The following is a 54,288-nucleotide window of genomic DNA, read 5'->3' on the forward strand; positions in this document are numbered from 1 at the left end:
CGGCCAGATACTCGTCAACGATGCCTTGTCTGAACTGCTCGTTGTACTTCGTCATGTAAAACACCCCAAAGGTTGGACTAGTGTCCAACTTTTGGGGTGCAGTTCATTCGGGTGCCTTTTCGTTTTGCGGGACGTGAAACGGCCGGTGCGCCGGCCGTGGCGTCAGATCAGTGTTGGCCGAACAGCGTCGCGAGCCGGTCGACGGCCTCTTCGAGCCGCGAGTAGGCGGTCGCATAGGACAGGCGGATATAGTCGCGCGGCGCATGGACACCGAAGTCCATGCCCGGCACCAGCACCACGCCCGCGTCGTGCAGCATCGCCTGCGTGAGCGCGGCGCTGTCGCCGGCCGCCGGGTGGGCGACGCCGCCGCAATGCGCATACACGTAGAACGCACCGTCCGGCATCACCGGCACCGTGAAGCCGAGCCGCTCGAGCGCCGGTGCGATGAAATCGCGGCGGCGCTTGAATTCGAGCCGACGCGTTTCGTAGATGTCGAGCGTCGCGGGTTCGAAACAAGCAAGTGCCGCATGTTGCGCGAGCGCGGACGGGCAGATGAACAGGTTCTGCGACAGTTTCTCGAACGTGCCGACGAGCGCGGGCGGCACGACGAGCCAGCCGAGCCGCCAGCCCGTCATGCTGAAATACTTCGAGAAGCTGTTCACGGTGATCACGTCGTCGCCGAACGACAGCGCCGACACGGGCGCGGCATCGTAGCTGAGCCCCTGATAGATCTCGTCGACGATCGTGAAGCCGCCACGCGCGCGCACCGCTTCGACGATCCGCTTCAGTTCGTCCGGTTCGAGCGACGTGCCGGTCGGGTTCGACGGCGACGCGAGCAGCACGCCGCGCGTGCGGTCGTTCCAGCGCGTGCGGGCGTCGTTTTCGGTGAGCTGGAAGCGCGCGTCCGGGCCGCTCGGCACGAGCACCGGGCGACCTTCGGCCGCCGCGACGAAGTGCCGGTTGCACGGGTACGACGGGTCGGGCATCAGCACTTCGTCGTCGCGGCCGACCAGCGCGAGGCACGCGAGCAGCAGCGCGGCCGATGCGCCGGCCGTGACGACGATCCGCTCGGGGGCGATCGCGAGGCCGTACGCGCGCGCGTAGTGCGCGGCGATCGCCTCGCGCAGCGGCGCGATGCCGAGCGCGCTCGTGTACTGCGTAACGCCACGGCGCAGCGCGGCCGCGGCGGCCTCGACGACGGGCTCCGGCGCGGTGAAATCCGGCTCGCCGATGCCCATGTGGATAACATCGCGCCCCAAGGACTCGAGCCGCTGTGCCTCCTTCATCAGTTCCATCACGTAGAAGGGCTGGATCGCGTCGACGCGTGCGGCGAGCGTGACGAGCGAATCGGCGGTGGTATTCATCGGCGGGCAGGGCGGAGGGGAAAAGAATGAAAAACGGGCGCTTGCGCGCCCGTGGACAAGCAAACGGTATCAGCCGTTGCGACGCGCCTGCGTTTCGGCGGGGCGCAGCTTCGCGGCCAGCTTGTCGAGCACGCCGTTCACGTACTTGTAGCCGTCGGAGCCGCCGAACGTCTTCGCCAGTTCGACGGCTTCGTTGATGATCACGCGGTACGGCGTTTCGACATGGTGCGTGAGCTCGAACGTCGCGATCAGCAGCACCGCGCGTTCGACCGGCGACAGCTGATCGATCGGACGGTCCAGCGACGGCGTCAGCGCTTCGACGAGCGTCGCATGCTCGCGGATCACGCCGTGCAGGATCGCTTCGAGCAGTTCCTTGTCAGCCTTGTCGTAACCGAGCGCGCCGCGCAGTTGCGCGTCGATCTCGCCGGAGGGCGCGTTCGACAGCAGCCACTGATACAGGCCCTGCGTCGCCAGCTCGCGCGATTGTCGGCGGGCGCTCTTCTTCATGCGCGCTCCTCTTCGTCGTCTTCGTCTTCCTCTTCGTCCTCGTCGTCGCCGAGCTGGTCGAGCGCCATCGTCAGGTTCGCCATCTCGACGGCGACGCGCGCGGCGTCACGACCCTTTTCGGTCATGCGCGCGACGGCCTGCTCGTCGTTTTCGGTCGTCAGGACCGCGTTCGCGATCGGCAGGTTGAAGTCGAGGCCGATGCGGGTGATGCCCGCGCCGCTCTCGTTCGACACGAGTTCGAAATGGTAGGTCTCGCCGCGGATCACCGCGCCGAGCGCGATCAGTGCGTCGAACTGGCCGCTTTCGGCGAGCTTCTGCAGCGCGAGCGGGATTTCCAGCGCGCCGGGCACCGACACGAGCAGCACGTCTTCACCGGTGACGCCGAGGCGTTCCAGTTCCTCGACGCACGCGTCGGCGAGGCCGTTGCACACGGGTTCGTTGAAGCGCGATTGCACGATGCCGATACGCAGGCCGTCGCCTTCGAGATTCGGTTGGTATTGTCCGATTTCCATGATCTGGTCCGTGGTGTGGATGAACGGTTATAGGGCGAAAGCGCCGTGGCGGGTTACGCGTGGGACGCCGGGCAGGACGTGGCTTCGCCGCCGGGCATCGGAATGAAGCCCGTGACTTCGAGGCCGTAGCCGGACATGCTGCCCAGCTTGCGCGGATTCGACAGCACCTGCATCTTGCCGACGCCGACATCGCGCAGGATCTGCGCGCCGATGCCGAACGTCTTGAAATCGACCGGCCGGCGCTTGAGCGCAGCGGCCTTTTCTTCCTCGTCGAACGCCTTGAAGACGTCGATCAGGTGTTCCTTCGTATCGCCGCAGTTGAGCAGCACGATCACGCCGAGGTCGCGTGCGGCGATCTCGCGCATCGCCGCGTCGAGCGTCCACGAGTGGGTCGACACGCCCGTTTCGAGCAGGTCGAGCACCGACAGCGGCTCGTGCACGCGCGCCGGCGTATCGACGTCGGGCGACGGCGTGCCGCGCACCAGCGCGATGTGCGGCGAGCCGCTCGGCTGGTCGCGGTACAGCACCGCGCGAAACGTGCCGTGCGCGGTCTGCATCGTGCGCTCGGCGATCCGCTCGATGATCGATTCGGTGCGGCTGCGGTACTGGATCAGATCGGCGATCGTGCCGATCTTCAGGTCGTGTTCCTTCGCGAACTCGAGCAGGTCCGGCAGGCGCGCCATCGTGCCGTCGTCCTTGATCACCTCGCAGATCACCGCGGCCGGCGTCAGCCCCGCGAGCGCGGTGAAGTCGCAGCCGGCCTCGGTATGGCCCGCGCGCACGAGCACGCCGCCCGGTTGCGCCATGATCGGGAACACGTGGCCCGGCTGCACGATGTGCTCGGGGCGCACGTCGTGCGCGACCGCCGTGGCGATCGTGTGCGCACGGTCGGCGGCCGAGATGCCGGTCGTCACGCCTTCGGCCGCTTCGATGCTGACCGTGAACGCGGTGCCGTACTGCGTGCCGTTGCGATAGGTCATCAGCGGCAGGTGAAGCTGCTTGCAGCGTTCCTGCGTCAACGTCAGACAAATCAGGCCGCGGCCGTACTTGGCCATGAAGTTGATCGCTTCCGGCGTGACGAATTCGGCGGCGATCACGAGGTCGCCCTCGTTTTCGCGGTCTTCTTCGTCGACCAGGATCACCATCCGGCCGGCTTTCAGCTCGGCGATGATGTCGAGCGTGGAGGCGAGCGTCATAAGGGGGCGAGAAAGAGGAAAGTGCGTATTTTACGCCAGCCGGACGGCGTTTCGGCTGGCGCGGGCCGCGCGGGGCCGGCGAGGGCTCCGGAAAGCGCCGCGGCCGGCCTGCGCGCGGGTGCGGACGGTAGCGGGCCGGGCGTGGCCCGGCCGCGCGTCACGCGTGCTCGTTGCGCCCGCCGAGGTAGTCCAGCTTGCCGAGTTCGACGCCGCTGTGGCGCAGGATGTCGTACGCGGTCGTCACGTGGAAGAAGAAGTTGGGCAGCACGAAGTTCAGCAAATACGACTGGCCGGTGAACTCGATCGGGCCGACGCGCATCTTCAGCACGATCTGGCGCGCCTCGCTGCCGTCGATCTGCGCGGCGTCGAAGCTTTTCAGGTAGTCGATCGTCTTCTGGATGCGCGCATGCAGTTCGTCGAAGGTCTGCTCGACGTCCGGGTAGCTCGGGATCTCGGCGCCGGCGAGCCGCGCCGCGCAGCCCTTGGCCGTGTCGGTCGCGATGTAGACCTGGCGGACGAGCGGCAGCATGTCCGGGTAGAGGCGTGCGCCGATGAACACCGCCGGATCGATCTGCTTTTCGGCCGCGTGCGCCTGAGCCTTGCCGAGGATGTGCTGCAGGTTGGTGAGGCCGCGGATCAGGACGGGCAGCGAAGCCTGGTACATCGAGATGGACATGGGACGACTCCAATGGGAAGAGGGGCGGCCGCTATGCGGCGCGTCGTGCGTGGCGGCGTGGAAACCGCTGTCGACGCATCTTAGCGCGACGGCATGACCCGTGCGCGTCGTTGGCCGTTCGGCCAGGTGTCGGCAGGCCGGACGGCCATCGAGCGAACGCGATCGCGATGCGGTCGCTTCGGATGGCCGGCGGGGCGGCCCAGCACGAAGCGGGGTAGGGGCAACGCTCGGTGGAGCGATGGGGTTGCGGCGACGCGCGGACAATGCCGGGCCGAACCGTCAGCCGTCATTCCCTACACAGGATGGAACAGCCCGATCAGTCCTGATGCACGCCCTGCGACGCCGACAGCATCCGTTCCACATACCGCGCGATCATGTCGACCTCGAGGTTGACCTTGTCGCCGGCCTTCACGTGACGCAGCGTCGTGACTTCGACCGTATGCGGAATCAGGTTGATCGAGAATTCGCAGCCGTCCGCGCGATCGTCGACCGTATTCACGGTCAGGCTCACGCCGTTCACCGTGATCGAGCCCTTGTACGCGAGATAGCGGCCGAGTTCGCGCGGCGCGACGATCCGCAGTTCGTGCGACTCGCCGACCGGCGCGAAGCGCGTGATGGTACCGAGACCGTCCACATGGCCCGACACGATATGCCCGCCGAGGCGGTCGTGCGCGCGCAGCGCCTTCTCGAGGTTCACCTCGCCGGGCTGCGCGCGGCCGACCGTCCGGTTCAGGCTTTCGCGCGACACGTCGACGTCGAACGTGGCGGCGGTCTTTTCGATCACCGTCATGCACGCGCCCTGGATCGCGATGCTGTCGCCGAGCGCGACATCGGCCAGGTCGAGCCCGCCGGCCTGCACGGTCAGCCGCACGCCGGCATCGGCCGACGTGCCGAGCGGAGCGATCGTTTCGATGCGGCCGACGGCCGCGACAATTCCGGTAAACATCGTGACGATTTCCGTTCAGTGAGAGGCGTCGGGCGGCGCGACGCGCGCGAGGATCCGCAGGTCGTCGCCGATCCGCTCGATACCGTGGAACGACAGCCGCGTGCGCGCATCGAGGCTGGCCGGCGCGGCGAGATCGAACATGCCGGCCGCGTCGGCGCCCAGCAGGCTCGGTGCCAGATACACCAGCAATTCGTCGACGCAGTGCTCGCGCAGCAGCGAACCGTTCAGCTTGTGGCCGGCCTCGACATGCAACTCGTTGACGCCGCGCGCGCCGAGCGCAGCCAGCATCGCGGGCAGGTCGACCTTGCCGTGCGCATTCGCGAGCGGCACGATTTCCGCGCCGCGCGACTTCAGCACGTTCGCGCGTAGTTCGCCGGCGGCGTCGAGCCGGCCGCAGAAGATCAGCAGCGGCGCGCCTTCGAGCAGCCGCGCATCGAGCGGCAGGTCGAGGCGGCTGTCCACCAGGATGCGTTGCGGCTGGCGCGGCGTGTCGATGCCGCGCACGGTCAGCAGCGGATTGTCCTCGCGCACGGTGCCGATGCCGGTGAGGATCGCGCACGCGCGTGCGCGCCATGCGTGCCCGTCGAGGCGCGCGGCCTCGCCGGTGATCCATTGGCTTTCGCCGGAAGGCAGCGCGGTGCGGCCGTCGAGCGACGCGGCGGTCTTCATCCGCACCCACGGCCGGCCGCGCGTCATCCGCGACACGAAGCCGATGTTCAGTTCGCCCGCTTCATGCGCGAGCAGCCCGCAGCGCACGTCGATGCCCGCATCGCGCAGCATCCCGAGGCCGCGGCCCGACACCTGCGGGTTCGGGTCTTCCATCGCCGCGACGACCTTGGCGACGCGCGCGTCGATCAGCGCGTTCGCGCACGGCGGCGTGCGGCCGAAATGGCTGCACGGTTCGAGCGTCACGTAGACGGTCGAGCCCGCGACGTCGTAGCCGCGCGCGCGCGCGTCCTTCAGCGCCTGCACTTCCGCGTGGTCCTGGCCGGCCGGCTGCGTGAAGCCTTCGCCGATCACGTCGCCGTCCTTGACGATCACGCAGCCGACGCGCGGATTCGGCGCGGTCGTGTACATGCCGCGCGCGGCGAGCGCGAGCGCGCGCTGCATGTGGGCGAAATCGGTATCCGAGAACATGCGCGCGCCCCCGGGTCAGGCGGCGAGTGCCGCGAACGCGCGGCGTGCGGCCGCGAGCGTCGCGTCGATCACCGCGTCGTCGTGCGTGCTCGACACGAAGCCGGCTTCGTACGCGGACGGCGCGAAGTACACGCCCTCGTCGAGCATCAGGTGGAAGAAGCGGTTGAAGCGCTCGGTGTCGCTCTTCGTGACTTCCGCGAAGCTGGTCGGCACGCGCTCGGCGAAGTACAGGCCGAACATCGCGCCGATCGAGTCGGCCGCGAACGGCACGCCGGCCGCGCGCGCTTCGGCCGCGAGGCCGTCGGCGAGCCGCTTCGTCTGCGCGGTGAGCGCGTCGTAGAAGCCGGGCGCCTGGATCAGCTGCAGCGTCTTCAGGCCCGCGGCGACCGCGATCGGGTTGCCCGACAGCGTGCCGGCCTGGTAGACGCCGCCGAGCGGCGCGAGGTGGGCCATGATGTCGCGGCGGCCGCCGAACGCGGCGGCCGGCATCCCGCCGCCGATCACCTTGCCGAGGCAGGTGAGGTCGGCCGCGATGCCGTAGTGCGCCTGCGCGCCGCCGAGCGCGACGCGGAACCCGCACATCACCTCGTCGAAGATCAGCACGGCGCCGTGCTTCGTGCACAGCGCGCGCAGCGCATTCAGGAATTCCGGCGTGCCGCGCACGAGGTTCATGTTGCCGGCGACCGGCTCGACGATCACCGCGGCGATCTCGTCGCCGAACGCGCCGAAGGCTTCCTCGAGCGCGGCGACGTTGTTGTATTCGAGGACGGTCGTGTGCTTCGCGATGTCGGCGGGCACGCCGGCCGACGTCGGGTTGCCGAACGTCAGCAGGCCCGAGCCGGCCTTGACCAGCAGGCTGTCCGCGTGGCCGTGGTAGCAGCCTTCGAACTTGACGATGCGGCTGCGGCCCGTGAAGCCGCGCGCGAGACGCAGCGCGCTCATCGTGGCCTCGGTGCCGCTCGACACCATCCGCACCTGCTCGATCGACGGGACGAGCTTGCAGATTTCCTCGGCGATCTCGATCTCGGCTTCGGTCGGCGCGCCGAACGAGAAGCCGTCGGCGAGCACGTTCTGCACGGCCGACAGCACGTCCGGATGGACGTGGCCGACGATCATCGGGCCCCACGAGCCGATGTAGTCGATGTACTGCTTGCCGTCGGCATCCCAGAAATACGGGCCTTGCGCGCGCGCGACGAAACGCGGCGTGCCGCCGACCGAACGGAACGCACGCACCGGCGAGTTGACGCCGCCGGGAATGGTCTTCTGGGCGCGTTCGAAGAGGATCTGATTGTTGGACATGAGCGAAACCTGCGAGAGAACGGCGCGGGGGCCTGTGCACGGGCCGCGGCGCCTGGGCGGAACGATCGTCCGATTGTACCGGAGACACGCGCGACAGGCCCGCCGGGCGGTCTGCGGCCTTTCGGCGCGCGAAGGGGAGTGCCTGAGCGGGAAGGCGGCCCCGATTCGACCCGGTTTCCGCCTATCGCGGCGGCTTGCGCTTGCCGGTCAGCTCGGCCCAGCGCTTTTCGAGCGGACCTTCGACCATCGGCTTGATCGACGTGCCGGAACTCTGCGCGTCCCACGTCTGCACCGAGTACGGATGTACACGCAGCGCGTCACGCGGAATCACGACGTCCTGATGCGCGTCGACGAGCCAGTCGTACACGAAGTCGATGCACAGCCGGTAGCCGCGCTTGGTCGACGGATCGGGCACCTCGTACGGTGCGCGCGTCACGTAGCCGGAGCCGAACACGCCTTTCGGTTCCTTCGCGACGCGGTGCAGGAACACGCGGTCGCCAGGCAGGATGCCGCGCGCGAAGCCGCAGCCCCACACGTCGTGCACGGCCTCGCCGGCCTTCACGCGCGCGGCGACGTCGGGCAGTTCGGGCCATGGCCATTTCTTGGGGCTCCAGATCAGCAGGAAGGCGGTCATCGGTTCGGTCGTACGTCGAATTGGTCAGACAAGAGAGGCAAGCAGCAAGCTTAATCGAATCCGCCCGCGCGCTCGTTCCGCGCGCGACGAGCGCGGGCGTGTTCCTGGCCGCCGTCGCATGCAGCCTGAGGCAGGCAAAAAAGTTGCGCGTACAATCATGGGCCTGAGCGCGCCGCTTGCGGCGCGGCCTCTCGTCTTCACCGCCACGCGCGCCCCGACGCGCGCGGGCTCCCATTCCGGATACCCATGTCTCACGTCGTCCGGCGCCGGCCCGATGCCCGGCTGATCCTGTTGCTCGGCGCGCTCGCGGCCTGCGGGCCGATCGCCACCGACATGTACCTGCCGAGCCTGCCGTCGATCGCCGCCGGCTTCTCCGTCAGCCCCGGCGCCGCGCAGCGCACGCTCACCAGCTTCATGGCCGGCTTCTCGATCGGGATGCTGCTGTACGGTCCGCTGTCCGACACGTGGGGCCGCCGTCCCGTGCTGCTCGGCGGGATCGCGCTGTTCACGCTCGCGAGCATCGGCTGCTTCGTGTCGGGCTCGATCGACATGCTGATCGTCGTGCGCTTTTTGCAGGCGCTCGGCGCCGGCGCCGCGTCGGTGCTCGCACGTGCGATCGCGCGCGACGCGCACGAGCCGAGCGACGCGGCGAAGGTGCTGTCGATGGTCGCGATCGTCACCGCGGTCGGGCCGCTGCTCGCGCCGCTGATCGGCGGCCAGATCCTGCGTTTCTCCGGCTGGCGCGGCGTGTTCGTCGTGCTGGCCGTGTTCGGCGCGATCTGCGCGACGACCGCGTACCTGCGCGTGCCCGAAACCTGGCCGAAGGAGCGGCGCAAGAGCGCGGCCGTGCTCGCGTCGTTCGCCTCGTACGGGCGCATCCTGTCCGACCCCGTCGCATGGGGGCACATGCTGTGCGGCGGGATGGCGTTCGCGTCGATGTTCTCGTACATCACCGCGACGCCGTTCGTGTACATCGAGTATTTCCACGTGTCGCCGCAGCACTACGGGCTGCTGTTCGGCCTGAACGTCGTCGGGATCATGATCGGCAACTTCGCGAACACGCGCCTCGTCGGCCGCATCGGCTCGCTGCGCATCATCGCGGCCGCGTCGCTCGTGAGCTGCATCGCGTCGCTCGCGGTCGCGTTCGTCGCGCTGACGGGGTTGGGCGGGCTGTGGTCGATCGTCGTGTGCCTGTTCTTCGTCGTCGGCGTGGTCGGGATCCTGTCCGCGAACTGCACGACCGACCTGATGCACCGCTATCCGCACAACGCGGGCGCGTCGGCGGCCGTGTTCGGCGCGATGCAGCTCGCGCTCGGCGCGCTCGCGAGCGTCGCGATCGGGGCACTCGCGGACGGCACGCCGTTCGCGATGGGGGTGACGATCGGTGTCACCGGCGTGCTGTGCTTCGTCGGGCGCTATCTGGTGCTGCGCTGGCATGGATGGCCGGTGAAAGCGGGCGCTTGAGCGGCGCGGCGGAACTGTCGGAGGAGGGCGGTGGATGGGTTTGAACTTCCCCCTCTGCATCACTTTGGACGGTCTGACGAGCGATTGTCGAGTCGATAGCTGCGCTTCGGGTTGCTCACGAATCGCCTGACTTCGGTCTCGAGTTCCTGACTGCGATACAGATCCAGGCATTTTAAAAAATCAAATCTCACGCCCTTGAGTTCGGACTCGACGACCGGATTGCGATAGTCGCGTGCAAGAAAACGATTGACCAGCGACTTGCTTGCGTCGGGGTTCCGCTCCAGATCGAAGTCGGTCCAGTCCATCAGCGCACTGGCGCTGCTTCCCGCGTCCATCGCAGCGGACGGTTCATTCCGATAAGCGGTCGCGATGCATTCGGCGAGCACCATGTCCTTGTAGTTTTGCGCGTAGGTTCGGGCGCCGGCTTGCGGCGACGACGTTGCATCCGTGGCATGGCCCGATTGCGCCGCTAACGTCAGTACCCCAAACATCACACACCGGAGCAGCGGATTTCGTCTGCGGATTCAACCCGTCGATGCAACGAATTGATGAAAGCGCTCCGCCGGTGTATCGAAGTCTAGCGTCTTTCGAGGACGCTCATTGAGCCGCCTGGCAACAGCGTTGAGCGTGGCCTGTGAATAGGCCGAGAGGTCGATCCCCTTTGGGAAATACTGTCGGAGGAGCCCATTTGTGTTCTCGTTCGAACCCCGTTGCCAAGGGCTCTGCGGATCACAAAAATAGACCTTGATGTCGGTGGCCACGGTGAAACGCGTGTGATCGGCCATCTCTTTGCCTCGATCCCAGGTCAGTGATTTGTATAGTTCATGAGGAAGCTTGCCGGCGTGTCGGATCAATGCGTTGATGACCGTTTCCGTATCCTTACTGGCAACCTTCACCAGCATCACGAAGCGGCTCTGACGCTCGACAAGAGTGGCAATCTGGCTGTTCGCGCTGCCGAACAGCAGATCACCTTCCCAGTGGCCCGGTATCGCACGGTCATCAACGGTCGCGGGGCGTTCACTAATCGGGACGGTGTCGCAGATTCTGCCGTGGTCGTCGGTCTTCATCGTGTGATGACGCGAACGACGCATAGCCCGCGAGCGCCGTAAATGCTCGAGCAATTCCTTTTTGAGTGCACCGCGAGCTTGTATGTAGAGGCTGCGGTATATAGTTTCGTGCGACACCTGATAATCCCTGTTGACCGCATATACGTGCTTAAGCCAACCAGCGATCTGCTCAGGTGACCACTGCAGCCTGAGCTTGCTTGCTACGACCTGGGCGAGTTCCCGGTTCCTGACGAGCTTGCAGACTTGGGGACGACGGGCTCGCTCCCACGCAAGTTCGTCAGCATTGTTCGCCCGATAACCCTGCATACCGCCGTTCCGCTTGAGCTCGCGGCTAATGGTGGACGGAGCACGTGCGAGCCGAATCGCAATCGCGCGAATCGAATCGCCAGCAACCACTGAGCGCGAGATCTCCTCCCGCTCGGCAAGGGTCAGTGCCAAGCTCGAACGGCGCCGTTGCTTTGGTTGTATGCCGCCCGTTTCGGCCAGAATCCCTTGTACCGAGGAATGGTTCCGATCAAACAGCTGGGCGATCTGCTGCAGCGATTCGCCCCTGCGCCAGCGCTCCCACATTAACGCCTTCTGGCTGTCTGTATAGTAGATCCGCCGTCTCTGTTTCATTGCAACACTCCTTGCTGCTATGCAGCCTCAAGTGTGTTGCATCGACGGGTTGAATCCGCATCTCACGGCAGACTTTCCAAGCGCTGATTGTTCCACTCTCCATCCAAAATAGCCTGATAGAGCATGCCTAGAGTCAGTGGCACTTTGTCATACTTTTTTCGGTGTTTTCTGGAGAAGACCGTCCGCGCCACTTCAATCAAGCTAAAGCCCTCTTCCGAGAAGTAGCGATTGAACTCAAAATCACCAACTTGCACCGGAAATTTATTGAAGAAGCGCTCCATAAACTCGACCGCATCGTCGCCAGTGATATCCAAATCACCCTCGATGGCATGACTTTTTGTGAGAATTTTTTTGGGGCTGACACCGGTCCCTCTTCTCACAAAATCTTCAAACTCGTTCCATGTGAACTGGCTCATCGGAACACCCCCTCTCCGCAAACTGGATGAACGTGATGCTGTCGATGCCAATCGGGGTTCCGTGAGAAACGGTCATTTCTCACGTCGGACCGGGATGGCGGCATCACGCGGAGTGAAGGAAGTTACCGAGCCTGGGCAACTGCTGACAATTGGACTGGTTCGAAAATGAGAGCGTGTACGAACGTACGACATCACGCGCAGCCCTCGGCAGACGGCATCGTCGATGCCTGCCGAGCCGCTGTGGCGCGGGGCGGTGCAGCACATACGAAACACCCCGAACGCCGGGCTTGAATCCAGCGTTCGGGGTGTCGTGGATCGACGGTGTTTCGCCGAAGCGTCAGTCCCGCGCGACGTCCTTCGCCGCCGGCGATGCGCCGTGGCTCAACCAGTCGAGCACGTCGGCCGTTTCGTCGTCGCTTGCTCGCGCCCGCGCCTGCGCGACGGCCTCCGGCAAGTCACCGTTGGTCGACGCGCGACGGATCGCAACACCGACCGCGAGGATGTCGATCATCAGCAGATGCAGGACCCGCGAGATCATCGACAGCTGCGACTCGCGCATCTCGATGTGATCGGTCTCGAGCGCGACGGTCGCGCGCTTCGCGAGCGGCGTGTTGCTCGACGTGATCGCGATCACCTTCGCGCCGGCCTGCATCGCGACGTCGAGCACGCGCAGCAGCTCGGGCGCGCGTCCCGACTTCGACACCGCGACGATCACGTCGCCCTTGCCGAGCAGCGCGGCCGACGCGGCCTGCATGTACAGGTCGCCGTACGCGATCGTCGGAATCCCGAAGCGGAAGAACTTGTAGTGCGCGTCCTGCGCGACGATGTTCGAGTTGCCGAGCCCGTAGAACTCGATGCGCCGCGCGCCGTTCAGGATCTCGATCGCGTTCTCGACGTGCTCGAAATTCAGGTGCTCGCGCAGCTGCAGGATCGCGGACACCGTGTTGTCGAGCACCTTCGCGCCGAAGTCGGTGGCCGTATCGCCGAGATGCACCTGGCTGTGGCTCATCGGAATCGTGCCGGTCAGGCCGGTCGCGAGCTTCAGCTTGAAATCCGACAGCCCCTGGCAGCCGAGCGAGCGGCAGAAGCGGATCACGGTCGGCTGGCTCACGTCGGCCTTGCGCGCGATGTCGACGATCGGATCGTTGATGATCGAGCGCGGATGGTTCAGCGCGAGATCGGCCACGCGGCGCTCGGCCGGCGTCAGCGCGTCGCGCATCTGGCGGATCCGCTCGAACACGGCCGACGACGCACCGCCCGACCGGTTCGACAACTGTTCCGCGAGAATCGCCGATACGCCGAGGAACGCCGGGTATTCGGCGGTGATCAGGTAGGTCGGGATGTTCTCGAGGTAGTGCGTGAAGCGGCCCTTCGCCTCGAAGCGCGCGCGGAACGACGAGCGCGTGAACAGCTCGCCCAGCTTCAGCGCGACGCCGCCGCCGATGTACACGCCGCCGAGCGCGCCGAGCGTCAGCGCGACGCTGCCCGCGAACGCGCCGAGAATCCCGCAGAAGCATTCGACCGTCTCGAGCGCGAGTGCGTCGCCCGCATGTGCGCGCTCGACGATCTCGACCGTGTCGACGGACGCGGCCACCCGCTTCTTGTCGCGCGCGGCGAGCGCACGATAGATGATCTCCATGCCGGGGCCCGCGCACACGCGCTCGAACGACACGTGCGGAAACTTCTTGCGCGCGTATTGCAGCACGAGATCCTCGCGCTCGTCCTGCGGCGCGAACGAAGCGTGACCGCCTTCGCTGCCGAGTGCGATCCAGCGATCGTCGGCCGGAATCAGGCCCGACACGCCGAGCCCGGTACCGGGCCCGAGCAGACCGATCACGCTGTTCTGGCGGCGCGCGCCGCCGCCGACCTGCACGCGCTGCGCATCGGTCAGGCCCGGCAGCGCCATCGCGAGCGCGGTGAAGTCGTTGACGACGAGCAGCGTGTCGAAGCCGAGCGCGCGGCGCGTCGCCTCGATCGAGAAGCTCCAGTCGTGATTGGTCATCGTGACCTGGTCGCCGTCGACCGGGTTCGCGATCGCGATCGCCGCGTGGTTCACGCGGCTGATCTTCACGTCCTTCAGATACTTGCGGATCGCGTCGGTGATCGTCGGATAGTCGGCGCCGGGATAGACGCGGATCTGCGTGATCTCGCCCGGGCCGGTTTCCAGCGCGAAGCGCGCGTTGGTGCCGCCGACGTCCGCGAGCAGGCGCGGGCCGTCGGCATGCTGACCCGCGACGACCGCCTTACTTTGCGCACCAGTAGACATCGAGCTGGGTCCCCTTGTCGTTGGCCAGTTGGGAAATCGCGTTCTTCTGCAGCGACGCGGCCGCGGCGTCGAGCACGTCGCGTTTGCGGGCGCCCGCGATCAGCAGGAACAGCCGGTCGACGCGCTTCAGCGCATCGAGCGAATAGCTCACGCGTGCGTGGGGTGCCGCGCCTGGATGCACGGCGACGAAGCGCTCGGGCGTCGTGATCGCGTGGTCCCATTCGGGCGCGTCGGCGAAGATCGACGCGGTATGGCCGTCCTCGCCCATGCCGAGCACGGCGACGGTCGGCACGCGGTAGTCGGCGTTCGCGTTGAGCGCGGCGACGTGCGCGTCGAGCGTGGTGCGCGTGTCGACGAGCGGCAGGAAGCGGGCAGGGGCCGCCGCGTGTTGCAGCAGCGTGTCGCGCACGAGTTGCGCGTTGCTGGCCGCGTCGTCGTCCGGCACCCAGCGGTCGTCGACCAGCGTGACGTCGACGCCGGCCCAGTCGAGCGTCGCGTGCGACAGCGTATGCAGGAACGGGCGCGGGCTGGTGCCGCCGGACACCGCGAGCGTCGGGCGCGCGGGGCCGGCGAGCGCCGCGCGCAGCGCATCGCCGATGGCGCGCGCGAGCGCTTCGCTTTGCGCTTCCTGGGTGTCGAAAGCGTGGATCTCGATCACATCTCCTCCGGACTGCTTTGTCTGTTCAAATCGTACGAATCGTGATGCACGTTGCCGCATACGGTGGCGTACGCGGCAACGGTTTGGTTCAGTTTTCTTCTTCGAGCCAGCAGGTGTCGTGCTGCGCGAGCATCGCGCTCGACGCGGCCGGCCCCCACGTGCCCGCCGCATACGGCTTCGGCGGCTTCAGCGTGCGCGCCCATTCGTTCAGGATCGGCTCGACCCACTGCCAGGCGGCTTCCTGCTCGTCGCGACGCACGAACAGCGCGAGCCGGCCGTTGATCACGTCGAGCAGCAGGCGCTGGTACGCCTCCATCTGCCCTTCCTTGAAGAACTGGTCGAACGCGAGATCGAGGTGCACGCTCGCGAGGTTCATCCCTTCGCCCGGCTGCTTCGCGAGGCAGTACAGGCGGATCGTCTCGTTCGGCTGCAGCCGGATCACGAGACGATTCGCACCGGCGCGCAGCGCGGAGGCCCCGAGCGCCGAGTGGGGCACCGGGCGGAAGTTGACGACGATCTCCGCGACGCGATCGGCCAGCCGCTTGCCGGTGCGCAGGAAGAACGGCACGCCGGCCCAGCGCCAGTTGTCGATCTCGACCTTCAGCGCGACGAAGGTTTCGGTCTGGCTGTCGGGCTTCACGCCCGGCTCGGTCGCGTAGGCCGGCACCTGCGCGCCCTTGATCACGCCCGCATGATACTGGCCGCGCACGGCGACCTTGCCGATGTCGCGCGGATCGACCGGCTTCAGCGCACGCAGCACGCGCAGCTTCTCGTCGCGCACCGAGTCGGAATCCATCGAATGCGGCGGCTCCATCGCGACGATCGACAGCAGCTGCAGCAGGTGGTTCTGCACCATGTCGCGCAGCGCGCCCGTATTGTCGTAGAAATCGCCGCGCGCCTCGACGCCGAGCTCCTCGGCGATCGTGATCTGGATGCTCTCGACCCATTCGCGGCGCCACAGCGGCTCGAACAGCGCATTGCCGAAGCGCAGCGCGAGCAGGTTCTGTACCGGCTCCTTGCCGAGATAGTGGTCGATCCGGTAGATCTGGCCTTCCGCGAAGATCTCGCCGACCGCGTCGTTGATCGCGTTCGACGATTTCAGGTCGTAGCCGAGCGGCTTCTCGAGCACGATGCGCGCGCCTTCGTTCAGGCCGACCGCCGCGAGCGCCTTGCAGATCGGCACGAACAGCGACGGGCCCGTCGCGAGATAGAACACGCGGATGCCGGGCAGCGAGGCGACCGCGTCGCGCAGCACGACGTAGTCCTCCGCGCGGCCGAGATCGAGGTTCACGTACTCGATGCGGTCGAGAAACGACTGCCATGCCGCGTCGTCGAATGCATTGCCGGCCGCTTTCGCCGCATGCGGCTTCACGTGCGTGTCGACCCATTCGAGATAGGCCGCCCGATCCGATTCGTGTCGCGCCACCGCGACGATCCGGCCGCTCGCCGCCAGCATGTTCGCGCGGTGCGCTTCGAACAGCGCGGGCAGGATCTTGCGCATCGACAAATCGCCGGTGCCGCCGAAAAGTACGAAGGTAAAGCTGGAATCGGTATGCATGTGTCTCCGCCGTGTTGGGGGTGCCCGGAAGCGATCCGTAGTGCGATAAAAATATTTTTGACACTGAATTGTAGTTTAACTACAATCCGCCGCAAGGGGTAGCACCTGGGTGAAGAAAAAAAGAAGTGCGGTCGATGAACTGCGCGAGCTTCGCCTTCGGAAGCGCCTTGTGCCGAATGTTATCGGACATTGGCGGCGCGCATCGTTGGCGCGCCGTCGGCCCCGGGCTCGCGTCGCATCATCGCGGCGGGCCAGAAACACAAAGAGGAGACACGCCGTTGAATCTCGATTCACGCTTTCTGTAAGAGCCCGGCCGGTCATCGGCCCCGTACGCTGCATGCGTCCCGCGGCTCGATTTCCCCGTCGTTATCAAGAAGCCGGTTCCCGGTCAGGGAACCTCACGAGTTGATTCAGTCTGGAGGAGATAAGTAATGAAAGTTCGCTCGATCATGGGCGCGCTCTGCGCCGCAGGCCTGATGGCTGGCGCCGTGGCGGCGCAGGCAGCCGAGAACGTAACCGTGCTGCACTGGTGGACCTCGGGCGGCGAGTCGAAGGCCGTCGGCGTGCTGAAGGACGACCTGCAGAAGCAGGGCTACGTGTGGAAGGACTTCGCGGTCGCGGGCGGCGCCGGCGCCGCGGCGATGACCGCGCTGAAGACCAAGGTGATCAGCGGCGATTCCCCGTCGGCCGCGCAGATCAAGGGCCCGCTGATCCAGGACTGGGCCGACCAGGGCGTGCTCGTCAACATCGATTCGGCCGCCGGCGACTGGAAACAGAACCTGCCGCCGGAAATCGACAAGATCATCAAGTACAAGGGCCATACCGTCGCCGCGCCGTTCTCGGTGCACCGCGTCAACTGGCTGTACATCAACAAGGCCGCGCTCGACAAGGTCGGCGCGAAGGTGCCGACCACCTGGCCTGAATTCTTCGCGGTGGCCGACAAGCTGAAGGCCGCGGGCATCCAGCCGGTCGCGATGGGCGGCCAGCCGTGGCAGGATCTGACGCTGTGGGAAGACGTCGTGCTGTCGCAGGGCCCGGCGTTCTACAAGAAGGCGCTGGTCGACCTCGACCAGGCGACGCTGACGTCGCCGCAGATGCTGTCGGTGTTCGACACGGTGCGCAAGATCCAGGGCTACTTCGACACCGGCCGTAACGGCCGCGACTGGAACCTGGCGACCGCGATGGTCATCAACGGCAAGGCCGGCATGCAGTTCATGGGCGACTGGGCGAAGGGCGAGTTCGAGAACGCCGGCAAGAAGGCGGGCAAGGACTACGTCTGCGCGCCGGTGCCGGGCACCGCGAATTCGTACACGTTCAACGTCGACTCGTTCGTGTTCTTCCAGCAGAAGGGCGAGAAGAACGCGACGCCGGGCCAGCTCGCGCTCGCGAAGACGATCATGACGCCGGACTTCCAGGAGCAGTTCAGCCTGCTGAAGGGCTCGGTGCCCGTGCGTCTCGGCGTGAAGATGGACAAGTTCGACGATTGCGCGAAGAAGTCGTATGCCGACGAGCAGACCGCGATCAAGTCGGGCGGCTTCGTGCCGTCGCTCGCGCACGGCATGGCGCAAGGCGACGCGACCGCCGGCGCGATCACGGACGTCGTGACGAAGTTCATGAACTCGCAGCAGGATTCGAAGAGCGCGGTCGCCGCGCTCGCGAAGGCCGCGAAGGTCAAGTAACGCGCGCCAGGCGCCCGGCCGGAAACGCTTCATCGGCCGGGCGTTTTTGCATGTGCAGCAAACGGGCTCGCCCGCGGGCCCGTGCCGTACCCGGCGCCGGCCCGGCCTGCGTCGCCCTCGTTCCAGGAGTCGAATCAAGTGGCTGCCCCTCTTAGCGGAAACGGATCCGGCGCTGCCGCCGCACGGCGTACGTCGCCGATGTCGGCCTTCGCCGATCGCTGGATCCCGAAGCTCGTGCTCGCGCCGAGCGTCGCGATCGCCGTGGTGTTCATCTACGGCTTCATCCTGATTACCGGCTATCTGTCGCTGACCCGCTCGCGGCTGTTGCCCAACTACGAATTCGACGGCTTCGGCCGTTACACCGACCTGTTCCAGAACGACGTGTGGTGGACCTCCGCCGCGAACCTCGGCTGGTTCGGGATCCCGTTCATCGCGATCTGCGTCGGGCTCGGGCTGTTCCTCGCGATCCTGCTCGACCAGCGGATCCGCAACGAAGGCGCGCTGCGCGCGATCTTCCTGTACCCGATGGCGCTGTCGTTCATCGTGACCGGCACCGCATGGCAGTGGATCCTGAACCCGGGCCTCGGCCTCGAGAAGGTGATGCACGACTGGGGCTGGACGAGCTTCTCGTTCGGCTGGCTCGACGATCCGGACAAGGCGATCTTCTGCGTGGTGATCGCGGCCGTGTGGCAGTCGACCGGCTTCGTGATGGCGCTGTTCCTCGCGGGGCTGCGCGGCGTCGACGGCGAGATCTTCAAGGCCGCGCAGGTCGACGGCGCGACGCTGCCGACCATCTACCGCAAGATCGTGATCCCGAGCATGCGGCCGGTGTTCTTCTCGGTGCTGCTGATCCTCTGCCACATCACGATCAAGACCTTCGACCTCGTCGTCGCGCTGACGGCGGGCGGCCCGGGCACGTCGTCGTCGCTGCCGGCCATGTTCATGTACACGTTTTCGTTCAACCGCGGCCAGCTCGGGCTCGGCGCGGCGTCCTCGGTGATGATGCTCGCGACCGTGGTCGCGGTGCTGGTGCCGCTGATGTATATGGAATCGAGGAGCACCCGCAATGCAGCCTAAGATGACGATCAGCCGGGCAGTGATCTATGCGGCACTGATCCTGTTCGCGCTGTATTTCCTGTTCCCGATCTACGTGATGCTGTCGACGTCGTTCAAGGACCTCGACCAGCTGCGCACCGGCAACCTGCTGACGCCGCCCACCACGTGGACCGTCGACCCGTGGGTGAAGGCGTGGAGCGGCGCCTGTACCGGCGTGCGCTGCGACGGCATGAAGCCGTTCTTCCTGAACTCGCTGCAGATGGTGATTCCGGCCGTGTTGATCTCGTCGCTGATCGGCGCGTTCAACGGCTACGTGCTCACGCACTGGCGCTTTCGCGGCGCGGACGCGCTGTTCACGATGATGCTGGTCGGCTGCTTCATCCCGTTCCAGGTGATCCTGCTGCCGATGGCGCGCCTGCAGGGGATGCTCGGTCTCGCGAACACGATTCCGGGCCTCGTGTTCGTGCACGTCGTGTACGGGATCGCGTTCACGACGATGTTCTTCCGCAACTTCTACGTGAGCGTGCCGGCCGAACTCGTGAAGGCCGCGCGCATCGATGGCGCCGGCTTCTTCACGATCTTCACGAAGATCCTGCTGCCGGTGTCGCTGCCGATCTTCATGGTGTGCCTGATCTGGCAATTCACGCAGATCTGGAACGACTTCCTGTTCGGGATCGTGTTCTCCGGCGTCGATTCGATGCCGATCACGGTCGCGCTGAACAACCTCGTCAACACGTCGACGGGCGTGAAGGAATACAACGTCGACATGGCCGGCGCGATCATCGCCGCGCTGCCGACGCTGCTCGTCTACATCGTCGCCGGCCGCTACTTCGTGCGCGGGCTGACGGCGGGCGCGGTGAAGGGGTAGGCGCGGCGTTATCCGATACGACGAACCGGCCGCGCGCCACGCGCGGCGCATCGAAACGAACCCGACGCGGCGCCCGAGTGCGCCGCGCGAGACGAGACAGAGGATTCACAGCATGGCAAGCCTTTCCATCCGTGACGTGTACAAGACCTACCCGAACGGGGTGCCGGTCCTGAAGGGTGTCGACATCGAGATCGAGGACGGACAGTTCCTGATCCTGGTCGGCGGCTCGGGCTGCGGGAAATCGACGCTGCTCAACATGATCGCCGGGCTCGAGACCGTCACGAGCGGCGAGATCTGCATCGACGGCAAGGTCGTCAACGACCTGTCGCCGAAGGATCGCGACATCGCGATGGTGTTCCAGTCGTACGCGCTGTATCCGTCGATGACGGTGCGCGAGAACATCTCGTTCGGCCTGAACATCCGCAAGGTGCCGAAGAGCGAACAGCAGCAGATCGTCGACCGCGTGTCGTCGATGCTGCAGATCCAGCATCTGCTCGACCGCAAGCCGGGCCAACTGTCGGGCGGCCAGCGCCAGCGCGTCGCGATGGGCCGCGCGCTCGCGCGCGATCCGTCGCTGTTCCTGTTCGACGAACCGCTGTCGAACCTCGACGCGAAGCTGCGCATCGAGATGCGCGCGGAAATCAAGCTGCTGCACCAACGCCTCGGCACGACGATCGTCTACGTGACGCACGACCAGATCGAGGCGATGACGCTTGGCGACCGGATCGCGGTGATGAAGGACGGCGTGGTCCAGCAGTTCGGCGCGCCGCAGGAGATCTACGATTCGCCGTCGAACCTGTTCGTCGCGGGTTTCATCGGCGCGCCGCCGATGAACTTCATCAACGGCAAGCTGGTCGAGCAGGGCAGCGGGATCGCGCTCGAGATCGACACGGGCCTCGCGCGCAGCGCGCTGATCCTGCCGTTCGACGCGGCGAAGCTGAAGTCGCACGTTGGCCGCGAGGTGATCCTCGGCCTGCGTCCGGAGCGCATCACCGACGCGCGCAATGCACATCACGGCGAGACGTCGAAGCTGCAGCCGATCGACGTGCGCGTCGACGTGACCGAGCCGACCGGCCCGGACACGCACGTGTTCGCGCAGGTGAACGGCAAGCGGATCGTGAGCCGCGTGCATCCGGCCGCGAACCCGCAGCCGGGGCAGACGCAGTCGCTGCTGTTCGACGTGTCGAAGGCCGTGCTGTTCGATCCGGCGTCGGAAGAGCGGATCGCGTGACGCGACGCTTGCGCTGAACGAAAGACAAAGGGGCCGTTTCGATGAACGGCCCCTTTTTCGTTTCCGCGATGCGGATGATGCGTCCGCGGATGCGTCGGTCAGGTCAATGCGGCAACCGCACGTCGAACTTGAACGTCGCGAGCCGCGCGACGAGGATGAAGCCGGTCGCGAGCAGCACGCTGTACACCGAGTCGAACTGCAGCCACACGAGCAGCAGGTAGAACCAGCAGCCGACGAACGCGCAGGTCGCGTACGGCCGCGAATCGCGCAGGATCAGCGGGATGTCGTTGCACAGCACGTCGCGGACGATCCCGCCGACCACGCCGGTGATCACGCCCATCATCACCGCGATGAAGCGCGGCATCTCGGCGTCGAGCGCGATCGACGTGCCCGAGATGCTGAAGATGCCGAGCCCGATCGCGTCGGCGATCAGCAGCAGCCGTTCGGCCGACAGCCGCGACAGCATGCGCAGCACGAACGGCGCGAACAGCGCGAGCACGAAGATCGCGATCACGTAGTCGTCGTGCACGACCCAGTAGAACGGCCGGCGCTCGAGCAGGATGTCGCGCAGCGTGCCGCCGCCGAACGCGGTCGCGAGCGCGACGACGAACGTGCCGACCGAGTCCAGGCGGTTCTTGCGCGCCTCGATGAACCCCGAAATCGCGAAAGCCAGCGTGGCGATCGCCTCCAGTATCGCGATCGCGAGCGTCAGCCTAGGATGCGGCACGCGGCCCCCGGTCGGCCGGCGCCGCGTGCGGCTGCAGCAGCACCAGCACCGCGCCCGCGCCGCCGTCGTGGCCGCGCGCCTCGCAGAACGCGATCACTTCTTCCTTCTGCACGAGCCACGCGCGCACCTTGCCCTTCAGCACCGGTTCCTTGCCGATCGAGCCGAGCCCCTTGCCGTGGATCACGCGCAGGCAGCGCAGCCCCTTCTTGCCGGCTTCGCGGATGAATTCGGCGAGCGCATCGCGCGCTTCGTCGCGCCGCATCCCGTGCAGATCGATCTGCGCCTGCACGATCCATGCGCCGCTTCTCAGCTTGCGCACGACGTCGCGGCTGATGCCGGGGCGGTGGTAATACAGCGAGTCGTCGCTGTCGAGCAGTGTCTCGGGATCGAATTCGTCGGACAGCGTCGCATTCAGCACGGCTTCCTCGTCGCGCTGCGTCTGTTTCGGCACCGGGTCGGGCGGCATGCGGCCCGACGACGCGCGCGGCGGCGCGTTCAGCGGCCGGATCGTGCCGATTTCGTTGCGGAACAGGTTCGCGTCGGCTTCCGCCTTGCGCTCGGCCTGCGCGGTTTCGATGCGCGCGCGCTCACGCCGATCGGCTTCGCCTTGCAGCGACTTGCGCAATGCGCCGAGGCCCGCGAGGCCCTGGCCGCGCAACGCGGCCGCATCGGGCGCGGGCGGCGGCGCGGCGGGCGCCGCGGTCACGGGACGGGCGGCGATCTTCCGCTTCGCGGGATCGCTCGGATGGGGCTGGTTCTTCGCCATGATTCGGTAACGGGGCAGGCGCGTTCGGGCGCGCGGGCACAAAAAAGCCGCTGCGCGGCGGCAGCGGCTTTCCGGTCGAGCCCGCTTCGCGGCAGCGGACGCCATTGTAGCGCCCGCCGCGGCAAGGCTCCCGGCTTACTTCTTGTCGTGCAGGCTTTCGAGGTAGCGCTGCGCGTCGAGCGCGGCCATGCAGCCCGTGCCCGCGCTGGTGATCGCCTGGCGGTACACGTTGTCCTGCACGTCGCCCGCGGCGAACACGCCCGGCACGCTCGTCGACGTCGCGTTGCCTTGCAGGCCGCTCTTCGTCAGGATGTAGCCGTCCTTCATCTCCAGCTGGCCCTGGAACAGGTCGGTGTTCGGCTTGTGGCCGATCGCGACGAACACGCCCTGCACGTGCAGGTCTTCCGTCGCGCCGGTCTTCACGTTCTTGATGCGCAGGCCCGTGACGCCCGATTCCTCGCCCGTCACTTCGTCGAGCACGTGATCCCACTTGATGTCGACGACGCCTTCCTTTTGCTTCTCCAGCAGGCGGTCGATCAGGATCGGCTCCGCGCGGAACTTGTCGCGGCGGTGGATCACCGTGACCTTCTTCGCGATGCCGGTCAGGTAGAGCGCTTCCTCGACGGCCGTGTTGCCGCCGCCGATCACCGCGACTTCCTGGTTGCGATAGAAGAAGCCGTCGCAGGTCGCGCAGGCCGACACGCCCTTGCCCATGAACGCTTCCTCGGAGGCCAGACCGAGATACTGCGCGGACGCGCCGGTCGCGATGATCAGCGAGTCGCATGTGTATTCGCCCGAGTCGCCGATCAGCCGGATCGGCTTTTCGTGCAGCTTCGCGGTGTGGATGTGGTCGAAGACGATTTCGGTGTTGAAGCGCTCCGCGTGCTCCTGGAAACGCGCCATCAGTTCCGGCCCTTGCACGCCCTTCGCGTCCGCCGGCCAGTTTTCGACGTCGGTCGTGGTCATCAGCTGGCCGCCCTGCGCGATGCCGGTGATCAGCACCGGGGACAGGTTGGCGCGTGCCGCGTAGACGGCAGCCGTGTAGCCGGCGGGGCCGGAACCGAGAATCAGGACTTTGGCGTGTTTGGGCGTGGACATGTGCGAATCCGTAAAAGGCGGCTGCGGCGGGCGGGGTAAGGCTCGCCGGACGGTCCGGGGTGACCGGGATGCCGTCATAGATGGGTATCAGACGCGCATTATAAAGGCCCGGTTGCTGCGCTGCCGAACGAGAGTTTCAATCGTGGCGATAGCGTTTCGCGGCGTGCCGTCCGTACCGGGGCAGCGGGCCGGGCGGCGGGATGCCATGTGACGGCGCGTTCTCGCAAGGGCGGGCATCCGGCCGACCGGTGGCGGCCGGCCGCGCCGGTTCGGCATGCCGTCCCCGTGATGTAACCGTCATTTACACTTGGCGGCCCAGTGCAGCGTTTACAATAAGCGCGATCGAACGACAGGCGGGCGCACGGCCCGTCCTCTTTATACGGATTCATGGCAAAAGCTCCTTATTCCGCCCAGGCACAGGCGTTGCCGCACCGGATGTCGAAGCTCCTCACGGAGATCCGCTGGATTCTCCAGGTTGCGCTCTGCGCCTTTCTGGTGATGGCCCTGCTGAGCTACAGCCGGCGCGATCCGAGCTGGACGCACGCCGCCCAGGTCGATCACATCTCGAACTGGGCCGGCCGCGTCGGCGCATGGACGGCCGACATCATCCTGCTGCTGTTCGGCCTGTCGGCCTACTGGCTGATCGTGCCGCTCGGGCGGCGCATCGCCGTCAACTACCGCCGCATCACGCGCCACGACGCGATTTCCGACGAACCGGAGCGGCCGATCGGCTGGCTCACCGAGATCTTCGCGTTCGTGCTGGTCGTGCTCGCGTGCGACGGCATCGAGGCACTGCGCATGTGGTCGCTGAAGGTGCAGTTGCCGCGCGCGCCGGGCGGCGTCGTCGGCGAGGCCGTCGCCGGTGCGATGTCGCATGCGTTCGGCTTCACGGGCGGCACGCTGCTGCTGCTGATCGCGCTCGCGATCGGCCTGTCGCTGTATTTCCGCTTCTCGTGGCTGTCGGTCGCCGAGCGCGTCGGCGGCGCGATCCTGTCCGCCGTCAACGTCGCGAAGCTGCGCCGCGAGGCCGAGCGCGACCGCAAGCTCGGCGAGGCCGCGGCGGTGCGCCGCGAAGGCAAGGTCGAGGAAGAGCGCGTGCGCATCGAGGATCACGAGCCGGTGACGATCGTGCCGCCGGTCGTCACGCCGGCGAAGTCCGAGCGCGTCGAGCGCGAGCGCCAGGTGCCGCTCTTTACCGACCTGCCGGGCGATTCGACGCTGCCGCCGGTGTCGCTGCTCGACCCGGCGCCGAAGACGCAGGAAGCGATTTCCGCCGATACGCTCGAATTCACGTCGCGCCTGATCGAGAAGAAGCTCAAGGACTTCGGCGTCGAGGCGAGCGTCGTCGCCGCGTATCCGGGCCCGGTCGTCACGCGCTACGAGATCGAGCCGGCCACCGGCGTGAAGGGCAGCCAGATCGTCAACCTCGCGAAGGATCTCGCGCGTTCGCTGTCGCTCGTGTCGATCCGCGTGGTCGAGACGATTCCCGGCAAGAACTACATGGCGCTCGAACTGCCGAACCAGCGCCGGCAGACGGTGCACCTGTCCGAGATCATCGGCTCCGAGGTGTATGCGGCCGCGTCGTCGGCGCTGACGCTGAGCCTCGGCAAGGACATCGGCGGCAAGCCGGTGTGCGCGGATCTTGCGAAGATGCCGCACTTGCTGGTGGCCGGCACGACCGGTTCGGGCAAGTCGGTCGGGATCAACGCGATGATCCTGTCGCTGCTGTACAAGGCCACCGCCGACCAGGTGCGCCTGATCCTGATCGATCCGAAGATGCTCGAAATGAGCGTCTACGAAGGCATTCCGCACCTGCTGTGCCCGGTCGTCACCGACATGCGCCAGGCCGGCCATGCGCTGAACTGGACGGTCGCGGAGATGGAGCGCCGCTACAAGCTAATGAGCAAGCTCGGCGTGCGCAACCTCGCCGGCTACAACAACAAGATCGACGAGGCGGCGAAGCGCGAGGAGAAGATCCCGAACCCGTTCAGCCTGACGCCGGAAGATCCTGAGCCGCTCGGCCGCCTGCCGAACATCGTCGTCGTGATCGACGAGCTGGCCGATCTGATGATGGTCGTCGGCAAGAAGGTCGAGGAACTGATCGCGCGGATCGCGCAGAAGGCGCGGGCGGCCGGCATCCACCTGATCCTCGCGACGCAGCGTCCGTCGGTCGACGTAATCACCGGCCTGATCAAGGCGAACGTGCCGACGCGGATCGCGTTCCAGGTGTCGTCGAAGATCGACTCGCGCACGATTCTCGACCAGATGGGCGCCGAGTCGCTGCTCGGCATGGGCGACATGCTGTACCTGCCGCCCGGCTCGGGGCTGCCCGTGCGCGTGCACGGCGCGTTCGTTGCCGACGACGAAGTGCACCGCGTCGTCGAGAAGCTCAAGGAGCAGGGCGAGCCGAACTACGTCGAGGGTCTGCTCGAAGGCGGCACCGCCGACGGCGACGAGGGCTCGGCCGGCGCGGGAACCGGCGAAGGCGGCGGCGAGTCTGATCCGCTGTACGACCAGGCGGTCGAGATCGTCATCAAGAACCGCCGCGCGTCGATCTCGCTCGTGCAGCGCCATCTGCGAATCGGCTACAACCGCGCGGCGCGGCTGCTCGAGCAGATGGAGCAGTCGGGGCTCGTGTCGGCGATGTCGTCGAGCGGCAACCGCGAAATTCTTGTGCCGGCGCGCGACGCGGAATGAGTCCGCGGCGCCCGCAGCGCCGGCCACCCACGGAGAAAACCGCAATATGCAGCAACATTCGTTCGCAATGTCCCTTCGTTCGACGCGGCGCTGGCTCGGCGCGGCGCTCGCCGGCGCATCGCTGATGCTCGCGGCGACGCACGCGTTCGCGGGCGGCACCGAGCAACTGAAGGCCTTCGTGTCGCAGGTGCGTTCGGCGAAGGGCGATTTCACGCAGCAGATCGTCAAGGCGCCGGCCAAGGGCGCGAGCGCCGCGCAGGCCGCGCCGAAGCCCACCGACAATTCGAGCGGCACGTTCGTGTTCGCGCGGCCGGGCAAGTTCATCTGGACGTACCAGAAGCCGTACCAGCAGGTGCTGCAAGCCGACGGCGACAAGCTCTACGTGTACGACCGCGACCTGAACCAGGTTACCGAGCGCAAGCTGAACGGCGCGCTGGGCGCGAGCCCCGCGGCGATCCTGTTCGGCAGCAACGATCTCGACAAGAACTACACGCTGCGCGATGCCGGCGAGAAGGGCGGCATCGAATGGCTCGAGATGCTGCCGAAGGCGCAGGACACGCAGTTCCAGCGGATCGGCATCGGTTTCCGCAACGGCACGCTTGCTGCGATGGAGCTGCACGACGTGTTCGGCAACGTGACGCTGCTGACCTTCACGAACATCCAGACGAACCCGTCGCTGAAGGGCGATACGTTCAAGTTCGTCGTGCCGAAGGGCGCGGACGTGATCAACGGCTGACCTTCGCTGCGCCGTTTTCCCGACACGGGCCTGCCGGCGACGGCAGGCCCGTGTTGTTTTGGGGCGCGTGCAACAGACGCGTGCAACAGACGCGTGCAACAGACGCGTGTAACGGACGCGGGTACCAGGCCCGGCGGCGCGCTTGCGCGGCTGTCATAATATCGGGTCCGGCGGCCGGTTCGGCCGCGACCGTTGATGTGGAGCGAGGGTTCATGTCCGACCTGTTTCAAGTCGAGCCGCGCCGCCCGCTCGCCGAGGCGTTGCGGCCGAAGACGCTCGCCGAGGTGATCGGCCAGACGCATTTGCTGGGCGAAGGCAAGCCGCTGCGGCTCGCGTTCGAATCGGGCAAGCCGCATTCGATGATCCTGTGGGGGCCGCCCGGCGTCGGCAAGACGACGCTCGCGCGGCTCACCGCGCTCGCGTTCGACTGCGAGTTCATCGCGCTGTCCGCGGTGCTCGGCGGCGTGAAGGACATCCGCGAGTCGATGGAGCAGGCGAAGGACACGCTGAACCGTACCGGTCGCCACACGATCCTGTTCGTCGACGAAATCCACCGTTTCAACAAGGGGCAGCAGGATGCGCTGCTGCCGTTCGTCGAGTCGGGCCTCGTGACCTTCATCGGCGCGACGACCGAAAACCCGAGTTTCGAGGTCAATTCGGCATTGCTGTCGCGGGCGCAGGTGTATGTGCTGAAGTCGCTGAACGACGACGAGATGCGCCAGTTGCTGAAGCGTGCGCAGGAAATCGCGCTCGACGGCCTCGCGTTCGACGACAAGGCGATCGATACGCTGGTCGGCTACGCGGACGGCGACGCGCGCCGCTTCCTGAACCTGCTCGAACAGGCGCAGACGGCGGCGACGTCGGCCGGGGTCGCGACGATCGATGCCGATTTCGTCAGCAACGCGATGACGCTGAACGCACGGCGCTTCGACAAGGGCGGCGACAACTTCTACGACCAGATTTCGGCGCTGCACAAGTCGGTGCGCGGGTCGAGCCCGGACGGCGCGCTGTACTGGTTCTGCCGGATGATCGACGGCGGCGCGGATCCGAAGTATCTCGCGCGGCGCATCGTGCGGATGGCGTGGGAAGACATCGGCCTGGCCGACCCGCGCGCGTTGCAGGTGGCGAACGACGCGGCCGAAACCTATGAACGGCTGGGCTCGCCGGAAGGCGAACTCGCGCTCGGGCAGGCCGTGATCTATCTCGCGTGCGCGGCGAAGAGCAACGCCGGCTACAACGCGTTCAACCAGGCGATGGCGTTCGTGAAGCAGGACAAGTCGCGCGAGGTGCCCGTGCACCTGCGCAACGCGCCGACCAGGCTGATGAAGGAACTCGGCTACGGTCACGCTTATCGTTACGCGCACGACGAGCCGAACGCGTACGCGGCCGGCGAGACGTACCTGCCGGACGGGATGCGCGAGCCGCGCTGGTATCAGCCGGTGCCGCGCGGGCTCGAATCGAAGATCGCCGAGAAGCTCGCCTGGCTGCGCGAGCTCGATCGCGAGGCCGGCAAGAAGGATTGACGGCGCCGCGCGCGCCGGTTCGATCCATCCGCGCCGCCGCGCAGGCGTCAGCGCTTGCGGGCCGGCTGCTGTTTCTTCCAGTATTCGAACGGCTCTTCGTGGCATTCGATGTCGAGTTCGGCGACCCGCGCATGCAGGCGTTCCTGCGCGTCGGCGATCGCGAGGTTGTAGATCGCCGGCGCGACTTCCTGAATGAAGAAATGCAGCAGCGCGCCGGCCTGGATGTTGCCGATCGGCTCGTCCATGTTTTCTGTGAAATAACGTTGCAGCGACGCGATCGCGCGGTCGCGGACATCCTTGTCGAGTTCGATGGTCATCGGATTCCTTGGGAGCTGAGACGCGGAGGCGGCGGCGCCCCGCTCGATTCGGTCGCCGCCGGCCGGCGCGGGCGTTGTGCGATCCGTCATGGCCGCGTGCGCGGCAATTCGCCGGCCGCCGAGGCGGCGGACCGCGAATGCGATACTGCCATGGCTGCCCGTTTGCGGCATTGTCCATCCGGCCGACGCCGTGGCGGCCGCGCGGTGCGTTAGAATTCCCGTCTTACACAACGATTTTCCAAGTCCTCCCATGCTCGACATCCAGTTGCTGCGCAAAGACCTCGACGGCGTCGCCAAGCGCCTCGCCGATCGCGGCTACACCCTCGACGTCGCCGCGTTCTCCGCACTCGAAGCGGAACGCCGCGCGATCCAGACCCACACCGAAGAGCTCCAGGCGCGCCGCAACAGCCTGTCGAAGCAGATCGGCGCGATGAAGGGCAAGGGCGAGGACACGTCGGCCGTGATGGCCGAGGTCAGCGGGATCGGCGACGACATGAAGGCGTCGGAAGCCAAGCTCGGCGAGATCCAGGCGCGCCTGTCCGACCTGATGCTGGGCATGCCGAACGTCGCGCACGACAGCGTGCCGGTCGGCAAGGACGAAGCCGACAACGTCGAGGCGCGCCGCTGGGGCACGCCGCGGCAGTTCGACTTCGCGGTGAAGGATCACGTCGACGTCGGCACGCCGCTCGGCCTCGATTTCGAGACGGGCGCGAAGCTCGCCGGCGCGCGTTTCACGATGCTGCGCGGCCCGATCGCGCGCCTGCACCGCGCGCTCGCGCAGTTCATGATCGACACGCACACGCAGCAGCACGGCTATACCGAAACGTATACGCCGTACATCGTGAACCCGGAGATCCTGTACGGCACGGGCCAGTTGCCGAAATTCGCGGACGACATGTTCCGCGTCGAGAAGGGCGGTGCGGAAAACACGGTCACGCAATACCTGATCTCCACGTCCGAGATTTCGCTGACGAACACCGTGCGCGAGTCGATCGTCGACGCGTCGGCGCTGCCGATCAAGCTCACCGCACATTCGCCGTGCTTCCGCTCGGAAGCCGGTTCGTACGGCCGCGACACGCGCGGGATGATCCGTCAGCACCAGTTCGACAAGGTCGAGATGGTGCAGGTCGTCGCGCCGGAAACGTCGTACGCGGCGCTCGACGAGATGGTCGGCCACGCGGAAGCGATCCTGCAGAAGCTCGGCCTGCCGTACCGCGTGATCACGCTGTGCACGGGCGACATGGGCTTCTCGGCCGCGAAGACGTTCGACCTCGAGGTATGGCTGCCCGCGCAGAACACCTATCGCGAGATCTCGAGCTGCTCGAACACCGAGGCGTTCCAGGCGCGCCGGATGCAGGCGCGGTTCCGCAACGCGCAGGGCAAGCCGGAGCTCGTGCATACGCTGAACGGTTCGGGCCTGGCGGTCGGCCGCACGCTCGTCGCGGTGCTGGAGAACTACCAGAACGCGGACGGCTCGGTCACGGTGCCGGAAGTGCTGCGTCCGTACATGGGCGGCATGGAGCGGATCGACGCGCCGGTGCAGGCGTCGTAACGCCGGTCTTTCGCGCCCTCGCAAAAAAATTTGCAGAAAGAGCTTGTCAGCCGAGAATCGATCGTCTTATAATCTTTTTCTCGCGGAAACGACCAGCCGCGAAATGCAGCAAGGAAGGAGAGGTGGCAGAGTGGTCGAATGTACCTGACTCGAAATCAGGCGTACGGTTTCCCCGTACCGTGGGTTCGAATCCCACCCTCTCCGCCAAAATACGAAGCCCCTTGATCCGAAAGGATCAAGGGGTTTTTCGTTTTGGGTCGTCGGTGCAGTGCGTCGATTGCGGATGCGGTGACGACAGGTCGGCTACGGGCGCATCGCGTCGTGCCGGACGATCGCGGCGCGATCGTGCCGCCTCTTCAATGCCGGCTCGCTGCATGACGAATACGGCCGCCCCGTGCCGCACTGACTGTTGGAAGTCCTGAAGGTTTTGCAGGGCCGACTGCCGTCGTCACCGGGCCATGTTCGCGTTGCCGGAAATCGGGTGATGACGTCGCTGCCGCACCGTGCGCATGCCAAACCGGATGCCGGCGCGCCGACCGTCTCAAGCAGCGCTCGCCGGCTTCTACACAGTGCTGCCGACCCATCAGCCCGCCGCCGGATACTGCGCCAGCACCCTGTCGCGGATCGACGGCTTGATATTCGATTGCGCCATGTCGCCGCGATAGTGCGCAACGACCCGCGGGTTCATCACGCGATACCAGAGCGGCGGCACGTACGCGAACAGGATCATCGTCGCGTAGCCGGCCGGCAATTGCGGCGCATCGTCGAAGTGGCGCAGCGCCTGGTACGAGCGCGTCGGATTCGCGTGATGGTCGGCGTGCCGCTGCAACTGGTACAGGAACAGGTTCGTGACGACGTGATTGCTGTTCCACGAATGCTGCGGCGTGCAGCGTTCGTAGCGCCCGTTTGGCAGCTTGCGGCGGCCGAGCCCGTAGTGCTCGACGTAGTTCACCACTTCGAGCAGCGACGCGCCGTAGACGGCCTGGATCACGAGGAACGGGATCACGACCTTGCCGGCCATCGCGATCGCGATGCCCCACACGACGGCGGTCATCGCCCATGCATGCAGTACTTCGTTGCGCCAGGTCCACGGCGAATGCCCGAGCCGTTCGAGGCGAGCCTGTTCGAGCCGCCACGCCGAGCGGATGCTGCCGGTCACCGTACGCGGCAGGAACGCCCAGAACGACTCGCCGTAGCGCGCGCTCGCCGGATCCTCGGCCGTCGCGACGCGCACGTGATGGCCGCGATTGTGCTCGACGTAGAAGTGGCCGTACGCGACCGGTGCGAGCGTGATCTTCGCGAGCCAGCGTTCGAAGCGGTCGGTCTTGTGCCCGAGCTCGTGCGCGGTGTTGATCGAGATGCCCGTTGCGGCGCCGAGCGACAGCGCGAAGCCGACGTAGTCGTACCACGCGAGCGCGTGCGTGCCGACGATCCACACGCACATGAAGAACGCGACGTATTCGACGAACGTCGCGAGATAGACGATGTACCGGTAATAGCGCTCGCGTTCGAGGTGCGGCACGACCGCTTCGGGCGGATTGTCGCGATCGTCGCCGATCAGCGTGTCGAGGATCGGGATCACGCCGAACGCGAACAGCGGGCCGAACCACCAGAACACGTGAAGGCCCGTCGCCAGCGCGAGCTGCGCGGCGAGGATCGGCAGCGTGATCGTCAGCGCGCCGAGCAGCCACAGGTAACGCTTGCCATCCGACCAGCCCGAGGCCGATCCGTCGGTCATTGCCATTGTCTCCCTCCAGTCGGCCGGCCCGCGGGCGGCCGCATGCACGATTGTTCGAATCCTCGTGGTCCGCGACGCGCGCGGCAGCGCCGGATCGTTGTCCGGTTCTGCCTGTTATACGACTGGTGCGCGCACTTGCCAAACCCCCGCGCTAGGCGTGGCGCTCCAAACGACGAGGTGCGCGGGCCGGAGGGCGGGAGGGGCCGCTACGCGCCGATTGAAACGTGCCGACGACGGCGCATCGACCCGCGCGGCGGCGCCTTCGTCAGACGATTGGCTCGGCGTGCGGCGCGCACAGGCCAGTGTGACGGGGCTGCAACGAATGTTGCATCGCAATAACGAGGCCGCCGAAGCAGGGGCGCCGCGCGCTTTTCTTTGGCTTATATTACGTAGCATTACGACCACGGCGACACGTTCCAACGCAGTGCCAAACCGGTCGGCCGCGCATCGCAAGGAGAACGACGCAAAGCGCCGGATCACGCGATCGCGCCCACCGTCCCGTCGCGCGCGTCGATGCCCCGATGCTGCACCTGCACACCGGGCGCCGCGAGTCGTCGCTGATGACATCTGCCGCCTTTCGATCCGCGCTGCCATTTGAAAATTACGATTTGACTCATGCCCCGCTTTCGGTTGAAGCTACTAGCTTGCTGTCCGAAGGGGGCTGTGCCTGCATGAGTTCGACCTTGACCGTTCGTCGTATCGCTGCCGATCAGGGCGGCGTGTATCGCGAACTCCGCGCCGCATCGCTGCGTGAGCCCTATGCGCCCGGCGAAGCGCCGGAGGCCGAATTGCTGACCGTCGAAACGGACGCGGCGTCGGCGATCGCCGCGCAGCGCGCCGTGTCCGACGAGTCGACGACTTTCCTGCTGTACACCGAAGGCCACCCGGCCGGCATGATCGGCGCGTATTTCGACAACACGCCCGATCGGCGCGCGTTCGTCAGCGAACTGTGGGTCGCGCATGCGGTGCGTCATCTGCGCGGCGGCGTGCTGCTGCTGGAGACGGCCACCGCATGGCTCGCCGAGCGCGGCGCCACCGACGTCTACGCGTGGATCGCCGATGCGAACCGCAACGCGATCCGCTTCTACGAGCGTGCCGGTTTCGGCAACACCGGCGAACATGCGCCGATCGCGCGGATGCCCGGCGCGATGAAATCGCTGTTCGTGTCGCAGGTGAAGCACTGACCCGACCTCGAAATAGCCCGCCGCGCGGCGCGACGAAAGCCCGATCGCCCGCTGGCCTGCCCGCCTGCCGATTGCGCGTCCGCCCGGGCCGCCGCAATCCCGAGTCCCAAAAATAATGGCCGCTCGCGTGGACGCCTGTAAAATACGCAAAAAATTTTTGCAGAGTGTCCATGTCGCTTAAAAAATCGCCATTCTTCGAGCTGCGCAGCGGATCGGTCGATACGTTGCTGTTCACCGTGAAGACGACCGATCTCGACGCGTTGCGTACCGAACTGGTCAAGCGCTTCGAAGCGACTCCCGAGTTTTTCGCCGACGATGTCGTCGCGATCGACGTCCGCCGCCTGGCTGACGGCGAGCGCGTCGCGCTCGCGGACATCCGCCAGATGCTGAACGACGTGCGGATGCGTCCGGTGGGCGTCGTCGCACTGGCAACGCAGGGCTGGGCGGGGGAAGCCGGCCTGCCGTTGCTGGAGGCGCGCGATCGCCGCGCGCCGGCCGCGAAACCGGCCGACGAAGCGGAACCGGCGGCCGTGCCAGCCGTCGAGCCCGCCGCCGCTGCGGCAGCCGCAGCGGCGCCCGAACAGCTGTCGGAGCCTGCGCCGACACTCGTGCAGGCCGGCGGCCAGACGCTGGTGATCGACCGGCCGTTGCGTTCGGGGCAGCAGATTTACGCGAAAGGAGACCTCGTGGTGCTCGCGCCGGTCAGTCACGGCGCGGAAATCATCGCGGAAGGCAATATCCACATCTACGCGCCGTTGCGCGGCCGCGCGCTCGCGGGCGTGCACGGCAATCACGACGCGCGCATTTTCTGCACGTGTCTCGAACCGGAACTGATTTCGATCGCGGGTATCTATCGAACGACCGAGAACCCGCTGCCCGCCGACGTACTGGGCAAATCGGTACAGATCCGGCTCGAAGAGGAAAAACTGATGATCGAACCGCTGCGCCTGACGTGATTCACGCGGTGCGCTCCGGATCGATCGGCTCTCATTGACGAACACAGGGTATTGGGTAAATGGCAAAAATCATCGTGGTGACCTCGGGCAAGGGCGGCGTGGGCAAGACGACGACGAGCGCGAGCTTCGCGTCGGGTCTCGCGCTGCGCGGCCACAAGACGGCCGTGATCGACTTCGACGTCGGCCTGCGCAACCTCGATCTCATCATGGGCTGCGAGCGTCGCGTCGTGTATGACCTCGTGAACGTGATCCAGGGCGAAGCGAACCTGAACCAGGCGCTGATCAAGGACAAGAAGTGCGAGAACCTGTTCATCCTGCCGGCGTCGCAGACGCGCGACAAGGATGCGCTGACGCGCGACGGCGTCGAGAAGGTGCTGAACGACCTCGTCGCGATGGACTTCGAATACATCGTCTGCGATTCGCCGGCCGGTATCGAGGCCGGTGCGCTGCACGCGATGTACTTCGCGGATGAAGCGCTGATCGTCACGAACCCGGAAGTGTCGTCGGTGCGCGACTCGGACCGCATTCTCGGCATCCTGTCGTCGAAGACGAAGCGCGCGACCGAAGGCAAGGAGCCGATCAAGGAACACCTGCTGATCACGCGTTACAGCCCGAAGCGCGTGAGCGAAGGCGAGATGCTGTCGCTCGAGGACATCAGCGAGATCCTGCGCATCAAGCTGATCGGCGTGGTGCCCGAATCGGAAGCCGTGCTGCATGCGTCGAACCAGGGTCTGCCGGCCGTGCATATCGACGGCACCGACGTCGCGGAAGCGTACAAGGACGTCGTCGCCCGCTTTCTCGGCGAGGACAAGCCGCTGCGCTTCACCGATTACCAGAAGCCGGGCCTGCTGCAGCGCCTCTTCGGCAGCAAGTAACGGAGGCCGCCCATGTCCATCCTTTCGTTTCTCCTCGGCGAGAAGAAGAAGTCCGCATCGGTCGCGAAGGAGCGCCTGCAGCTCATCATCGCGCACGAGCGGGTCGGCGGCCGGCCGCCGGCCGATTACCTGCCGGCGCTGCAGAAAGAGCTCGTCGCGGTCATTTCGAAGTACGTCCATATTTCGGACGATGACATCCGCGTGAGCCTCGAGCGCCAGGACGACCTCGAAGTCCTCGAAGTGAAGATCGAGATCCCGCAAGCCTGACGCTCAGCGTGTGTCCCTCCGCACGGCGGCGCCCGCCGCCGTGCGCGTCTTACGCCCTGTTGCACTTTCGGGCACGCCGTAACACGACGCCTGTCGGCCGTCATCGCCCCTCCCGCATTGAACGAATACGCTCACGTGTGTTGTTCAACCAGGAGGTTGTGATGGCTGTCTCTACCGTTTCACGTCGTATCGTTTCGCTCGCGCTGTTCGCCGCGGGCCTGTCAGCCGTCGTCGCACCGTTCGCCGCGCACGCGGACGAGATTCTCGTCGGCACGCCCGTGATCGCGCCGCAGGGGCGCATGGTCATCGCGGAGCCGGTCGCCGTGCGCACGGAGGAAATCGTCGTCGTCGCGCCGAATGCGCCGCCGCCCGTGCGCTACGAGGTCGTACCGGCCACGCGCGTCGGCTACGTGTGGGACCGCGGGCACTGGCACTGGGACCATGGCCGCTACGTGTGGATCGGCGGCCACTGGGAGGCCGAGCGCGTCGGCATGCAGTGGGTGCCCGGGCATTGGGACCAGCGCGGTCCGAACTGGTTCTGGACGCGGGGCCACTGGGCTTGAGGCAGGCGCGATGAAAAGAACCGCAATCGCCATCGCGCTCGTCGCGATCACGCTGGCCGGGTGCATCGTCGTGCCGGCGCGGCCGGTCTACTACCGGCCGGCGCCCGTCGTGATCTACTGAGCGTCGCGCGGGCCGTGCTGTTGCGTCGGGCCGTTTGCATCGGTTGCAGCCGGCCCGGCATCGTGCGGCGCCGCAGCGGCCGGCTCGTCGCCGCCTTCGTCGCGCAGCGTGTCGAGCGGATCGGCGGGGGCCGCCGTTGCATCCCGCGGTTCGGTCACGTCGGTCATCTTGCCTGCCGCGGCCGCAGTGGTTGCCGCGGCCGGCGCGGCGGCCGCGACGGGTGGCGCGAGATAGCGCTGCGCGAGCGTTTCGTACAGCGGCGGCGCGAAAAAGCGCGATACCCGGCTCGATACCAGTGCAGTCGCCATCAGCGAAATCACGAGCGCATGACCGTTGATCATTTCCATCACGATCACGAACGACGTGATCGGCGACTGCGTGACGGCGGCCAGATAGCCGACCATCGCGAGCGCGATCAGCATCGGCAGGCTCATGTTGCTGAACACGGCATGCAGCACGTTGCCGAAGCCGGCGCCGATCGACAGCGACGGTGCGAAGATCCCGCCCGGGATGCCCGGCAGGTACGACGCGACCATCGACACCATCTTCAGGAGCGGATAGAACACCGACAGCTGCTGACTGCCGTCGAGCAGGCCGCGCGCCTCCGCATAGCCGCTGCCGAACGTCGTGCCGCCGGACACGAGCCCGACGACGGCGATCGTGAAGCCGCACAGCGCGGCGAACGCGACCGGCCGCTCGCGATACAGGCCCAGCAGTCGCGCGGGCAGCCAGCGCCCCGTGTTCAGCAGCAACCAGCAGAACAGGCCGCCCGCGATGCCCGTCACGATCGCGGTGACCAGCACCGCGACCGCCAGCAGCTTCGGGAAATGGAGCCCGGCGTTGATCGTGCCGAAATACGTGTAGTTGCCGTTCAGCCCGAGCGCGACGACGCCGGCGAGGATGATCGCGGTGATCAGCACGCCGCTGGCGCGCGCGGAGAAGCTGCGGGTCAGTTCCTCGATCGCGAACACGATGCCCGCGAGCGGCGTATTGAATGCGGCCGACAGCCCGGCCGCCGCGCCGGCCAGCACGAGCTGGCGTTCGATCTGGGCGTTCGAGCGCGGGTAGAAGCGCCGCAGGTTGAACATCAGCGCCGCGCCGACTTGCACGGTCGGCCCTTCGCGGCCGATCGTGAAGCCGCCGAGGATGCCGAGGAACGAGATCAGCACCTTGCCGAACAGGATGCGCAGCGTCAGCAGCCGCGCGCCGAATGCGCTCGGGCGCGCATGCAGCGTCGCGATCACCTGCGGGATGCCGCTGCCCTCGGCGCCGCGGAAAAAGCGGCGCGTGATCCATGCCGACAACGCGGCGATCGCCGGCGTCAGCAGCAGCGGCAGCCAGACGGCGTGATCGCGCATCGCGCGGAAAGTCTCGTAACCCCAGTCGATCAATCGGGCATACAGGACGGCCGCGAGGCCGACGACGATCGCGCCGAGCCAGAAAACACCATACTGGCGCCAGATTCGCAGCGAGCGGCGGGTAAGGGCGGGAAACAGCGCGGGAAGGGCGGGGCGCGGCATGGGCTCGGCCGGAGGGCAAAGAGAGGATTATAAAAAGGAACCGATGCCAGCGGGGACGACGACGCGCCGCGCAGGACGACAAAAATTCACAAAAGAGATGCAATTTGTTGCAAATGTAATGTTCGCGTAATGTCTAGACATAGCAACCGTCGTTAGCATGCCAAGATGGCCAGTCGAGAATTCCCGCAAATCGTGAAACGTATCCTTATCGTGAAAGTGACGTCGCTCGGCGACGTCGTCCAGACGCTGCCTGTCGTCGCCGACCTGCATCGCGCGTTCCCCGGCGTGACGGTCGACTGGGCCGTCGACGAATCGTGCGCGGAGGTCGTACGCTGGCATCCGGGCGTGAGCGCCGTTCTGTGCGCGCCGCTGCGCCGCTTCAAAAAAATGCGCAATGCCGGCGACCTGAAGGCGATCTCGGCATCGATCGGCGCGCTGCGTGCGCACCGCTACGACGCGATCATCGATCTGCACGGCGTGTACAAGAGCGCGATCATTTCGTCGCTGGCGCGTGGCGGGCGTCGCTTCGGCTATCAGACGCAGGATCTCGGCGAAACGGGCGCGCGCTTCGCGTATTCGCACCGTTTCGGTCCGCGGCCGGACTGCGACGCATGGCACGGGATGCGCGTGAGTGCCGGCGAAGCGCTGGGCTACGTGCCGGAAGGGCCTGCCACGCACGGCATCGTCGCGCCGCGGGATGCGAGCCTGCCCGCCGCCGTGACCGACGGCGGGCCGTTCATGCTGCTGTTCCATGCGACGTCCAATCCCGACAAGAAGTGGCCGCCCGAACACTGGGCCGCCCTTGCGACGCAGATGATGGCGCGCGGCGTGCGCGTGCTGGTGCCGTGGGGATCGGCTGCCGAGCACGACGATGCACGGGATATCGCCGCGCGGGCGCCGGGCGCGATCGTGTTACCGGCGATGACGGTGCGTGAGCTCGGCGCGGCGCTGGGTCGGGCCGCGCTCGTGGTGGGCGTCGATACCGGGTTCGTGCACATGGCGCACGCACTGCAGCGGCCCACCGTGATGATTTTCGTCGCGACGTCGCGCCACCATTGCGGGATCGGCGGCGTGCCGAATGCGCTGTCGATCGGTGAGCCGGGCGCGATGCCGGCCGTCGACGAGGCGCTGGAGGCGATCGATACGGTCTGCCCCGCCTACGGCACGGTGCGCGCGCGGCTGTCCGCCTGACGCGGCGCGGTGGCCGCGGTCAGGCGAGCAGCGCTTCGACGGTGACGACGGCGGCGATGGCCGCCAGATTCGCCAGCAGCGCCTCGAACACGAGGCCGCGCCAGGTTTTCGGCCGAAACCGGAGCGCGAGCAGCAGCGCGCCACCGAGCGCGAGCGCAAGGATCAGCACGAGATCGGCATTGGCAAGGCGGATATTCATGGCGGCGGCTCCTGTCGGGGCGGGATCTCCGGGCGCGCAACGACGCGCGCAGGATCGAGTATAGGCAGCGCCCGCCGTCGTACAACCCGGGTCGCCCCGAAGGGTCAGACGAGCGACGCGTCGCGCGTCTCGCGCATCAGCAGCACGCCGATCAGGCTGATCGCCGCCGCCACCGACACATAGCCGCCGACCCACGACAGCCCGCCGCGCGCAACCAGCAGTTGCGCGACATACGGCGCGATCGACGCGCCGAGGATCCCGCCGAGGTTGTACGCGACGCCCGCGCCCGTGTAGCGGACGTTGGTCGGGAACAATTCCGGCAGCAGCGCGCCCATCGGTGCGAACGTCACGCCCATCAGGAACAGCTCGAGCGTCAGGAACAGCGCGACGAGCGGCATCGAGCCGCTGCCGAGCAGCGGTTCCATCGCGAACCCCGACAGCAGCGCGGCGATCGCGCCGACGACCAGCACCGGCTTGCGGCCGAAGCGGTCCGACGCCCATGCGGACAGCGGCGTCGCGAGGCCCATGAAGACCACCGCGAAACACAGCAGGCCGAGGAAGCTCTGGCGCGGAATATGCAGCGCCGACACGCCGTACGACAGCGAGAACACCGTCGAGATGTAGAACAGCGTGTAGCAGACGACCATCGCGAGCGCGCCGAGCAGCGTCGGCCGCCAGTGCTGCGTGACGAGCGTCGCGACCGGCACGCGCACGCGCTCGTTGCGCTCGAGCGCTGCCTGGAACGCGGGCGTTTCGGTGATCTTGAGCCGCACGTACAGGCCGAGCGCGACGAGCACCGCGCTGACGAGGAACGGGATGCGCCAGCCCCAGCTGCGGAACTGCGCGTCGGACAGCGACAGCGCGAGCGCGAAGAACAGCCCGTTCGACATCAGGAAGCCGACCGACGGCCCCAGTTGCGGGAACATCCCGAACCAGCCGCGCTTGCCTTGCGGCGCATGCTCGGTTGCCAGCAGCGCAGCGCCGCCCCATTCGCCGCCGAGGCCGATCCCCTGGCCGAAGCGCAGCACGCACAGCAGCACCGGCGCGAGCGCGCCGATCGCGTCGTAGCCGGGCACGAAGCCGATCGCGGTAGTGGACACGCCCATCACGAGCAGCGATGCGACGAGTGTCGACTTGCGGCCGATGCGGTCGCCGAAGTGCCCGAACAGGAACGAGCCGATCGGACGCGCGATGAACGCGATCCCGAAGGTGACGAACGCGGACAGCGCTTGCGCCGTCGCGGAGCCGTGCGGGAAGAATACGGGGCCGATGACGAGCGCGGCGGCTGTCGCGTACACGTAGAAATCGTAGAACTCGATCGCGGTGCCGATGAAGCTCGCGAACACGATGCGCCGGTGGCTGACGGCGCCGGCCGAACCGGTTGCGTGTGCAACGGTTGCGGGGGATGCGGACATGGATGTCTCCGTTTTGTCGTTGGGGCAGCCGGCTGGGCGTGCGCGGGGGCAGGCGACTGTCTGCCGGGCGCAGCCGGGCAAATGATTGATGCGGATGACGCGGTGGCGGCGTGGACGCGCGCCGTGGCGCGGACGTCACCCGCCGGTCGACGATGGAGACGGATAGGTCGCCGCCGCCCGGTGCCGGCGTGGTCGGCTCGCTTGCCGGGTGGGGCGCGCGAACGCGCGCGCGGCGTGATGGCCGCGCGAGTGCGGAAAATTATAGCCAGCGCTGCCGTCCCCCGGCAATCGGGCCGCGGCGGCGCGTCAGTCGATCGATTGCGCCTGCGCGGACGCGGTGCTTTGCAGCTGGAAGTGGCCGTCGTCGTTGAAGAGCCAGCCTTCCATCAGTTCGAGCCGACCGTTGCCGTCGAGCAGCCGCGACGGGGGCGCCGGCAGCGGCGCCGAACGGCGCAGCGACGCGAGCGCGAGCGCTTCCGCCTCGCTGTCGCCGTTGCTGCGATAGACGGATGCGTGGATCACGCGGCCGTTGCCATCGACGGTGAAGGCCACGACGACGAGCGAACGCAGCATGGCCTGCGGTGTGCCGTGCAGCATGCCGGACGGATTGCGTTCGGCGACGCGGTGCGCGACCTCGACGCGATACTGGTCGAGATTGCCGCTGCGTATGACCGACGGAATCGTCAGGACCGAGCGTAACGACGAAGGCGGCGTGATCGTGCACGCGGCGAGCAGGGCGACGACGGCCAGCGCGGCAACACGCAGTCGGGCGACGCACGGACGGGGAAGGGGGCGCATGACGGGATGGCCGGGATGGCCGGGAGGGACGATAAAAAAATGATAGGCGTACCGACGCGAGGCGATATGGGGGGAAACGCATAGCGCGCGGGACCGGTCGTTGCGCTCGCAGATGATGCCGGCCGGACGCCGCGTCGAGCCACGCGCGTCGTGCACCGCGCGATGTGACGCGACATGTGACGGCGTCCGAGGCGGACGCGTGCTGGAAGGTTGAAAGCCGCGGCACGCTGCAATCGTCCGGCCGCGCGGCGCGGTCAGCCGATTCGGCCACCTCGGCAGCCTTCCGGGGAATCGCCGGCGACGCGTTCCGGCCGCGTCAGAAACCGTGCGTCACGAGCGACAGCACTGACAGGTCGGGGTGCGTGCCGTCGATGATGCTCTTGCCGATGTGCACGGCTTCGTGGGTCGCCTCGTCGACGCTCGCGAAGCTTTCCTCGCCATCCGCGTGGAACGGCACCGCGTGGCCGGGCAGCGCGGGATTCACGCCCGGATGGCACACGTAGCCGGTGTAGGTATAGCGCGTGTCGCTGCCGGGCATCGCGGCCGGCACGACATGGATCTCGAAGCCTTCGTAATCGACGTGGTCCGTCGCGGTCGACAGGTCGGTCATGGCGATCTCCGTGTGCCGCGCGCAGGGGTGGCGCGTGCGGCATCGAATACATCGAATACGCGGCGGCGTTCGTGTCGCCGTGTTGAACGAATTCTAGGCGATGACGGGGCGGGCCGGGAGGCGTCAGGCGGTGTGCGGCGGCAGGCGTCCGGGACGCTCGCACCCTGTCGCTTCGACGCGTCGACGATCCGGCGCCGATTCCATCAATGGGCGACGGAAACGAGGATCATCGTATTTTTCGCATCATTGCTTGCAGCGCGCGTCCTTGCGCTGCACGACGACGATCACCGGATACTTCTGGCCATGATCGAGTTCCACGCGCGCGACGACGGACAGCGTGGCCGGATCGGAATCGTCGTACACGCTGACCTGTTCGTTGCGCAGGTAGGTCACGCCGGTGCAGTTCGACGTGCGTCCGTCGTCGCCCACCTTGCACTGAAGCTCGTTGTCCTTCAGGTAGTTGTACGGCGACGGGCTCGCAAGATATTCGCTCAGGCCGCGCGGCGAACCGCCGACGCCGGTCACGTACGCGATCGCGCACGACGCCTGCGTGTCGCTGCCGGAGGCGGTGTCGGCCGCTGCATGCGTGCTGACGGCGGCCAGCACGGCGACGAGCGACGAGACGAGGAAGGGCTTCATGACGTGGATTTCCCGTTTCGCGAATCGGAGCGCGGGATTGTAACGGCATCCGGCGCGATGCGTCGGAACGTGCGGGGCGCACGCGTGCGGCCAAACAAAAACCCCGTCATTCTGCGAATGGACGGGGTTCGGCGAACTTCCTGGCGGAAACAGGGGCGCGCGAAGTGCGCCGCCGAGCGTAGCGTGTACTGCGTCGGTGGCCGCCTACCCACCACCTTGCTCGCCAATCACAACGTGTTGCTTTCGATGGATTGCTGGAATTCCCGCAATCTCCCACACCCTTGCAAGAGTCAACGGCAACGCCGCTGGCCGCTTAGGCGTGCGCGTGTTCGCGGATCTCGCGCAGCGCGTCGTCGCCGATCCGCTCCTTGGCGAGTTCCGTGTCGTAGTGCGTTTGGAGGTTCATCCAGCTCTGCGGATCGACACCGAAGAACGCGCCGAGACGCACGGCCGTGTCTGCCGTGATAGAGCGCTCCCCTTTCACGATTTCGTTGATGCGACGAGCCGGGACGTTGATCGCCTTCGCCAGCGCGTATTGGCTGATGCCCATCGGTTCCAGCCAGTCGAGCGCCAGGATTTCACCGGGCGTCGCCAGAGGTACTTCTCGGGTCATGACTTTCTCCAGGTTGGTCAGTGGTAGTCGACGATTTCTACATCCGTTGCGTGACCAGAAGCGAACCTGAAGCAGATACGCCACTGGTCGTTGATCCGGATGCTGAATTGGCCTTGTCGGTCCGCCTTCAGCGCTTCGAGTCGGTTGTTCGGCGGGATGCGGAGGAAGTCCAAGTCAGCCGCAGCGTGCAACTGCTGGAGCTTGCGAACCGCGACGCGCTCGAAATTGACGAAGCGAGCGACCCGCGTGCCATTGAACAGCGCCTGAGTATCTCGGCAGTTGAACGAGGTAATCATGGATTGATGATAACGCAATGCGTTAATAACGTCAAGCGTTACTATATTTCCACCTGGATTCGAAGCGGGGGCGAGATGTTTCGTTACCCGTTGCGCATGAACAGCGCTTCATCGACGCCCTGCTCGACGCGCGCTCGTGTGTGATTTGCTGCGAGTGCTGTACGGTGCAGTACCCGACGACACACGCGGTGGCCTGCCGACCCGGCACGCGGTAGCGCATCCCGCCGGAGCAAAGAACCGAATACCGCTTCGCGGATGTTGCCAACGTAGCAGCAGCCTTGGCTTTTGCGAGAGCCTTGTCGCGAGCATCACTACCCGATTCAGCATCAATATCCAAGAAGTATTCGCCGGGCGGGAACTGATACATCAGCTCGTCTGCGTCGTCGTGCGCGAACCGCCGAAAGCCGCGAGCATGCATCTCTGCATGGAGCGTTTCATATTCGTTAGCGTCAGGGGAGTGTTCTTGGGTCCGCTCATCGTCTTGGTGGAGAACGATTCGGGTGGTGACGTAGTCGCTCGACATTCCTTGCCCCCTCAGGGGCAGAAATACGACTTTGTTTTGAGGCGGGATGGATGGCGGGACAAATTTTTCCGATCGCCTGAGCCCTTGCCAGAGAAGACCATCTGGCGGAAGCGGTGAGATTCGAACTCACGGACAGTTTCCCGTCGCTGGTTTTCAAGACCAGTGCCTTAAACCGCTCGGCCACGCTTCCACACGAGGCGGCATTGTAACCGAAATGCCGCCTCGTTCATCCGTTCAGTCGTCGCGCAGGAACAATTCCTGCAGGTCGTTGAGGAAACGCTGGCCGAGCGGCGTCGGCGCGATCTGCGTGAAATCGCGCATGATCAATCCGCGCCGTTCCGCTTCCTTCAACGCCGGTTCTGTCGTGCTCATCGGCAGGCCCGTGCGTTCGACGAAGCTGTGCACGGGAAAGCCCTCGACGAGCCGCAGCGTGTTCAGCATGAATTCGAACGGCAGGTCGCGCGCGCCGACTTCACGCTCTTCCTGCACGGCCGTACCGGCCTTCGCCTGTTCGATGAAGGTCGCCGGATGCTTGTAGCGCGCCTGCCGCAGGACCCGGTTCGGAAACGACAGCTTCGTGTGCGCGCCCGCGCCGATCCCGAGATAGTCGCCGAAGCGCCAGTAGTTCAGGTTGTGCTTGCACTGATGATTCGGCTTCGCGTACGCGGATACTTCATAGCGCCCGTAGCCGGCGTCGGCCGTGCGCGCGTGGATCCATTCCTGCATGTCGGCCGACGCGTCGTCGTCGGGGACGACCGGCGGAAACTTCGCGAACAGCGTATTCGGCTCGAGCGTCAGGTGATACAGCGACAGGTGCGGCGGCGCGAACGACAGCGCGGTCTCGATGTCGGTGCGGCATTCGTCGAGCGTCTGGTTCGGCAGCGCGAACATCAGGTCGAGGTTGAAGTTGTCGAAGTTCTTCGCGGCGATCTCGACGGCCGCGCGGGCCTGCGCGGTGTCGTGAATCCGGCCGAGCGCCTTCAGGTGCGCTTCGTTGAAGCTCTGGATGCCGACCGACAGGCGGTTCACGCCGCTTGCGCGGAACTGCGCGAACTTCGCGGCTTCGAACGTGCCCGGGTTCGCCTCGAGCGTGATCTCGGCATCGGCGTCGAGCGGCAGCAGCGCGCGCACGTCGGACAGCATCCGGTCGAGGCCGGCCGCCGACAGCAGGCTCGGCGTGCCGCCGCCGATGAACACGGTGTGCACCTGCCGACCCCACACGAGCGGCAGCGCCTGCTCGAGATCGGCGCGCAACGCGTCGAGATAGTCGGCTTCCGGAAACCGTTCGCCTTTCCATTCGTGCGAGTTGAAATCGCAGTACGGGCACTTGCGCACGCACCACGGGAAATGCACGTACAGCGCGAGCGGCGGCAGCGACGTGAGGCGCACCTGGCCGGGCGACGTGAAGGTCGCGACGACGCGCGCGCCGGTGTCCGAAGCCTGGGTCATGCTTCCTCCGCGAGCCGCGCGAGCAACGCCTTCAGCGCCAGCGCGCGATGGCTGTGCGTGTTCTTCACTGCAGGCTCGAGTTCGGCGGCCGTCGCGCCGAGCGACGGCAGGTAGAAATACGGGTCGTAGCCGAATCCGTGTTCGCCGCGCGGCGTATCGACGATCTCGCCGGCCCAGCGCCCTTCGGCGAACAGCGGCTCCGGATCATCTGCATGGCGGACGAGCGCGAGCACGCAGCAGTAGTACGCGCGCCGGTCGGCGACGCCGCGCAACTGCTCGACGAGATACGCGTTGTTCGCCGCGTCGCCCTTGTCGCGGCCCGCGCGCTGCGCATAGCGCGCCGAATAGACGCCCGGCGCGCCGCGCAACACGCGCACGCACAGGCCGGAATCGTCGGCGATCGCCGGCAGCCCGGTGAGCCGCGACGCGTGGCGCGCCTTGGTCAGCGCGTTCTCGATGAACGTGCCGAACGGCTCTTCCGCCTCGGGCACCGCGAGGTCGCCCTGCGGGACGATCTCGATGCCGACCGTCGAGAACAGCGCGGTGAATTCGCGCAGCTTGCCCGCGTTGTTCGACGCGAGAACGATGCGCGACAGCGGCGCGACGGTGCGGTCGTCAGGCATGGCTCGCACCCAGGACCGCTTTCTGCAACCGCACGAGCTCGGCGATCCCGCCCTGCGCGAGGTCGAGCAGCGCGTTCATCTCGGCGCGCGAGAACGGCACGCCTTCGGCCGTGCCCTGGACTTCGACGAAGCCGCCCGCGCCGGTCATCACGACGTTCATGTCGGTGTCGCAGCGCGAATCTTCCGCGTAGTCGAGGTCGAGCACGGGCGCGCCTTCGTACACGCCGACCGAGATCGCGGCGACGTGGTCGGTGATCGGCGAGCGCGCGAGCTTGCCGGCCGCGATCAGCGTCGACACGGCGTCGTGCGCGGCGACGAACGCGCCGGTGATGCTGGCCGTGCGCGTGCCGCCGTCGGCCTGGATCACGTCGCAGTCGATGTGGATTGTGCGCGGGCCGAGCGCGTCGAGATCGAACACCGCGCGCAGCGCGCGGCCGATCAGGCGCTGAATTTCCTGCGTGCGGCCCGTCTGCTTGCCGCGCGCGGCTTCACGGTCGCTGCGCGTGTGGGTCGCGCGCGGCAGCATCCCGTATTCGGCGGTCAGCCAGCCTTGCCCGCGCTCGCGCAGGAACTCGGGCACGCGCTCGGCGACGCTGGCAGTGCAGAGCACCTTGGTGTCGCCGAATTCGACCAGCACGGAGCCTTCGGCGTGTTTCGTGTAGTGGCGCGTGAGGGCGACCTTGCGCAGTTCGTCGGCGCGGCGGCCGCTCGGGCGGGAAACGGAAGACGTCATGGGGAAATCGCGGAAGGAGAGGAAACCCCGATTTTAGCGCCGAACGGCGGGCGTGCCCGGCGGGGTGGTCCGCAAAAATGGGATAATGCGCGCTTCCCGCCCCGCGCTTTCCGATGCGCCGGGCGCCTCGATGTATTCCCCGCCCGCGAGGGCACCAGACGGCGAGACGAACCATGATCTACAGCATGACGGGCTATGCGAGCGCGACGCGCGAACTCGCGACGGCTGCCGGCAACGGCGGCACCAGCGTGTCGGTCGAACTGCGCACCGTGAACTCGCGCTTCCTCGATCTCAATTTCCGGATGCCGGACGACGTGCGTGCGTGCGAACCCGCGCTGCGCGAAATGCTGATGAACAAGCTGTCGCGGGGCAAGGTCGACGTGCGCATCAACCTGCAGCGCGGCGAGCAGAGCATCGGCGCGGGCGCGCTGAACCAGTCGGCGCTCGGACAGCTTGCCGATCTCGAACGCGCGGTGCTCGATTCGTTCCCCGGCGTCGGCCGTCTGCGCGCGGGCGAGATCCTGCGCTGGCCCGGCGTGCTCGCGGAGAGCGGCGTGTCGGCCGAAGCGATCCGCGACGCGGTGCTCGCCTGCGGCAAGGAAGCGATCGGCGAGCTCGTCGTCGTGCGTTCGCGCGAAGGCGCGCAACTGGCGACGATGCTGCTGTCGAACGTCACCGAGATGGAGGCGATCGTCGCGCGCATCACGCCGCTCGTGCCGGAGCTGATCGCGAAGCACCAGCAGAAGATCGTCGAGCGGCTGCAGGAAGCGCTCGGCCTCGCGGCGCCCGAAGGCGGCTCGACGGTCGTCACGCGCGAGGAAGCCGCGGAGCGCATCCGTCAGGAAGTGACGATGTACGGGATCCGGATCGACATCGCGGAAGAGCTGTCGCGGCTCACCGCGCACCTGAACGAAACGCGTCACGTGATCGAGAAGGGCGGCCGTGTCGGCAAGCGTCTCGACTTCATGATGCAGGAACTGAATCGCGAAGCGAACACGCTCGGCTCGAAGGCGGCGGCGAAGGAATTGGCCGACGCGTCGATGGCGCTGAAGCTGCTGATCGAGCAGATGCGCGAGCAAGTGCAAAACCTGGAGTAAAAGCAACATGACCGACCCTAACCGCGACGGCCACGCGTCGCATTCGCTGCACGGCGGCGTCTATCCCGGTAACCTGTTCATGGTCGTCGCGCCGTCGGGCGCCGGCAAGTCGACGCTCGTGAATGCGCTGCTGTCGAAGGACAGCGACATCTGCCTGTCGATCTCGTACACGACGCGCAAGCCCCGCCCGGGCGAGCAGGACGGCCAGCACTACCACTTCACGACCGTCGACGATTTCCGCGCGCGTCACGCGGCGCACGAATTTCTCGAGAGCGCGGAAGTGCACGGCAACTACTACGGCACGTCGCGCGTCTGGATCGAAGAGCAGATGAAGAACGGCCACGACGTGCTGCTCGAAATCGACTGGCAGGGTGCGTTGCAGGTGAAGAAGCAGTTCCGCAACGCGGTCGGCATCTTCATCCTGCCGCCGTCGCTCGACGCGCTCGAGGAACGCCTGAAGAAGCGCGGCCAGGACGAGCCGAACGTGATCACGCGACGCCTGCTGGCCGCCGGCAGCGAGATCGCGCACGCGTCGGAAGCGGAATACGTGGTGATCAACGAGAATTTCGAGCGTGCGCTCGCGGAACTCGAATGCATCGTCGCGGCGACGCGCCTGCGTTTTGCTTCGCAGTACGCGCGACACGCGGAGCTGTTCATCGAGCTCGGCATCCATCTGCCCCACGCGGAATGACGCGGGGCACGAGGGACATAAGGTAGAATAAGGACTATATTCAGAAGGAATTACCAACATGGCTCGCATTACCGTCGAAGACTGCCTGAAGCAAATCCCGAATCGCTTCGAACTGGCGCTCGCCGCCACCTATCGCGCGCGGCAGCTCGCGCAAGGCCATACGCCGAAAATCGAAAGCCGCGACAAGCCGACCGTCGTCGCGCTGCGCGAAATCGCCGCCGGCCAGGTCGGCGTCGAGATGCTGAAGAAGGTGCCGGTGTAACGCGCATCCGGCCCGTTCCAGCCATGTAGTCCACGCGCGCAACGACTCGACCTGGAGGCGAATATGAGCACCACCCCATCGTCCGCCTCCGCGGATTCGACCACCGAAGCCACGGCCCAGTCGCCTGCGCGCCAGTACATCGACGCGGTCCTCGAACAGTCCTTCCGGCATCTGTTCGGGCCGACCGCCACGCCGGAGCAACCGCGCAAGCACGGCGTCGTTTCGATCGCGAAACTGACGGCCGCGCTTGCCGAGTATCTCGCTCCGGACGAAATCAAAGAGGTCAAGGCGGCGTTCCACTTCAGCGACGAAGCCCACCTCGGTCAATATCGCCAGAGCGGCGAACCCTACATCACCCATCCCGTCGCCGTCGCGGAAATCTGCGCCGGCTGGAAGCTCGACGCACAGGCCGTGATGGCCGCGTTGCTGCACGACGTGATGGAAGACCAGGGCGTGACCAAGAACGAGCTGGCCGAGCGGTTCGGCCCGAAGGTCGCCGAACTGGTCGACGGCCTGTCGAAGCTCGACAAGATGGAATTCCGCAGCCGCGAGGAAGCGCAGGCGGAAAACTTCCGCAAGATGCTGCTCGCGATGGCGCGCGACGTGCGCGTGATTCTCGTCAAGCTCGCCGACCGCCTGCACAACATGCGCACGCTCGGCGCGGTGCCGATGGAAAAGCGCCGCCGCGTCGCGCGCGAAACGCTCGACATCTACGCGCCGATCGCGCACCGGCTCGGGTTGAACAACACGTATCGCGAGCTGCAGGACATGAGCTTCGCGAACTTCAACCCGCATCGCTACGCGACGCTCGAGAAGGCCGTGAAGGCCGCGCGCGGCAACCGCCGCGAAGTGATCAGCAAGATCCTCGAGGCCGCGCAGCGCGCGATGGCCGACGCGAAGATCGACGCCGAGATCACCGGCCGCGAGAAGACCATCTACAGCGTCTACCGCAAGATGCGCGACAAGCAACTGTCGTTCTCGCAGGTGCTCGACGTGTACGGCTTTCGGGTCGTCGTCGACAGCCCGCTCGACTGCTACACGTGCATCGGCGCGCTGCACGCGCTGTACAAGCCCGTGCCCGGCAAGTTCAAGGATTACATCGCGATCCCGAAGATCAACGGCTATCAGTCGCTGCACACGACGCTCGTCGGCCCGTTCGGCGCGCCGATCGAGTTCCAGGTGCGCACGCGCAAGATGCACGAGATCGCCGAGGCAGGAGTCGCCGCGCACTGGCTGTACAAGAACGGCAGCGCCGATCTCAGCGACGTGCAGAAGCGTGCGCACCAGTGGCTGAAGTCGCTGCTCGACATCCAGAGCGAAGCGGGCGATTCGAGCGAATTCCTCGAGCACGTGAAGATCGACCTGTTCCCGGATGCGGTCTACGTGTTCACGCCGAAGTCGAAGATCATGGCGCTGCCGCGCGGCGCGACGGCGCTCGATTTCGCGTATTCGATCCACAGCGATCTCGGCAACCAGTGCGTGGCCGTGAAGATCAACAACGAGCTGCTGCCGCTGCGCACCGAGCTGAAAAGCGGCGACATCGTCGAGGTGATCACCGCGCCGTATTCGAAGCCGAACCCCGCGTGGCTCGGCTTCGTGCGTACCGGCAAGGCGCGCTCGGCGATTCGCCACTACCTGAAGACGATGCGCCTGAACGAGTCCGTGCAACTGGGCGAGCGGCTCGTCGACCAGAGCCTGAAGGGCTACGGTCTCGCGCTGGCCGACGTCGAGCCGGAGGTGTGGGAGAAGCTCGTGCAGTGGACGGGCAACAAGAGCCGTCAGGAAATTTTCGCGGATATCGGCCTCGGTCGTCGCGTCGCCGCGGTGATGGCCAAGCGCATCGAAGTGTTGATGAGCGGCCGCGACGCGGACGACGATCTGCCGAAGTCCGAGCGGCATCCCGCGCATCATGCGCCGCCGGTCGTGATTACCGGCACCGAAGGGATGTCCGTGCAGTTGTCCGCATGCTGCCGCCCGATCCCGGGCGATGCGATCATGGGTTACATCGGCATCGGTCTGGGCATGGCGATTCATACGACGGATTGCCGTGTCGCGCAGCGCATCCATCGCCGCGATCCGGGCCGCTGGATCGACGTCGAATGGGCGCCGCAGCCGGGCCGCCTGTTCGATGTCGCGGTGAAGGCGCTCGTGAAGAACACGAAGGGCATCTTCGCGCGCGTCGCGGCGGACATCACGTCGGCCGACGCGAACATCGTTCATATCGCGATGGACGAGGATCTGACGCACGAGTCGACGGTGCTGCGCTTCGTGATCCAGGTCAGCGACCGCGTGCATCTCGCGAACGTAATGCGGCGCGTGAGAACCAATCCGGACGTGATGCGGATCATGCGCGAGCGTTCGACCGACGACGGCGCGCATGCACGCCATGACGGCGGCATGCGTATCGAGCGCGAGCGGCAGGATTACTGACGTTGACGCGCGCGACGGTGGGCGCGGGCGGATTCGATGATCGACGGACGGCGGCTTATGGCCGCCGTTTTCATTGGGGCTGTCGAAAGCGCGTGCGATGATGCCGGCGCTTTGCCGAACGCGTGCGGGTGAGGGTGCGAACGAGGGGAAGGGCGCGCAAAAAGAAAAAGGGCTTTCCCGGAGGAAAGCCCTTTTAAGGTGGCGCGGCTGGCAGGATTCGAACCCACGACCCCTTGGTTCGTAGCCAAGTACTCTATCCAACTGAGCTACAGCCGCACGCAAAACGGTACTGCTTCAACTGTCGGAACCTTCTGCGATGGGAAGGCCCCCAAAAAAGTGGCGCGGCTGGCAGGATTCGAACCCACGACCCCTTGGTTCGTAGCCAAGTACTCTATCCAACTGAGCTACAGCCGCACGCAACAACAAACTTCTACTGCTTCGAACTGAAAGGGCCTTCGGTTCGGAAGGCCCTCGAAAAAGTGGCGCGGCTGGCAGGATTCGAACCCACGACCCCTTGGTTCGTAGCCAAGTACTCTATCCAACTGAGCTACAGCCGCACGCAGAAGCGGAAGTATAGCAGAGTCGTATAAAAAGGGAAGCCTTATTCGCGAATTTGGTGCCATGGCCTTGGCCGGCCGTCCATCGTGTACCCTTGGGGAATCAGTCATCCACGTTGAATCTGCATCATGAACAAGGCGTTTGTCAAAGAGTCGGACGGTGACGACGACGATCTCGACCAGGCTCAACCCGCGATTCCGGCGGGTGCGAAGAACTACATCACGCCGGCCGGCCACAAGCGGCTGAGGGATGAGCTGCTGAACCTGATCGACGTCGAACGTCCCGAGGTCGTGCGGCTCGTGTCGTGGGCGGCCTCGAACGGCGACCGGTCGGAAAACGGCGACTATATCTACGGCAAGCGGCGGCTTCGCGAGATCGATCGCCGCATCCGCTTCCTGACGAAGCGGCTCGACCTCGCCGAAGTCGTCGACGCGAGCCGGCAGGAGAACGTCGACCAGGTCTTCTTCGGCGCGACGGTCGATTACGAGACGCCGGACGGCGAGGATCACACGGTGACGATCGTCGGGATCGACGAGGTCGATCTCGACCGCGGCTGCGTCAGCTGGATCTCGCCGGTCGCGCGTGCGCTGATCAAGGCGAAGATCGGCGATACCGTCACGCTGATGACGCCGGCTGGCCCGCAGCCGATCGACATACTCGACGTCCGATATCCGGCGCGAGGCGACGCCTGAGTGGCGGCCCGCGCGGCGAGAAAGAAAAAGCGCCCCGATGGGGCGCTTCGTCTTTCGGCGTATGGCGAACGGGCCGGTCGCTCAGAAGCGGTGACGCAGGCCGGCCGTGACCGCGATCTGCTTGTTGGTCGATGACGCGGCTCCCAGCCCGTTGATGTTGGCGCCGAGGTCCAGTCCGTCGCTGTTGACCTTCTGGAACTCGCCCTGCAGGTACACGTCGGTGCGCTTCGACAGCGCGTAGTCGGCTTGCAGGTTGAACTGGTGCCAGGTCGGCTTGTCGCCGGCCAGGCGGCCCTGGGTGTACGTGTAGGAGCCGGCGAACGACAGGGCCGGCGTCAGCGCGTAACGGCCGTTGACTTCGTAGTTGCTGAAGCGCCCGGTGTCGCCGAGGCCCGTGATGCCGCCCGCCACGCCCGATTGGCCGGCGCTGATCGCGCGCAGGCCGGTCAGTCGCGTCTGGGTGAACACGAAGCCGACCGTGGCGGGGCCGAACCCGTAATTCAGGCCGGCGCCCCAGGTGCGTTGCACACGCGACGCGAAGGTCCAGTCGCCGGTGACCGCGCCCGGATCGGACGCGGCCTGCGCGAGCGCATTCACGTCGCTGTTCAACTGCAAGTAGGCCGCGGCGAAGTTGAAGCCGAGGTAGCTGTACGACACGCCGCCGCTATACGCGCGGTTGTTCGCGAACGCCGACGAGTTCGAGAACCCGTACAACGCACCGAACTTGAGGCCGCCGTAGTTCGCGCTCTGGTACTTGACCGAGTTGTTGATCCGGAACGAGTTGTTCAGGTTGTCGTTGTCGAACGGGTGGGCAAACTGGGTGCCGCCATACTGGGTACCGGTCAGCGACAGCGGCCCGAGATAGTCGACGACGCTGTCGTACTGCCGGCCCAGCGTCAGCGAACCGTAGGTGGTGTGCGCGAGGCCCACGAACGCTTGTCGGCCGAATTCGCGACCGTTCTGCTTCAGCGCGCCGTTGTTGATGCCGAAACCGTTTTCCAGCGTGAAGATGGCTTTCAGGCCGCCGCCGAGATCTTCGGTGCCGCGCAAGCCCCATCGGCTGCCGTTGATCGAACCGCTCGTTTCCTGCCAGGCGCTGTGTCCACCTTGATTGTTCGTGTAGGTAATGCCTGCGTCGATCAGGCCGTACAGCGTCACGCTGCTTTGAGCGTGGGCAGCGGTCACGAATACGCCCGACAACGCGGCGGCGATCAGGACGTTCTTCATGGATCAGTCTCCAAACACGATGAGGTCGATCGAACCTGGGGCGGACGGCCGTGTTTTGCTTGACGCTGCAGCCGGTGCGGCAGAACGGCGGTGCGCCTATCAGAAATCCATTTGCAGTGTAGGAAGTGTGCGGAGCGGGAGCTGCTTACACTTTAAGAAACAGTGTGTTTTGGAATCCGCAAAAGTTGGAAAAGCCGCGTAAACGATGGCCACGCAAGGGTTCGCTGCGGTGCAGCGAATGGAAACGACGACGGGAATGCGTAGCGGGCGTTGCGCGTTTGCGACGGATGGTCAGAGGCAGGCGGAGGCGGCTATAGCCCGATTATTGACACATCGGCAATAGAGGTTTGTGTGGAGCATGGATAATGAAAGGTGGTTCTCTCGCTATACTGCGATCTCTGCTTTCCGAAGCAGACTTTTTCGTTGACGGAAAAGATCTCCAAACCTTTG

The 54,288-nt window shown here is 66.2% G+C and carries 53 protein-coding genes and 5 tRNA genes; 21 read left to right on the plus strand and 37 right to left on the minus strand.

What is annotated here, in order from left to right; translation table 11 throughout:
• Positions 1 to 167: 167 nt before the first annotated feature.
• The 9 genes from HWX55_RS26465 to HWX55_RS26505 form a co-directional block, all read right to left on the minus strand.
• The gene (locus HWX55_RS26465; protein ID WP_175977870.1) at positions 168 to 1,364 is read right to left on the minus strand and encodes a pyridoxal phosphate-dependent aminotransferase; all 1,197 of its coding nucleotides are present in this window, start codon (positions 1,362 to 1,364) and stop codon (positions 168 to 170) included.
• Positions 1,365 to 1,433: 69 nt separating this feature from the next.
• Positions 1,434 to 1,871: a transcription antitermination factor NusB gene (gene nusB, locus HWX55_RS26470; protein ID WP_050011615.1), complete on the minus strand. Its 438-nt coding sequence runs from the start codon at positions 1,869 to 1,871 to the stop codon at positions 1,434 to 1,436.
• Entirely contained in the window at positions 1,868 to 2,383 is a 516-nt protein-coding gene (gene ribH, locus HWX55_RS26475) for a 6,7-dimethyl-8-ribityllumazine synthase (protein WP_006476661.1), read from the minus strand. Before ribH ends, nusB begins: the two co-directional genes overlap by 4 nt.
• 53 nt (positions 2,384 to 2,436) lie before the next feature.
• Entirely contained in the window at positions 2,437 to 3,579 is a 1,143-nt protein-coding gene (gene ribBA, locus HWX55_RS26480) for a bifunctional 3,4-dihydroxy-2-butanone-4-phosphate synthase/GTP cyclohydrolase II (RefSeq protein ID WP_050011614.1), read from the minus strand.
• A gap of 157 nt (positions 3,580 to 3,736) precedes the next feature.
• Complete coding sequence (locus HWX55_RS26485) at positions 3,737 to 4,255, minus strand: DUF1993 domain-containing protein (RefSeq protein WP_175977871.1); 519 nt, start codon at positions 4,253 to 4,255, stop codon at positions 3,737 to 3,739.
• A gap of 316 nt (positions 4,256 to 4,571) precedes the next feature.
• On the minus strand, positions 4,572 to 5,201 hold the full coding sequence (locus HWX55_RS26490) for a riboflavin synthase (RefSeq protein ID WP_175977872.1): 630 nt from the start codon (positions 5,199 to 5,201) through the stop codon (positions 4,572 to 4,574).
• Between the two features lie 15 nt (positions 5,202 to 5,216).
• Positions 5,217 to 6,338 (minus strand): bifunctional diaminohydroxyphosphoribosylaminopyrimidine deaminase/5-amino-6-(5-phosphoribosylamino)uracil reductase RibD, encoded by a 1,122-nt coding sequence (gene ribD, locus HWX55_RS26495; RefSeq protein ID WP_175977873.1) that lies wholly within the window; start codon positions 6,336 to 6,338, stop codon positions 5,217 to 5,219.
• Positions 6,339 to 6,353: 15 nt separating this feature from the next.
• Positions 6,354 to 7,637, minus strand: a complete 1,284-nt coding sequence (gene hemL, locus HWX55_RS26500) for a glutamate-1-semialdehyde 2,1-aminomutase (protein ID WP_089490764.1) — start codon at positions 7,635 to 7,637, stop codon at positions 6,354 to 6,356.
• A gap of 181 nt (positions 7,638 to 7,818) precedes the next feature.
• Positions 7,819 to 8,271 carry a hypothetical protein gene (locus HWX55_RS26505; RefSeq protein ID WP_012328082.1) on the minus strand — a complete coding sequence of 151 codons (453 nt, stop codon included), beginning with the start codon at positions 8,269 to 8,271 and terminating at the stop codon, positions 7,819 to 7,821.
• Between the two features lie 246 nt (positions 8,272 to 8,517).
• On the opposite strand from HWX55_RS26505, the gene HWX55_RS26510 reads away from it, so the two are divergent.
• Positions 8,518 to 9,735, plus strand: a complete 1,218-nt coding sequence (locus tag HWX55_RS26510) for a Bcr/CflA family multidrug efflux MFS transporter (RefSeq protein WP_175977874.1) — start codon at positions 8,518 to 8,520, stop codon at positions 9,733 to 9,735.
• Between the two features lie 59 nt (positions 9,736 to 9,794).
• On the opposite strand, the gene HWX55_RS26515 is transcribed toward HWX55_RS26510, so the two are convergent.
• From HWX55_RS26515 to zwf, 6 genes are all read right to left on the minus strand, one after another.
• A complete protein-coding gene (locus HWX55_RS26515) occupies positions 9,795 to 10,226 on the minus strand; it encodes a type VI secretion system amidase immunity protein Tai4 (RefSeq protein WP_175977875.1) in 432 nt (143 codons plus the stop codon).
• Positions 10,227 to 10,259: 33 nt separating this feature from the next.
• On the minus strand, positions 10,260 to 11,420 hold the full coding sequence (locus tag HWX55_RS26520; protein WP_071333457.1) for an IS30 family transposase: 1,161 nt from the start codon (positions 11,418 to 11,420) through the stop codon (positions 10,260 to 10,262).
• 62 nt (positions 11,421 to 11,482) lie between these two features.
• A complete protein-coding gene (locus tag HWX55_RS26525; protein WP_175977876.1) occupies positions 11,483 to 11,836 on the minus strand; it encodes a DUF1493 family protein in 354 nt (117 codons plus the stop codon).
• A 337-nt stretch (positions 11,837 to 12,173) separates the two neighbouring features.
• Positions 12,174 to 14,102, minus strand: coding sequence for a bifunctional transcriptional regulator/glucokinase (locus HWX55_RS26530; RefSeq protein ID WP_175977877.1), 1,929 nt, complete (start codon positions 14,100 to 14,102; stop codon positions 12,174 to 12,176).
• Positions 14,080 to 14,760 carry a 6-phosphogluconolactonase gene (gene pgl, locus HWX55_RS26535; protein ID WP_175977878.1) on the minus strand — a complete coding sequence of 227 codons (681 nt, stop codon included), beginning with the start codon at positions 14,758 to 14,760 and terminating at the stop codon, positions 14,080 to 14,082. The genes HWX55_RS26530 and pgl overlap by 23 nt, the downstream gene beginning before the upstream one ends.
• 88 nt (positions 14,761 to 14,848) lie before the next feature.
• On the minus strand, positions 14,849 to 16,318 hold the full coding sequence (gene zwf, locus HWX55_RS26540) for a glucose-6-phosphate dehydrogenase (RefSeq protein ID WP_175977879.1): 1,470 nt from the start codon (positions 16,316 to 16,318) through the stop codon (positions 14,849 to 14,851).
• 431 nt (positions 16,319 to 16,749) lie between these two features.
• On the opposite strand from zwf, the gene HWX55_RS26545 reads away from it, so the two are divergent.
• The 4 genes from HWX55_RS26545 (at position 16,750) to ugpC (ending at position 21,152) form a co-directional block, all read left to right on the plus strand.
• Complete coding sequence (locus HWX55_RS26545) at positions 16,750 to 17,997, plus strand: extracellular solute-binding protein (protein ID WP_006491170.1); 1,248 nt, start codon at positions 16,750 to 16,752, stop codon at positions 17,995 to 17,997.
• 138 nt (positions 17,998 to 18,135) lie between these two features.
• Entirely contained in the window at positions 18,136 to 19,074 is a 939-nt protein-coding gene (locus tag HWX55_RS26550) for a sugar ABC transporter permease (RefSeq protein WP_011544827.1), read from the plus strand.
• Positions 19,064 to 19,921, plus strand: coding sequence for a carbohydrate ABC transporter permease (locus HWX55_RS26555; RefSeq protein WP_011544828.1), 858 nt, complete (start codon positions 19,064 to 19,066; stop codon positions 19,919 to 19,921). The genes HWX55_RS26550 and HWX55_RS26555 overlap by 11 nt, the downstream gene beginning before the upstream one ends.
• Before the next feature lie 112 nt (positions 19,922 to 20,033).
• The gene (gene ugpC / locus HWX55_RS26560; RefSeq protein ID WP_175977880.1) at positions 20,034 to 21,152 is read left to right on the plus strand and encodes a sn-glycerol-3-phosphate ABC transporter ATP-binding protein UgpC; all 1,119 of its coding nucleotides are present in this window, start codon (positions 20,034 to 20,036) and stop codon (positions 21,150 to 21,152) included.
• A 103-nt stretch (positions 21,153 to 21,255) separates the two neighbouring features.
• Here ugpC and HWX55_RS26565 read toward each other — a convergent pair whose 3' ends face one another.
• The 3 genes from HWX55_RS26565 to trxB all read right to left on the minus strand — a co-directional run bounded on the left by HWX55_RS26565 (position 21,256) and on the right by trxB (position 23,743).
• Positions 21,256 to 21,879 (minus strand): trimeric intracellular cation channel family protein, encoded by a 624-nt coding sequence (locus HWX55_RS26565; protein ID WP_011544829.1) that lies wholly within the window; start codon positions 21,877 to 21,879, stop codon positions 21,256 to 21,258.
• Entirely contained in the window at positions 21,866 to 22,645 is a 780-nt protein-coding gene (locus HWX55_RS26570) for a Smr/MutS family protein (RefSeq protein ID WP_124846476.1), read from the minus strand. Before HWX55_RS26570 ends, HWX55_RS26565 begins: the two co-directional genes overlap by 14 nt.
• Positions 22,646 to 22,780: 135 nt before the next feature.
• Positions 22,781 to 23,743: a thioredoxin-disulfide reductase gene (trxB, locus tag HWX55_RS26575; RefSeq protein WP_050011600.1), complete on the minus strand. Its 963-nt coding sequence runs from the start codon at positions 23,741 to 23,743 to the stop codon at positions 22,781 to 22,783.
• A gap of 387 nt (positions 23,744 to 24,130) precedes the next feature.
• On the opposite strand from trxB, the gene HWX55_RS26580 reads away from it, so the two are divergent.
• From HWX55_RS26580 to HWX55_RS26590, 3 genes are all read left to right on the plus strand, one after another.
• The gene (locus HWX55_RS26580) at positions 24,131 to 26,440 is read left to right on the plus strand and encodes a DNA translocase FtsK (protein ID WP_175977881.1); all 2,310 of its coding nucleotides are present in this window, start codon (positions 24,131 to 24,133) and stop codon (positions 26,438 to 26,440) included.
• Between the two features lie 46 nt (positions 26,441 to 26,486).
• Positions 26,487 to 27,176 (plus strand): outer membrane lipoprotein chaperone LolA, encoded by a 690-nt coding sequence (gene lolA, locus HWX55_RS26585; RefSeq protein WP_175977882.1) that lies wholly within the window; start codon positions 26,487 to 26,489, stop codon positions 27,174 to 27,176.
• Positions 27,177 to 27,388: 212 nt separating this feature from the next.
• Positions 27,389 to 28,699: a replication-associated recombination protein A gene (locus tag HWX55_RS26590; RefSeq protein WP_011544833.1), complete on the plus strand. Its 1,311-nt coding sequence runs from the start codon at positions 27,389 to 27,391 to the stop codon at positions 28,697 to 28,699.
• A gap of 47 nt (positions 28,700 to 28,746) precedes the next feature.
• Here HWX55_RS26590 and HWX55_RS26595 read toward each other — a convergent pair whose 3' ends face one another.
• Complete coding sequence (locus tag HWX55_RS26595) at positions 28,747 to 29,016, minus strand: DUF2164 domain-containing protein (RefSeq protein ID WP_050011597.1); 270 nt, start codon at positions 29,014 to 29,016, stop codon at positions 28,747 to 28,749.
• A gap of 250 nt (positions 29,017 to 29,266) precedes the next feature.
• Here HWX55_RS26595 and serS point away from each other — a divergent pair, with 250 nt between their 5' ends.
• Together serS and HWX55_RS26605 are read left to right on the plus strand one after the other, a co-directional pair.
• A complete protein-coding gene (gene serS / locus HWX55_RS26600) occupies positions 29,267 to 30,568 on the plus strand; it encodes a serine--tRNA ligase (RefSeq protein ID WP_050011596.1) in 1,302 nt (433 codons plus the stop codon).
• A gap of 116 nt (positions 30,569 to 30,684) precedes the next feature.
• A tRNA-Ser gene (locus tag HWX55_RS26605) sits at positions 30,685 to 30,775 on the plus strand.
• Positions 30,776 to 31,151: 376 nt separating this feature from the next.
• Here the strand turns inward: HWX55_RS26605 and HWX55_RS26610 are convergent.
• Positions 31,152 to 32,312: an alkane 1-monooxygenase gene (locus HWX55_RS26610; RefSeq protein WP_175977883.1), complete on the minus strand. Its 1,161-nt coding sequence runs from the start codon at positions 32,310 to 32,312 to the stop codon at positions 31,152 to 31,154.
• Positions 32,313 to 32,866: 554 nt separating this feature from the next.
• Here HWX55_RS26610 and HWX55_RS26615 point away from each other — a divergent pair.
• The 5 genes from HWX55_RS26615 (at position 32,867) to HWX55_RS26635 (ending at position 36,151) form a co-directional block, all read left to right on the plus strand.
• Entirely contained in the window at positions 32,867 to 33,490 is a 624-nt protein-coding gene (locus HWX55_RS26615; protein ID WP_244140649.1) for a GNAT family N-acetyltransferase, read from the plus strand.
• Between the two features lie 170 nt (positions 33,491 to 33,660).
• On the plus strand, positions 33,661 to 34,446 hold the full coding sequence (gene minC, locus HWX55_RS26620; protein WP_175977884.1) for a septum site-determining protein MinC: 786 nt from the start codon (positions 33,661 to 33,663) through the stop codon (positions 34,444 to 34,446).
• Between the two features lie 59 nt (positions 34,447 to 34,505).
• Positions 34,506 to 35,321 (plus strand): septum site-determining protein MinD, encoded by an 816-nt coding sequence (gene minD, locus HWX55_RS26625; RefSeq protein ID WP_006476635.1) that lies wholly within the window; start codon positions 34,506 to 34,508, stop codon positions 35,319 to 35,321.
• A 12-nt stretch (positions 35,322 to 35,333) separates the two neighbouring features.
• Positions 35,334 to 35,588: a cell division topological specificity factor MinE gene (gene minE / locus HWX55_RS26630; RefSeq protein WP_006476634.1), complete on the plus strand. Its 255-nt coding sequence runs from the start codon at positions 35,334 to 35,336 to the stop codon at positions 35,586 to 35,588.
• 161 nt (positions 35,589 to 35,749) lie between these two features.
• The gene (locus HWX55_RS26635) at positions 35,750 to 36,151 is read left to right on the plus strand and encodes a YXWGXW repeat-containing protein (protein ID WP_175977885.1); all 402 of its coding nucleotides are present in this window, start codon (positions 35,750 to 35,752) and stop codon (positions 36,149 to 36,151) included.
• 114 nt (positions 36,152 to 36,265) lie between these two features.
• Here the strand turns inward: HWX55_RS26635 and HWX55_RS26640 are convergent, their stop codons facing one another.
• The gene (locus HWX55_RS26640) at positions 36,266 to 37,792 is read right to left on the minus strand and encodes a chloride channel protein (RefSeq protein ID WP_175977886.1); all 1,527 of its coding nucleotides are present in this window, start codon (positions 37,790 to 37,792) and stop codon (positions 36,266 to 36,268) included.
• Between the two features lie 192 nt (positions 37,793 to 37,984).
• On the opposite strand from HWX55_RS26640, the gene waaC reads away from it, so the two are divergent.
• Positions 37,985 to 38,983 carry a lipopolysaccharide heptosyltransferase I gene (gene waaC / locus HWX55_RS26645; protein ID WP_175977887.1) on the plus strand — a complete coding sequence of 333 codons (999 nt, stop codon included), beginning with the start codon at positions 37,985 to 37,987 and terminating at the stop codon, positions 38,981 to 38,983.
• A 19-nt stretch (positions 38,984 to 39,002) separates the two neighbouring features.
• On the opposite strand, the gene HWX55_RS26650 is transcribed toward waaC, so the two are convergent.
• From HWX55_RS26650 to rph, 12 genes are all read right to left on the minus strand, one after another.
• Complete coding sequence (locus tag HWX55_RS26650) at positions 39,003 to 39,182, minus strand: hypothetical protein (RefSeq protein WP_006486620.1); 180 nt, start codon at positions 39,180 to 39,182, stop codon at positions 39,003 to 39,005.
• A 104-nt stretch (positions 39,183 to 39,286) separates the two neighbouring features.
• Positions 39,287 to 40,597 (minus strand): MFS transporter, encoded by a 1,311-nt coding sequence (locus tag HWX55_RS26655; protein ID WP_175977888.1) that lies wholly within the window; start codon positions 40,595 to 40,597, stop codon positions 39,287 to 39,289.
• A gap of 306 nt (positions 40,598 to 40,903) precedes the next feature.
• A complete protein-coding gene (locus HWX55_RS26660; RefSeq protein WP_175977889.1) occupies positions 40,904 to 41,395 on the minus strand; it encodes an energy transducer TonB in 492 nt (163 codons plus the stop codon).
• Between the two features lie 316 nt (positions 41,396 to 41,711).
• Positions 41,712 to 42,005, minus strand: coding sequence for a hypothetical protein (locus tag HWX55_RS26665; RefSeq protein ID WP_050011588.1), 294 nt, complete (start codon positions 42,003 to 42,005; stop codon positions 41,712 to 41,714).
• Positions 42,006 to 42,248: 243 nt separating this feature from the next.
• Positions 42,249 to 42,644, minus strand: coding sequence for a hypothetical protein (locus HWX55_RS26670; RefSeq protein ID WP_175977890.1), 396 nt, complete (start codon positions 42,642 to 42,644; stop codon positions 42,249 to 42,251).
• 313 nt (positions 42,645 to 42,957) lie between these two features.
• Positions 42,958 to 43,257, minus strand: a complete 300-nt coding sequence (locus HWX55_RS26675) for a HigA family addiction module antitoxin (protein ID WP_175977891.1) — start codon at positions 43,255 to 43,257, stop codon at positions 42,958 to 42,960.
• Between the two features lie 17 nt (positions 43,258 to 43,274).
• Complete coding sequence (locus HWX55_RS26680; protein WP_175977892.1) at positions 43,275 to 43,553, minus strand: type II toxin-antitoxin system RelE/ParE family toxin; 279 nt, start codon at positions 43,551 to 43,553, stop codon at positions 43,275 to 43,277.
• Between the two features lie 31 nt (positions 43,554 to 43,584).
• Positions 43,585 to 44,076, minus strand: a complete 492-nt coding sequence (locus HWX55_RS26685) for a hypothetical protein (RefSeq protein WP_175977893.1) — start codon at positions 44,074 to 44,076, stop codon at positions 43,585 to 43,587.
• Between the two features lie 102 nt (positions 44,077 to 44,178).
• A tRNA-Ser gene (locus HWX55_RS26690) sits at positions 44,179 to 44,266 on the minus strand.
• 44 nt (positions 44,267 to 44,310) lie between these two features.
• Positions 44,311 to 45,525 carry a radical SAM family heme chaperone HemW gene (hemW, locus tag HWX55_RS26695; protein ID WP_175977894.1) on the minus strand — a complete coding sequence of 405 codons (1,215 nt, stop codon included), beginning with the start codon at positions 45,523 to 45,525 and terminating at the stop codon, positions 44,311 to 44,313.
• On the minus strand, positions 45,522 to 46,148 hold the full coding sequence (gene rdgB, locus HWX55_RS26700; RefSeq protein ID WP_175977895.1) for an RdgB/HAM1 family non-canonical purine NTP pyrophosphatase: 627 nt from the start codon (positions 46,146 to 46,148) through the stop codon (positions 45,522 to 45,524). The genes hemW and rdgB overlap by 4 nt, the downstream gene beginning before the upstream one ends.
• Complete coding sequence (gene rph / locus HWX55_RS26705) at positions 46,141 to 46,881, minus strand: ribonuclease PH (protein WP_175977896.1); 741 nt, start codon at positions 46,879 to 46,881, stop codon at positions 46,141 to 46,143. Before rph ends, rdgB begins: the two co-directional genes overlap by 8 nt.
• A gap of 173 nt (positions 46,882 to 47,054) precedes the next feature.
• On the opposite strand from rph, the gene HWX55_RS26710 reads away from it, so the two are divergent.
• The 4 genes from HWX55_RS26710 (at position 47,055) to HWX55_RS26725 (ending at position 51,361) form a co-directional block, all read left to right on the plus strand.
• The gene (locus HWX55_RS26710) at positions 47,055 to 47,978 is read left to right on the plus strand and encodes a YicC/YloC family endoribonuclease (protein ID WP_089466895.1); all 924 of its coding nucleotides are present in this window, start codon (positions 47,055 to 47,057) and stop codon (positions 47,976 to 47,978) included.
• Positions 47,979 to 47,985: 7 nt separating this feature from the next.
• On the plus strand, positions 47,986 to 48,669 hold the full coding sequence (gene gmk, locus HWX55_RS26715) for a guanylate kinase (protein WP_175977897.1): 684 nt from the start codon (positions 47,986 to 47,988) through the stop codon (positions 48,667 to 48,669).
• Between the two features lie 58 nt (positions 48,670 to 48,727).
• Positions 48,728 to 48,931 carry a DNA-directed RNA polymerase subunit omega gene (gene rpoZ, locus HWX55_RS26720; RefSeq protein ID WP_006025620.1) on the plus strand — a complete coding sequence of 68 codons (204 nt, stop codon included), beginning with the start codon at positions 48,728 to 48,730 and terminating at the stop codon, positions 48,929 to 48,931.
• Positions 48,932 to 48,994: 63 nt separating this feature from the next.
• Positions 48,995 to 51,361, plus strand: coding sequence for a bifunctional (p)ppGpp synthetase/guanosine-3',5'-bis(diphosphate) 3'-pyrophosphohydrolase (locus HWX55_RS26725; RefSeq protein ID WP_006476619.1), 2,367 nt, complete (start codon positions 48,995 to 48,997; stop codon positions 51,359 to 51,361).
• Between the two features lie 199 nt (positions 51,362 to 51,560).
• On the opposite strand, the gene HWX55_RS26730 is transcribed toward HWX55_RS26725, so the two are convergent.
• The 3 genes from HWX55_RS26730 to HWX55_RS26740 all read right to left on the minus strand — a co-directional run bounded on the left by HWX55_RS26730 (position 51,561) and on the right by HWX55_RS26740 (position 51,918).
• Positions 51,561 to 51,637, minus strand: a tRNA-Arg gene (locus HWX55_RS26730).
• Positions 51,638 to 51,698: 61 nt separating this feature from the next.
• Positions 51,699 to 51,775 (minus strand) — tRNA-Arg (locus HWX55_RS26735).
• 66 nt (positions 51,776 to 51,841) lie between these two features.
• Positions 51,842 to 51,918: transfer RNA gene (locus tag HWX55_RS26740), tRNA-Arg, on the minus strand.
• A gap of 129 nt (positions 51,919 to 52,047) precedes the next feature.
• Between HWX55_RS26740 and greB the strand changes: the two genes are divergently transcribed.
• Complete coding sequence (gene greB, locus HWX55_RS26745; protein ID WP_006476618.1) at positions 52,048 to 52,611, plus strand: transcription elongation factor GreB; 564 nt, start codon at positions 52,048 to 52,050, stop codon at positions 52,609 to 52,611.
• Positions 52,612 to 52,692: 81 nt separating this feature from the next.
• Here greB and HWX55_RS26750 read toward each other — a convergent pair whose 3' ends face one another.
• Complete coding sequence (locus HWX55_RS26750; protein WP_175977898.1) at positions 52,693 to 53,838, minus strand: porin; 1,146 nt, start codon at positions 53,836 to 53,838, stop codon at positions 52,693 to 52,695.
• Positions 53,839 to 54,288: the final 450 nt, after the last annotated feature.

The sequence above is a fragment of the Burkholderia sp. BCC1047 genome (genome assembly GCF_902833155.1).
Classification (GTDB): domain Bacteria; phylum Pseudomonadota; class Gammaproteobacteria; order Burkholderiales; family Burkholderiaceae; genus Burkholderia; species Burkholderia sola.

What these genes read in the sequence shown, in the direction of transcription:
- HWX55_RS26590 (WP_011544833.1), top strand. Translation starts at nt 27,389, where the DNA reads ATGTCCGACCTGTTTCAAGTCGAGCCGCGCCGCCCGCTCGCCGAGGCG.
- HWX55_RS26515 (WP_175977875.1), bottom strand. Translation starts at nt 10,226, where the DNA reads ATGTTTGGGGTACTGACGTTAGCGGCGCAATCGGGCCATGCCACGGAT.
- hemW (WP_175977894.1), bottom strand. Translation starts at nt 45,525, where the DNA reads ATGACCCAGGCTTCGGACACCGGCGCGCGCGTCGTCGCGACCTTCACG.
- gmk (WP_175977897.1), top strand. Translation starts at nt 47,986, where the DNA reads ATGACCGACCCTAACCGCGACGGCCACGCGTCGCATTCGCTGCACGGC.
- HWX55_RS26490 (WP_175977872.1), bottom strand. Translation starts at nt 5,201, where the DNA reads ATGTTTACCGGAATTGTCGCGGCCGTCGGCCGCATCGAAACGATCGCT.
- HWX55_RS26485 (WP_175977871.1), bottom strand. Translation starts at nt 4,255, where the DNA reads ATGTCCATCTCGATGTACCAGGCTTCGCTGCCCGTCCTGATCCGCGGC.
- HWX55_RS26750 (WP_175977898.1), bottom strand. Translation starts at nt 53,838, where the DNA reads ATGAAGAACGTCCTGATCGCCGCCGCGTTGTCGGGCGTATTCGTGACC.
- lolA (WP_175977882.1), top strand. Translation starts at nt 26,487, where the DNA reads ATGCAGCAACATTCGTTCGCAATGTCCCTTCGTTCGACGCGGCGCTGG.
- HWX55_RS26680 (WP_175977892.1), bottom strand. Translation starts at nt 43,553, where the DNA reads ATGATTACCTCGTTCAACTGCCGAGATACTCAGGCGCTGTTCAATGGC.
- HWX55_RS26655 (WP_175977888.1), bottom strand. Translation starts at nt 40,597, where the DNA reads ATGTCCGCATCCCCCGCAACCGTTGCACACGCAACCGGTTCGGCCGGC.
- HWX55_RS26660 (WP_175977889.1), bottom strand. Translation starts at nt 41,395, where the DNA reads ATGCGCCCCCTTCCCCGTCCGTGCGTCGCCCGACTGCGTGTTGCCGCG.
- minE (WP_006476634.1), top strand. Translation starts at nt 35,334, where the DNA reads ATGTCCATCCTTTCGTTTCTCCTCGGCGAGAAGAAGAAGTCCGCATCG.
- rdgB (WP_175977895.1), bottom strand. Translation starts at nt 46,148, where the DNA reads ATGCCTGACGACCGCACCGTCGCGCCGCTGTCGCGCATCGTTCTCGCG.
- HWX55_RS26510 (WP_175977874.1), top strand. Translation starts at nt 8,518, where the DNA reads ATGTCTCACGTCGTCCGGCGCCGGCCCGATGCCCGGCTGATCCTGTTG.
- HWX55_RS26725 (WP_006476619.1), top strand. Translation starts at nt 48,995, where the DNA reads ATGAGCACCACCCCATCGTCCGCCTCCGCGGATTCGACCACCGAAGCC.
- HWX55_RS26530 (WP_175977877.1), bottom strand. Translation starts at nt 14,102, where the DNA reads ATGTCTACTGGTGCGCAAAGTAAGGCGGTCGTCGCGGGTCAGCATGCC.
- HWX55_RS26570 (WP_124846476.1), bottom strand. Translation starts at nt 22,645, where the DNA reads ATGGCGAAGAACCAGCCCCATCCGAGCGATCCCGCGAAGCGGAAGATC.
- HWX55_RS26465 (WP_175977870.1), bottom strand. Translation starts at nt 1,364, where the DNA reads ATGAATACCACCGCCGATTCGCTCGTCACGCTCGCCGCACGCGTCGAC.
- greB (WP_006476618.1), top strand. Translation starts at nt 52,048, where the DNA reads ATGAACAAGGCGTTTGTCAAAGAGTCGGACGGTGACGACGACGATCTC.
- HWX55_RS26650 (WP_006486620.1), bottom strand. Translation starts at nt 39,182, where the DNA reads ATGAATATCCGCCTTGCCAATGCCGATCTCGTGCTGATCCTTGCGCTC.
- HWX55_RS26580 (WP_175977881.1), top strand. Translation starts at nt 24,131, where the DNA reads ATGGCAAAAGCTCCTTATTCCGCCCAGGCACAGGCGTTGCCGCACCGG.
- HWX55_RS26665 (WP_050011588.1), bottom strand. Translation starts at nt 42,005, where the DNA reads ATGACCGACCTGTCGACCGCGACGGACCACGTCGATTACGAAGGCTTC.
- serS (WP_050011596.1), top strand. Translation starts at nt 29,267, where the DNA reads ATGCTCGACATCCAGTTGCTGCGCAAAGACCTCGACGGCGTCGCCAAG.
- HWX55_RS26610 (WP_175977883.1), bottom strand. Translation starts at nt 32,312, where the DNA reads ATGGCAATGACCGACGGATCGGCCTCGGGCTGGTCGGATGGCAAGCGT.
- rpoZ (WP_006025620.1), top strand. Translation starts at nt 48,728, where the DNA reads ATGGCTCGCATTACCGTCGAAGACTGCCTGAAGCAAATCCCGAATCGC.
- ugpC (WP_175977880.1), top strand. Translation starts at nt 20,034, where the DNA reads ATGGCAAGCCTTTCCATCCGTGACGTGTACAAGACCTACCCGAACGGG.
- ribBA (WP_050011614.1), bottom strand. Translation starts at nt 3,579, where the DNA reads ATGACGCTCGCCTCCACGCTCGACATCATCGCCGAGCTGAAAGCCGGC.
- zwf (WP_175977879.1), bottom strand. Translation starts at nt 16,318, where the DNA reads ATGCATACCGATTCCAGCTTTACCTTCGTACTTTTCGGCGGCACCGGC.
- HWX55_RS26545 (WP_006491170.1), top strand. Translation starts at nt 16,750, where the DNA reads ATGAAAGTTCGCTCGATCATGGGCGCGCTCTGCGCCGCAGGCCTGATG.
- HWX55_RS26615 (WP_244140649.1), top strand. Translation starts at nt 32,867, where the DNA reads ATGACATCTGCCGCCTTTCGATCCGCGCTGCCATTTGAAAATTACGAT.
- hemL (WP_089490764.1), bottom strand. Translation starts at nt 7,637, where the DNA reads ATGTCCAACAATCAGATCCTCTTCGAACGCGCCCAGAAGACCATTCCC.
- ribH (WP_006476661.1), bottom strand. Translation starts at nt 2,383, where the DNA reads ATGGAAATCGGACAATACCAACCGAATCTCGAAGGCGACGGCCTGCGT.
- nusB (WP_050011615.1), bottom strand. Translation starts at nt 1,871, where the DNA reads ATGAAGAAGAGCGCCCGCCGACAATCGCGCGAGCTGGCGACGCAGGGC.
- trxB (WP_050011600.1), bottom strand. Translation starts at nt 23,743, where the DNA reads ATGTCCACGCCCAAACACGCCAAAGTCCTGATTCTCGGTTCCGGCCCC.
- HWX55_RS26520 (WP_071333457.1), bottom strand. Translation starts at nt 11,420, where the DNA reads ATGAAACAGAGACGGCGGATCTACTATACAGACAGCCAGAAGGCGTTA.
- HWX55_RS26635 (WP_175977885.1), top strand. Translation starts at nt 35,750, where the DNA reads ATGGCTGTCTCTACCGTTTCACGTCGTATCGTTTCGCTCGCGCTGTTC.
- HWX55_RS26505 (WP_012328082.1), bottom strand. Translation starts at nt 8,271, where the DNA reads ATGACCGCCTTCCTGCTGATCTGGAGCCCCAAGAAATGGCCATGGCCC.
- HWX55_RS26685 (WP_175977893.1), bottom strand. Translation starts at nt 44,076, where the DNA reads ATGTCGAGCGACTACGTCACCACCCGAATCGTTCTCCACCAAGACGAT.
- minC (WP_175977884.1), top strand. Translation starts at nt 33,661, where the DNA reads ATGTCGCTTAAAAAATCGCCATTCTTCGAGCTGCGCAGCGGATCGGTC.
- HWX55_RS26525 (WP_175977876.1), bottom strand. Translation starts at nt 11,836, where the DNA reads ATGAGCCAGTTCACATGGAACGAGTTTGAAGATTTTGTGAGAAGAGGG.
- rph (WP_175977896.1), bottom strand. Translation starts at nt 46,881, where the DNA reads ATGACGTCTTCCGTTTCCCGCCCGAGCGGCCGCCGCGCCGACGAACTG.
- HWX55_RS26555 (WP_011544828.1), top strand. Translation starts at nt 19,064, where the DNA reads ATGCAGCCTAAGATGACGATCAGCCGGGCAGTGATCTATGCGGCACTG.
- HWX55_RS26710 (WP_089466895.1), top strand. Translation starts at nt 47,055, where the DNA reads ATGATCTACAGCATGACGGGCTATGCGAGCGCGACGCGCGAACTCGCG.
- HWX55_RS26675 (WP_175977891.1), bottom strand. Translation starts at nt 43,257, where the DNA reads ATGACCCGAGAAGTACCTCTGGCGACGCCCGGTGAAATCCTGGCGCTC.
- HWX55_RS26670 (WP_175977890.1), bottom strand. Translation starts at nt 42,644, where the DNA reads ATGAAGCCCTTCCTCGTCTCGTCGCTCGTCGCCGTGCTGGCCGCCGTC.
- HWX55_RS26595 (WP_050011597.1), bottom strand. Translation starts at nt 29,016, where the DNA reads ATGACCATCGAACTCGACAAGGATGTCCGCGACCGCGCGATCGCGTCG.
- HWX55_RS26640 (WP_175977886.1), bottom strand. Translation starts at nt 37,792, where the DNA reads ATGCCGCGCCCCGCCCTTCCCGCGCTGTTTCCCGCCCTTACCCGCCGC.
- ribD (WP_175977873.1), bottom strand. Translation starts at nt 6,338, where the DNA reads ATGTTCTCGGATACCGATTTCGCCCACATGCAGCGCGCGCTCGCGCTC.
- minD (WP_006476635.1), top strand. Translation starts at nt 34,506, where the DNA reads ATGGCAAAAATCATCGTGGTGACCTCGGGCAAGGGCGGCGTGGGCAAG.